At 67.4% G+C, this 56,775-nt stretch carries 53 protein-coding genes and 2 riboswitches (2 of these 55 only partly in view); of the genes, 36 read left to right on the top strand and 17 right to left on the bottom strand.

Features of this window, described 5'->3' with window-relative positions; all coding sequences use genetic code 11:
• The 6 genes from cobJ to tcuA all read right to left on the bottom strand — a co-directional run.
• Positions 1-145: the 5' end (the start) of a precorrin-3B C(17)-methyltransferase gene (cobJ, locus tag DWA33_RS11300; protein WP_114358196.1), read on the bottom strand. Its footprint begins 617 nt before the window's first position; the window shows 145 of its 762 coding nt (coding positions 1-145); its start codon is at positions 143-145; its stop codon lies off the left edge, out of view.
• Complete coding sequence (locus tag DWA33_RS11295; RefSeq protein WP_114358195.1) at positions 142-870, bottom strand: precorrin-2 C(20)-methyltransferase; 729 nt, start codon at positions 868-870, stop codon at positions 142-144. Before DWA33_RS11295 ends, cobJ begins: the two co-directional genes overlap by 4 nt.
• Positions 867-1,496 carry a precorrin-8X methylmutase gene (locus DWA33_RS11290; RefSeq protein ID WP_114358194.1) on the bottom strand — a complete coding sequence of 210 codons (630 nt, stop codon included), beginning with the start codon at positions 1,494-1,496 and terminating at the stop codon, positions 867-869. Before DWA33_RS11290 ends, DWA33_RS11295 begins: the two co-directional genes overlap by 4 nt.
• A complete protein-coding gene (locus DWA33_RS11285) occupies positions 1,493-1,999 on the bottom strand; it encodes a hypothetical protein (protein ID WP_244601258.1) in 507 nt (168 codons plus the stop codon). The genes DWA33_RS11290 and DWA33_RS11285 overlap by 4 nt, the downstream gene beginning before the upstream one ends.
• A gap of 167 nt (positions 2,000-2,166) precedes the next feature.
• A riboswitch (cobalamin riboswitch) is annotated at positions 2,167-2,370 on the bottom strand.
• An 86-nt stretch (positions 2,371-2,456) separates the two neighbouring features.
• Positions 2,457-3,593, bottom strand: coding sequence for a tricarballylate utilization 4Fe-4S protein TcuB (tcuB, locus tag DWA33_RS11280; protein ID WP_114358192.1), 1,137 nt, complete (start codon positions 3,591-3,593; stop codon positions 2,457-2,459).
• The gene (gene tcuA / locus DWA33_RS11275) at positions 3,580-5,007 is read right to left on the bottom strand and encodes an FAD-dependent tricarballylate dehydrogenase TcuA (protein WP_114358287.1); all 1,428 of its coding nucleotides are present in this window, start codon (positions 5,005-5,007) and stop codon (positions 3,580-3,582) included. The genes tcuB and tcuA overlap by 14 nt, the downstream gene beginning before the upstream one ends.
• Positions 5,008-5,031: 24 nt before the next feature.
• Positions 5,032-5,242: riboswitch (cobalamin riboswitch) on the top strand.
• Between the two features lie 200 nt (positions 5,243-5,442).
• On the opposite strand from tcuA, the gene cobT reads away from it, so the two are divergent.
• From cobT to cobF, 4 genes are all read left to right on the top strand, one after another.
• Entirely contained in the window at positions 5,443-6,507 is a 1,065-nt protein-coding gene (gene cobT / locus DWA33_RS11270) for a nicotinate-nucleotide--dimethylbenzimidazole phosphoribosyltransferase (RefSeq protein WP_114358191.1), read from the top strand.
• Positions 6,504-7,274, top strand: coding sequence for an adenosylcobinamide-GDP ribazoletransferase (locus tag DWA33_RS11265; RefSeq protein ID WP_114358190.1), 771 nt, complete (start codon positions 6,504-6,506; stop codon positions 7,272-7,274). The genes cobT and DWA33_RS11265 overlap by 4 nt, the downstream gene beginning before the upstream one ends.
• Before the next feature lie 86 nt (positions 7,275-7,360).
• On the top strand, positions 7,361-8,935 hold the full coding sequence (locus tag DWA33_RS11260) for a cobyric acid synthase (RefSeq protein WP_114358189.1): 1,575 nt from the start codon (positions 7,361-7,363) through the stop codon (positions 8,933-8,935).
• A gap of 29 nt (positions 8,936-8,964) precedes the next feature.
• On the top strand, positions 8,965-9,732 hold the full coding sequence (cobF, locus tag DWA33_RS11255; RefSeq protein ID WP_114358188.1) for a precorrin-6A synthase (deacetylating): 768 nt from the start codon (positions 8,965-8,967) through the stop codon (positions 9,730-9,732).
• A gap of 39 nt (positions 9,733-9,771) precedes the next feature.
• Here the strand turns inward: cobF and DWA33_RS11250 are convergent, their stop codons facing one another.
• Complete coding sequence (locus tag DWA33_RS11250) at positions 9,772-11,697, bottom strand: sigma 54-interacting transcriptional regulator (RefSeq protein ID WP_114358187.1); 1,926 nt, start codon at positions 11,695-11,697, stop codon at positions 9,772-9,774.
• A 161-nt stretch (positions 11,698-11,858) separates the two neighbouring features.
• Between DWA33_RS11250 and DWA33_RS11245 the strand changes: the two genes are divergently transcribed.
• From DWA33_RS11245 to cynS, 4 genes are all read left to right on the top strand, one after another.
• Complete coding sequence (locus DWA33_RS11245; protein ID WP_114358186.1) at positions 11,859-13,244, top strand: CmpA/NrtA family ABC transporter substrate-binding protein; 1,386 nt, start codon at positions 11,859-11,861, stop codon at positions 13,242-13,244.
• Between the two features lie 121 nt (positions 13,245-13,365).
• The gene (ntrB, locus tag DWA33_RS11240) at positions 13,366-14,205 is read left to right on the top strand and encodes a nitrate ABC transporter permease (RefSeq protein WP_114358185.1); all 840 of its coding nucleotides are present in this window, start codon (positions 13,366-13,368) and stop codon (positions 14,203-14,205) included.
• A 5-nt stretch (positions 14,206-14,210) separates the two neighbouring features.
• The gene (locus tag DWA33_RS11235; RefSeq protein ID WP_114358184.1) at positions 14,211-15,098 is read left to right on the top strand and encodes an ABC transporter ATP-binding protein; all 888 of its coding nucleotides are present in this window, start codon (positions 14,211-14,213) and stop codon (positions 15,096-15,098) included.
• 42 nt (positions 15,099-15,140) lie between these two features.
• Positions 15,141-15,629 carry a cyanase gene (cynS, locus tag DWA33_RS11230; protein WP_114358183.1) on the top strand — a complete coding sequence of 163 codons (489 nt, stop codon included), beginning with the start codon at positions 15,141-15,143 and terminating at the stop codon, positions 15,627-15,629.
• Between the two features lie 244 nt (positions 15,630-15,873).
• On the opposite strand, the gene DWA33_RS11225 is transcribed toward cynS, so the two are convergent.
• From DWA33_RS11225 to DWA33_RS11200, 6 genes are all read right to left on the bottom strand, one after another.
• Positions 15,874-16,290 carry a DUF2023 family protein gene (locus DWA33_RS11225; protein ID WP_114358182.1) on the bottom strand — a complete coding sequence of 139 codons (417 nt, stop codon included), beginning with the start codon at positions 16,288-16,290 and terminating at the stop codon, positions 15,874-15,876.
• Complete coding sequence (fldA, locus tag DWA33_RS11220) at positions 16,269-16,751, bottom strand: flavodoxin FldA (RefSeq protein ID WP_114358181.1); 483 nt, start codon at positions 16,749-16,751, stop codon at positions 16,269-16,271. The genes DWA33_RS11225 and fldA overlap by 22 nt, the downstream gene beginning before the upstream one ends.
• Before the next feature lie 202 nt (positions 16,752-16,953).
• Positions 16,954-17,766 (bottom strand): heme ABC transporter ATP-binding protein, encoded by an 813-nt coding sequence (locus DWA33_RS11215; protein ID WP_114358180.1) that lies wholly within the window; start codon positions 17,764-17,766, stop codon positions 16,954-16,956.
• On the bottom strand, positions 17,763-18,842 hold the full coding sequence (locus DWA33_RS11210; protein WP_114358179.1) for a FecCD family ABC transporter permease: 1,080 nt from the start codon (positions 18,840-18,842) through the stop codon (positions 17,763-17,765). Before DWA33_RS11210 ends, DWA33_RS11215 begins: the two co-directional genes overlap by 4 nt.
• Positions 18,839-19,816, bottom strand: a complete 978-nt coding sequence (locus DWA33_RS11205) for a heme/hemin ABC transporter substrate-binding protein (protein WP_114358178.1) — start codon at positions 19,814-19,816, stop codon at positions 18,839-18,841. Before DWA33_RS11205 ends, DWA33_RS11210 begins: the two co-directional genes overlap by 4 nt.
• The gene (locus DWA33_RS11200) at positions 19,813-20,013 is read right to left on the bottom strand and encodes a hemin uptake protein HemP (RefSeq protein ID WP_114358177.1); all 201 of its coding nucleotides are present in this window, start codon (positions 20,011-20,013) and stop codon (positions 19,813-19,815) included. The genes DWA33_RS11205 and DWA33_RS11200 overlap by 4 nt, the downstream gene beginning before the upstream one ends.
• Positions 20,014-20,348: 335 nt before the next feature.
• Here DWA33_RS11200 and hutW point away from each other — a divergent pair, with 335 nt between their 5' ends.
• The 9 genes from hutW (at position 20,349) to DWA33_RS25180 (ending at position 28,444) form a co-directional block, all read left to right on the top strand.
• A complete protein-coding gene (gene hutW / locus DWA33_RS11195; RefSeq protein WP_114358176.1) occupies positions 20,349-21,806 on the top strand; it encodes a heme anaerobic degradation radical SAM methyltransferase ChuW/HutW in 1,458 nt (485 codons plus the stop codon).
• On the top strand, positions 21,794-22,465 hold the full coding sequence (locus DWA33_RS11190) for an SDR family oxidoreductase (RefSeq protein ID WP_114358175.1): 672 nt from the start codon (positions 21,794-21,796) through the stop codon (positions 22,463-22,465). The genes hutW and DWA33_RS11190 overlap by 13 nt, the downstream gene beginning before the upstream one ends.
• Positions 22,466-22,681: 216 nt before the next feature.
• The gene (locus DWA33_RS11185; RefSeq protein WP_114358174.1) at positions 22,682-25,021 is read left to right on the top strand and encodes a TonB-dependent hemoglobin/transferrin/lactoferrin family receptor; all 2,340 of its coding nucleotides are present in this window, start codon (positions 22,682-22,684) and stop codon (positions 25,019-25,021) included.
• A gap of 76 nt (positions 25,022-25,097) precedes the next feature.
• The gene (hmuQ, locus tag DWA33_RS11180) at positions 25,098-25,430 is read left to right on the top strand and encodes a heme-degrading protein HmuQ (protein WP_114358173.1); all 333 of its coding nucleotides are present in this window, start codon (positions 25,098-25,100) and stop codon (positions 25,428-25,430) included.
• Positions 25,431-25,447: 17 nt separating this feature from the next.
• Positions 25,448-25,984: a heme utilization cystosolic carrier protein HutX gene (hutX, locus tag DWA33_RS11175; protein ID WP_114358172.1), complete on the top strand. Its 537-nt coding sequence runs from the start codon at positions 25,448-25,450 to the stop codon at positions 25,982-25,984.
• On the top strand, positions 25,977-26,774 hold the full coding sequence (gene exbB / locus DWA33_RS11170; protein ID WP_114358171.1) for a tonB-system energizer ExbB: 798 nt from the start codon (positions 25,977-25,979) through the stop codon (positions 26,772-26,774). Before hutX ends, exbB begins: the two co-directional genes overlap by 8 nt.
• A 4-nt stretch (positions 26,775-26,778) precedes the next feature.
• The gene (gene exbD, locus DWA33_RS11165; protein ID WP_114358170.1) at positions 26,779-27,216 is read left to right on the top strand and encodes a TonB system transport protein ExbD; all 438 of its coding nucleotides are present in this window, start codon (positions 26,779-26,781) and stop codon (positions 27,214-27,216) included.
• Positions 27,213-28,067, top strand: a complete 855-nt coding sequence (locus DWA33_RS11160; RefSeq protein ID WP_114358169.1) for an energy transducer TonB — start codon at positions 27,213-27,215, stop codon at positions 28,065-28,067. Before exbD ends, DWA33_RS11160 begins: the two co-directional genes overlap by 4 nt.
• 200 nt (positions 28,068-28,267) lie before the next feature.
• A complete protein-coding gene (locus DWA33_RS25180) occupies positions 28,268-28,444 on the top strand; it encodes a hypothetical protein (protein ID WP_167443185.1) in 177 nt (58 codons plus the stop codon).
• Between the two features lie 180 nt (positions 28,445-28,624).
• Here DWA33_RS25180 and DWA33_RS11150 read toward each other — a convergent pair whose 3' ends face one another.
• Together DWA33_RS11150 and DWA33_RS11145 are read right to left on the bottom strand one after the other, a co-directional pair.
• Positions 28,625-28,849: a hypothetical protein gene (locus DWA33_RS11150; protein ID WP_114358167.1), complete on the bottom strand. Its 225-nt coding sequence runs from the start codon at positions 28,847-28,849 to the stop codon at positions 28,625-28,627.
• Positions 28,850-29,039: 190 nt separating this feature from the next.
• Positions 29,040-29,798: a sulfite exporter TauE/SafE family protein gene (locus DWA33_RS11145; protein WP_244601265.1), complete on the bottom strand. Its 759-nt coding sequence runs from the start codon at positions 29,796-29,798 to the stop codon at positions 29,040-29,042.
• Between the two features lie 753 nt (positions 29,799-30,551).
• Between DWA33_RS11145 and DWA33_RS11140 the strand changes: the two genes are divergently transcribed.
• The 3 genes from DWA33_RS11140 to DWA33_RS11130 all read left to right on the top strand — a co-directional run bounded on the left by DWA33_RS11140 (position 30,552) and on the right by DWA33_RS11130 (position 33,349).
• Positions 30,552-31,940 (top strand): hypothetical protein, encoded by a 1,389-nt coding sequence (locus DWA33_RS11140; protein WP_114358165.1) that lies wholly within the window; start codon positions 30,552-30,554, stop codon positions 31,938-31,940.
• 4 nt (positions 31,941-31,944) lie between these two features.
• Positions 31,945-32,733, top strand: a complete 789-nt coding sequence (locus DWA33_RS11135) for a COG3904 family protein (protein WP_114358164.1) — start codon at positions 31,945-31,947, stop codon at positions 32,731-32,733.
• A gap of 163 nt (positions 32,734-32,896) precedes the next feature.
• Positions 32,897-33,349 (top strand): hypothetical protein, encoded by a 453-nt coding sequence (locus DWA33_RS11130; protein ID WP_114358163.1) that lies wholly within the window; start codon positions 32,897-32,899, stop codon positions 33,347-33,349.
• A gap of 48 nt (positions 33,350-33,397) precedes the next feature.
• Here DWA33_RS11130 and DWA33_RS11125 read toward each other — a convergent pair whose 3' ends face one another.
• Complete coding sequence (locus DWA33_RS11125; protein WP_114358162.1) at positions 33,398-35,530, bottom strand: hybrid sensor histidine kinase/response regulator; 2,133 nt, start codon at positions 35,528-35,530, stop codon at positions 33,398-33,400.
• Between the two features lie 225 nt (positions 35,531-35,755).
• On the opposite strand from DWA33_RS11125, the gene DWA33_RS11120 reads away from it, so the two are divergent.
• The 12 genes from DWA33_RS11120 (at position 35,756) to DWA33_RS11065 (ending at position 51,180) form a co-directional block, all read left to right on the top strand.
• A complete protein-coding gene (locus DWA33_RS11120) occupies positions 35,756-36,067 on the top strand; it encodes a c-type cytochrome (protein WP_114358161.1) in 312 nt (103 codons plus the stop codon).
• A 99-nt stretch (positions 36,068-36,166) separates the two neighbouring features.
• Entirely contained in the window at positions 36,167-37,306 is a 1,140-nt protein-coding gene (locus DWA33_RS11115) for an acyl-CoA dehydrogenase family protein (RefSeq protein WP_114358160.1), read from the top strand.
• 147 nt (positions 37,307-37,453) lie between these two features.
• A complete protein-coding gene (locus DWA33_RS11110) occupies positions 37,454-38,608 on the top strand; it encodes an acyl-CoA dehydrogenase family protein (protein WP_114358159.1) in 1,155 nt (384 codons plus the stop codon).
• A 159-nt stretch (positions 38,609-38,767) separates the two neighbouring features.
• Positions 38,768-39,418, top strand: coding sequence for a glutathione S-transferase family protein (locus DWA33_RS11105; protein ID WP_114358158.1), 651 nt, complete (start codon positions 38,768-38,770; stop codon positions 39,416-39,418).
• A gap of 165 nt (positions 39,419-39,583) precedes the next feature.
• Positions 39,584-40,408, top strand: coding sequence for a helix-turn-helix transcriptional regulator (locus tag DWA33_RS11100; RefSeq protein WP_114358157.1), 825 nt, complete (start codon positions 39,584-39,586; stop codon positions 40,406-40,408).
• 121 nt (positions 40,409-40,529) lie between these two features.
• On the top strand, positions 40,530-41,396 hold the full coding sequence (locus DWA33_RS11095; protein ID WP_114358156.1) for a beta-keto acid cleavage family enzyme: 867 nt from the start codon (positions 40,530-40,532) through the stop codon (positions 41,394-41,396).
• Between the two features lie 222 nt (positions 41,397-41,618).
• Positions 41,619-43,223: an AMP-binding protein gene (locus DWA33_RS11090; protein WP_114358155.1), complete on the top strand. Its 1,605-nt coding sequence runs from the start codon at positions 41,619-41,621 to the stop codon at positions 43,221-43,223.
• Positions 43,224-43,404: 181 nt separating this feature from the next.
• A complete protein-coding gene (locus tag DWA33_RS11085; RefSeq protein WP_114358154.1) occupies positions 43,405-45,027 on the top strand; it encodes an acyl-CoA carboxylase subunit beta in 1,623 nt (540 codons plus the stop codon).
• A complete protein-coding gene (locus DWA33_RS11080) occupies positions 45,024-47,015 on the top strand; it encodes an acetyl-CoA carboxylase biotin carboxylase subunit (RefSeq protein ID WP_114358153.1) in 1,992 nt (663 codons plus the stop codon). Before DWA33_RS11085 ends, DWA33_RS11080 begins: the two co-directional genes overlap by 4 nt.
• Before the next feature lie 113 nt (positions 47,016-47,128).
• Positions 47,129-47,908, top strand: coding sequence for an enoyl-CoA hydratase/isomerase family protein (locus DWA33_RS11075; RefSeq protein WP_114358152.1), 780 nt, complete (start codon positions 47,129-47,131; stop codon positions 47,906-47,908).
• Between the two features lie 177 nt (positions 47,909-48,085).
• Positions 48,086-49,624, top strand: a complete 1,539-nt coding sequence (locus DWA33_RS11070) for an AMP-binding protein (RefSeq protein ID WP_114358151.1) — start codon at positions 48,086-48,088, stop codon at positions 49,622-49,624.
• Between the two features lie 104 nt (positions 49,625-49,728).
• The gene (locus DWA33_RS11065; protein WP_114358150.1) at positions 49,729-51,180 is read left to right on the top strand and encodes a hypothetical protein; all 1,452 of its coding nucleotides are present in this window, start codon (positions 49,729-49,731) and stop codon (positions 51,178-51,180) included.
• A gap of 95 nt (positions 51,181-51,275) precedes the next feature.
• On the opposite strand, the gene DWA33_RS11060 is transcribed toward DWA33_RS11065, so the two are convergent.
• The gene (locus tag DWA33_RS11060) at positions 51,276-52,544 is read right to left on the bottom strand and encodes a serine hydrolase domain-containing protein (RefSeq protein WP_114358149.1); all 1,269 of its coding nucleotides are present in this window, start codon (positions 52,542-52,544) and stop codon (positions 51,276-51,278) included.
• A 233-nt stretch (positions 52,545-52,777) separates the two neighbouring features.
• On the opposite strand from DWA33_RS11060, the gene DWA33_RS11055 reads away from it, so the two are divergent.
• The 4 genes from DWA33_RS11055 to DWA33_RS11040 all read left to right on the top strand — a co-directional run.
• Positions 52,778-53,683 carry an intradiol ring-cleavage dioxygenase gene (locus DWA33_RS11055; RefSeq protein ID WP_114358148.1) on the top strand — a complete coding sequence of 302 codons (906 nt, stop codon included), beginning with the start codon at positions 52,778-52,780 and terminating at the stop codon, positions 53,681-53,683.
• Positions 53,684-53,713: 30 nt separating this feature from the next.
• Positions 53,714-54,547, top strand: coding sequence for an aldo/keto reductase (locus DWA33_RS11050; RefSeq protein WP_181902399.1), 834 nt, complete (start codon positions 53,714-53,716; stop codon positions 54,545-54,547).
• Between the two features lie 182 nt (positions 54,548-54,729).
• Positions 54,730-55,674 carry a DMT family transporter gene (locus DWA33_RS11045; protein WP_114358147.1) on the top strand — a complete coding sequence of 315 codons (945 nt, stop codon included), beginning with the start codon at positions 54,730-54,732 and terminating at the stop codon, positions 55,672-55,674.
• Positions 55,675-55,873: 199 nt separating this feature from the next.
• Positions 55,874-56,775, top strand: the start of a protein-coding gene (locus DWA33_RS11040) for a putative bifunctional diguanylate cyclase/phosphodiesterase (RefSeq protein WP_114358146.1). It continues 1,120 nt past the right edge of the window; the window shows 902 of its 2,022 coding nt (coding positions 1-902); the start codon lies at positions 55,874-55,876; its stop codon lies off the right edge, out of view.

Raw genomic sequence — 56,775 nt, 5'->3', positions numbered from 1 at the left:
GCAAGCCGTCGCGTTCGGCGACGCGCGCCACATAAGGCATGTAGCCGACGATGTCGGTGGCGCGCGCCAGCGCTGCGGCGACCTCCGGCGTGATCAGTTCCTGCGCACCGGGGCCGAGGCCCGCGACCACCAGCGATCCGGTCATGGCCGTCGCCCCTGTCCGTGTACCAGCACGATCGAGAAATACGGCGCGTCGTCGGTGGTCTTGTCGGCGAGCGGCATCACCACCTGATCGGCCATCGCGCCGCGTTCGACATAGATCGCGCGGTCGAGCAATCCGGCTTCATCGAGGGCGCGGCGCACCTTCGGCAGATTGCGGCCGAGCTTCATGATCACGATCGCGTCGCCGGTGGCGAGCGCCGCCTTCAGCCGCGCCGGCCCCAGCGTCGCCGGCACCACGCAGAGCACGTCGTCGCCGTAGGTGATCGGCGTGCCGCTCGCGGTCCAGCACGCCGCCATGCCGGAGATGCCGGGCACCACCTCGACGCGGATGCGCGGCGCCAGCCGGCTGTGCAGATGCATGAACGAGCCGTACAGGAAGGGATCGCCTTCACACAGCACGACGACGTCGCGGCCCTGCGCGATGTGCTCGGCGAGCCGCGCGACGCATTGTTCGTAGAAGTCGCGCAGTGTTGCCGCATAGGCCGGATCGTCGAGCGCGATCTCGGTCGTCACCGGATAGTCCATCGGCTCTTCGATCACGCCGTCCGGCAGCAGGCCGTCGGCGATGCGCCGGGCGTGACCGGGGCGTCCGGCCTTGCGGAAATACGCCACCACCTTGGCGGCACCGACCAGCCGCGCGGCGCGAACGCTCATCAGGTCGGGCGCGCCGGGGCCGACGCCGACGCCGTAGATCGTCGGTGTGCTCATTCGCGTTCGCTCGCCAGCGCGTTGATTGCGGCTGCGGTCATCGCGCTGCCGCCGCGTCGGCCGCGCACGATGACGCAAGGCGAGGGCGAATCCGCCAGCAGCGCCTCCTTGGATTCGGCGGCGCCGACGAAGCCGACCGGGATGCCGATGATGGCCGCGGGGCGCGGCGCGGCGGGCTCTGCGAGGATTTCGAGCAGGCGGAACAGAGCGGTCGGCGCGTTGCCGATCGCGACCACCGCGCCCTGCATCCGGTCGCGCCACAGATCGACCGCAGCGGCCGAACGCGTGGTGCCGAGCTTTGCGGCGAGGGCAGGGACGTCAGGATGGTTCAACGTGCAGATCACCTCGTTGTCGGCCGGCAGCCGCTTGCGGGTGACACCGTTGGCGACCATCTGCGCGTCGCACAGGATCGGCGCGCCGGCCTGCAGCGCGGCGCGGCCGGCCGATACAATGCCGGGCGTGAACGCGATGTCGCCGGCGACCTCGACCATGCCGCTAGCGTGGATGATACGCACCGCGATCTTCTCCTCGTCGGCCGTGAACCGATCGAGCGCGGCCTCGGCGCGGATGATGGAAAACGACTGACGATAGATCGCGTCGCCGTCTCGTTCGTAGGCGTAAGTCATCGGACGGCTTCCTCGATCAGCTCGGGGAGAAGGGATGGCGGTGGCTCTGCGTCTGTAATCGTGCCGCCGCTCGGCGCATCCATCGCAGTGATGCTGAGGCCGGCGGCGAGGGCGAGCTGCATCAGGATCGCGCGTGCGGCATGGCCGGCGCGCTGCGCGTACAGCCTGTTCAGGCGGCGGAGTGTGGTGGGCGGCAGGTTCGTGATCAGTTCGCTCGGAATTTCGTGCAGTTCGCAGGAGGCGAGGACCGCGAAGGCAATCCGCCGGCAGCCGGCAAATGCGGTGATCGCTTCGACGGCTTCACGGCAGGGATGCGCCTGATCCGGCAGCACGATCAGGATCGCGCGCAGCAGCGACGAATCGAGCGAGCGATCGACTGCCTGCGCAGCGAAGGAGGCGAGATCGCTGGTGTGCAGACGACCGGCGCCGGGCCAGGCCCGCGCGAAGGTCGCCAGCGTCTCGGCGCAGGGCGACAGCACCGCGATCTCGGCGGCGGTGGCCAACGGAAGCGACAGCTGAGAACCGGCAGAGATACCGGGATGGAGCGCAGTGGGCGGCATCGCGCCTGATCTCGTCGGTTGACCATCGCGAGCGATGGCTCAAAACCGGCGAACGGACCTGCACTCCGGGCCGCCGAAAGACATCCCGGGGCACCCCGCCCGAAACGACGTCAACATAGCAGGCGACGGCAGGTCTCCTGGCTCACGGGTCGTCGCCGGCGCGGCCTTCCCGGAAGTGATCCAGTGGCGTGTCGCGTCGGCTCGCCGTTTACAGTTGCGGGGGCAGCTTCGGCTCGATCGCTGCAGGCAGCGACCTTCCGATATTCCCTCTTCGTCCTGTCCGAGGACAGGACACCGTCGGCGCGCGATGTTTGGGACGGAAATGACGAACTGTCAATCGACCCCGACAACGTCAATTCGCTCGCCAATGGTGATCAAATTCGCGCAAGCTTGATCCTGATCAACGCGCGTCGCCGGCCGCGTCCGGTTTCCGCGCAGACGCGCGGCGGTCGCCGTCGATCGCAGCGCGCAGCAGCGCCGCGGCGCGGAACGGCGCGTGCAGCGCCTTGCTGAACGGCAGCGCGGCGAACAGGCCGAACACCAGTCCGAGATGGGTGGTGAGCAGCAGCCCCATCGCGGGCGTGCTGCGGAAGCCGAGCACCGCGAGCCCGCTGGCGCCGACCAGGGCCAGCAATATGAGAAACGCGACGTTCAGTCGGGTCTCGCCGCGATCGCTCGGCTCGCGATCGGCGCGCGCTTCCAGTCCGAGCAGCCCGACCGCGCCCACAGTCATCGTCGCGCCGCCGACGAGCCCAAGCATCACCGGCAGGCTGCCAACCGGGTAGGGCGCCGCCACGCCGAGCAGATGGTGATAGGCCGCGGCGACCATTGTGGAGAGGCCGCTGAGCACGAAGCCGCCGGCGGTGAGATGGTGCATGATCCTGCGCCGGTGCGACGGGCGTTCGCTGTCGTCATGGCAGCCGGGGCCGCCGCCGCCGAGATGGCGCAGCGTGACGATGTCGGAGAGTGCAACCGGCAGCGCGCGCAGGATCTCGCTGATCGTCACCCCCGGCGCAACCGTGCGCCAATATCGCAGGGTCGCCAGCGTGATCGCGATCACGGCCCAGCCGAACGTCGCGCCGGCGAGGCCAGCCATCGCCGGCCACGGCAGCACGCGATAGAACGCGCCTTCGCGCGCATCCGCCGCAAACAGCATCGCCGTCGAACCGGTACTCAGCACCAGCGCGAACGTGATCAGCAGTGCGAGCGCGACAGTGGCGGGCACCGCAAGCGACGATGCACGAAAGGCGCGCCCGAGCACCGGCGGCCACAGATGGTCGGCGTAGGAGCGCTGCCGCAGACCGGCGAGCGTCGCCGGCAGGTTGACGGCGAACGGATGCGGCGGCGCGTACTGGCAATCGTGCCAGCAGCCCTGGCAGTTGTGGCACAGGTTGGACAGATAGCTGACGTCGCTCAGGCTGAAGCCGTGCTTGCCGTCGATCGCCGGAAACACCGGGCAGAGCCCGTCGCAATACATGCAGGCGCTGCAGATCCGCAGCACGCGTTCGGCCTCCGACATCGGATCAGCCGCGGACATGACGCGCCGCCTCCTCGCCGGCGATCTGGCCGAACACCGCCGACAGGGTGATGCCGAGCCCGGCGAGATAGCCGCGGCGCAGCACGTTCGCCGCCATGATCATGCCGGCCGCGAACAGATCATCGTGACGGCTTCCATCTGCACGGACGACCCGCATCGTGGCATCGACCTTGATGCCGAAATGCACGAACGTCAGACCCGGCCGCATCGGATAGGCGGCGAATGGCGGCACCGCGATGGCGTGCGCGGCGTTGGCCGGCGCGGCATTGAAGTGGTCGATGCTTGCTTGGAGTGCGGCCGGATCGAGCTGGAGCGCGACCGCCAGTTCGCTGATTGTCGGCGCGGTGATCGGTGCCAGCGCCGACGGCGCGGCGCGCGCCAGACTTCGGGCGTCGAGCACCAGATAAGCGATCTGGCCGGGGCAGGCGGCGATCCTCGGTCCCCATTTAGCGTAGTGCGTCGGCAGCACTCCGGCGCCTGCGACGTCGATGCGCGCTCCGCATCGGTCGACCACGAGGCCGAGCGGAATCGATGTGATCCGGGTGACGATGCCGCCGTCGAACTGCGGGCCGCGCGCATCGACCGGAACGGCATGACAGGTGGCTGCATCGCCGATCGGACAGCCGCCGGCCGCGATCAGCAGATCGAGCAGGCGGCCGTCGGCATAAGGCGTGCCGCGAACCATCCAGCCCTCGGCGGCGCTGCCGAAGTTTTCGCGCAACCAGGCGGGGTCGGCCCCGGCGCCACCGGCGCAGACCACGACGCTACGCGTGCGGATCTGGTCGTCGGCGCCGGCGCTACGTACGCTGACCGTCCAGCCGCCGCCTTCGCTGCGCAGCAACGATCGTGCCTCGCTGTCGTAGCTGATCGCGATGCCGAGCCGGTCGGCGGTCGCGTACAGCGCGTTGATCATCGCCTTGCCGCCGCCGAGCGGAAATGCGGTGCGGCGGGAATACGGCATCACCCCGGTGCCGGGCAGCTGCAGATGCACGCCGTGCGCGACCAGCCAACCGGTGATGCTGTGCGCGCGTTCGATCAGCAGTTCCGTCAGTGCCCGGTCGGTGTCGTCGCCGGTCACGCTACGCAGCTCGGCGCGCAGCTCATCCGCCGTGTAGCGATCCGGCACGTAGTCGAGCGGCGTCTCGTGCGTCAGCCGAAAATTGCGACCGTGGCGCGCATTGCCGCCGCGCAGCGCTCGCGGTGCCGCTTCGAGCAAGCGGACCGCAGCGCCGCCGCGGCGCGCGGCGATCGCCGCGCAAAGACCGGCGATGCCGCCGCCTATCACCGTCACATCCCACAGCAAGATGCGGTCAATCCGGTCGAGATGATGCGCCTGCGCCACTTTGCAGCGGCTGAACTGAAGCGCGGCGTGGTGGACCTTCGTCTTAGAGGGCGGCTCCGGGGCGTTGTCAATCTTGCGCCGGCGGCATCGGCGTGCTGTGGTACTGCCTGCTTCGGTGCCCTTCGTTCGAAGGGTGAAACGGGAATGCGGTGCGGCGAGCAATCGCCAAATCCGCGGCTGCCCCCGCAACTGTAAGCGGATCGTCTCCGGTCACACCGCCACTGAGAACGGCATCCTAGAGCCGCTCGGGAAGGCGACCGGGGCAATGTCCGCGAGCCAGGAGACCGGCCGAAGTCCGCAACACTGCCATTCGACGGTGGGTCGAAGAAGGACACGGACATGCTGCACCGACTGCCGACCTGACGCGTGCCTCCGCTGCTGCGGAGAACCCCTGTCGTCGCCCGAACGAGCCCGCGCGACTTCGCTGTCGCCGCGATGTGTGTCGTTCGTCCGCCTCATCACTGCCCCGCAGCCGCGGCGGCAGCGCATCCCGTTCCCGAGCTTCCGATGCACGCGCCCTTGCTCGATCCACGTATCATTGCCGTCCCCGCGGTCGATCACAGCCATGAGCCTGAGCTGCGGGCCCGGCTCGACGGCAAGGCCAAGCCGCCGGGCTCGCTCGGCCGGCTCGAAGATCTCGCCGTGCAGCTCGGGCTGATCTGGCATCCGGCGCCGCCGCGCGCCGAGCGTGCGGCGGTGTTCATCTTCGCCGGCGATCACGGCTTCGCGGCCGATCGGGTGTCGCCCTATCCGGCGAGCGTGACGCGGGCGATGGTGGAAGCCTATCTGGCCGACTGTGCGGGCGTGAACGTTCTGGCCAAGGCGGCGGCGACCGAGGTGCGTATCGTCGACGGCGGCATCGATGCCGAGATGCCGCCGCACCCCAGGCTGATCGATCGCAAGATCCGGCGCGGCACCCGTAACGCCCGCCACGAGCCGGCGATGACTCACCAGGAGGCGGCGCAGGCGATCACCGCGGCGGCCGAGCTGGTGCGCGAGGATATCGCCGGCGGGCTCGACATCGTCGCGATCGGGGAGATGGGCATCGGCAATACGACCTCGGCGGCGCTGATCACCCATGCGCTGACATCGTCGCCGATCGTCGATTGCGTCGGTCGCGGCGCCGGAATGGACGACGCCGGCGTGGCGCACAAGCGCGCCATCGTCGAGCAGGCCGCGGCGCGGGCACAGCCGACGGCGCCGCTCGACGTGCTTGCCGAATTCGGCGGCTTCGATATTGCGATGATGGCCGGCGCGGTGCTCGGCGCCGCGTCGTCGCGGCGGCCGGTGGTGATCGACGGCTTCATCGCCAGCGCGGCCGCGCTGCTGGCGGTGCGGCTGCAGCCCGCCGCGCGCGACTACTGCGTGTTCTCGCATCGCTCGGCCGAGCGCGGCCACCGGGTGCTGCTCGACGCGATGCAGGCGTCGCCGTATCTCGACCTCGGCCTGCGGCTCGGCGAGGGCACCGGCGCGCTGATGACAGTCCCGCTGCTGCGTGCCGCCGCCGGCATTCTCAACGATCTCGCCGCACTCTCGGACGTGCTGGCGGGCCGGATCGGACCCTACGCGTGAGCCGGCAGTTCCAATCCCTTCTCAACGCCGTGCAGTTCATGACGTTGGTGCCGACGCCGCGCACCGCGCAATTCGACGACGACTGGCTGCTGAGCGCATCGAAGTACTTTCCGTTGGTCGGCGCAGCGATCGGCTTGGTCTGCGGCGGTGTGCTGCTCGCCGGCTCGCTGATCTGGTCGGGCGTGGTGCCGGCGATGATGGCCGTCGCTGCGGGGACGGCACTCACCGGCGCGCTACACGAAGACGGCATCGCCGATACCGCGGACGGCCTGTTCGGCGGCCGCACCCGCGAGCAGCGGCTGGCGCTGATCAAGGACAGCCGCCTCGGCCTTTACGGCGCGGTGGCGCTGGTGCTCAGTTTTGCGATCCGGGTTGCGGCGCTGGCGAGCCTGCCGCCGTGGCTCGCCGTGGCCACTTTGGTCGCCGGCTATAGTCTGGGGCGGACCGGCATCGTCGCGGCGATGTCGGCGCTGCCTTATGCCGGCGACGCCGCCACCGGCAAGCTCAGCTATCCGACGCGTACGATCAGCACCGCGGGCTGGTTTGGGCTCGCGGCTTTCAGCGTGCTGGGCGCGCTGTGGCTGGTCACGCTCGATCCACCGGCGGCGATCGTCGGGCTGCTGGTCGCGGGCGTGTTCGGTCTGGCGGCGCCGTGGATCGCGCTGCGGCTGATCGGCGGCTATCGCGGCGACGTGCTCGGCGCCACCGAACAGATGATCCAGATCGGCCTGTTGCTCGGCGTCGTCGCGATGGCCGGCCATGGCTGAATGATGCCGCAGCAGCCGATCAGTTCCGACCGTAGGCGCGGATGCCTGCGCTGCTTCCCTCCAACTCCATGCCATCGAGTGGTTTCATGACCGACGCCCATGTCGAGGAGCTCATCTCCCGGATCCAGTTCACCCCGCGTACCGCCTCCGGTCCGCGGCGCGCCCGTTCGCTGATGATTCAGGGCACCAGTTCGGATGTCGGCAAGAGCATGGTGGTCGCCGGGCTGTGCCGTGCCTTCACCCGGCGCGGGCTGGTGGTGCGTCCATTCAAGGCGCAGAACATGAGCAACAACGCCGCGGTCGCCTCCGACTCCGATCTGCCGGCCGGTGCCGACGGCGAACTAATCCGCGGCGAGATCGGCCGCGCCCAGGCGCTGCAGGCGCGCGCCTGCCGCGTGGCGCCGTCGATCCACATGAACCCGGTGCTGCTGAAGCCGCAGTCGGAGATCGGCGCCCAGGTGGTGCTGCGCGGCCGCGTGCTCGGCAACTGCCCGGCACGGATCTATCACCACATGCGGCAACGGCTGATCCCGGCGGTGGTCGACAGCTTCGAGCGGCTCACCGCCGAAGCCGATCTGGTGCTGGTCGAAGGCGCCGGCAGCGGCGCCGAGGTGTACTTGCGCGCCTCCGACATCACCAATATGCGGTTCGCCGAGGCGGCCGACCTGCCGGTCGTGTTCCTGTCGGACATCGACCGCGGTGGCACGATGGCGGCGCTGGTCGGCAGCTATGTGCTGCTCAACGAGGGCGATCGTGCCCGCGTCGTCGGCTATCTGATCAACAAATTCCGCGGCGACTTCTCGCTGTTCGAGCCGGGCTGCCGCACCATCACCGAGCAGACCGGCTGGCCGTTCCTCGGCGTGCTGCGCTGGTTTCCCGGCGCCGACCGGCTGCCGGCGGAAGACTCGCTGGCGCTGGAGCGCGCCGCGGCGGCGAGCCGCGGTCGGCTGAAGATCGCGGTGCCGCGGCTGCAGCGCGTCGCCAATTTCGACGACCTCGATCCTCTGGTGGCTGAGCCCGACATCGACCTGCAGTGGATCCAGCCGGGCTCGCCGATTCCGGCGGATGTCGATGTCGTGGTGCTGCCGGGCTCGAAAGCGACCCGCACCGAACTCGACCTGATCCGGCGCGAGGGCTGGGACATCGACATCCACGCCCACGTCCGCCGCGGCGGCCGCGTCGTCGGGCTGTGCGCCGGCTTCCAGATGCTCGGCAAGGTGGTGCGCGATCCCCAAGGCATCGAAGGGCCTGCCGGCGAAACCGCCGGGCTCGGGCTGCTCGACATCGAAACCGAAATCTCCGGCGACAAGCGCCTGATCGAGATCGATGCGGTCGACCGGATCAGCGGATGCCGCGTCGTCGGTTACGAGATGCATATGGGCCGCACCACCGGCGCAGGATTGGCGCGGCCGTGGCTGAGGCTCGAGGAAGGCGGTGCCGAGCGGGCCGAAGGCGCGATCTCGGCGGACGGCCGCGTCAGCGGCGGCTATCTGCACGGCATCTTCGGCGGCGACGCGTTCCGCTCCACGTGGCTCGGGCAGATCGGCGCCGCGTCCTCCGGCCTCGATTTCGAGCGCCGGGTCGAGGAGACGCTGGACGCGCTGGCCGATCATTGCGAAAGCAATCTCGATCTCGATGCCTTGCTGGCGCTGGCGCGGTGAGGCGGCGATAGCGCCGGAACAGGACGACGATGCGGAAGATTTTGTTGATCGGGATCGGGCCGGGAGGTCCGAACTACCTGACCCTTCAGGCCGTCGAGGCGCTGAACCGCGCCACGGTGTTCTTCATTCCCGACAAGGGCGACGAAAAGGCCGAACTGCGCCTGGCGCGCGAGCAGATCTGCGAGCGCTTCATCACGGCGCCGGGCTATCGCTTCGTCACCATCGACATTCCCAAACGCGAGGCGCAGCCGCAGGATTATCGCGCCACGGTGGACGACTGGCACGCCCAGATCGCCGACCGGTTTCAGCAGGCGATGATCGACCAACTGCCGGACGGCGGCTGCGGCGCGTTTCTAGTGTGGGGCGATCCGTCGCTGTACGACAGCACGATCCGCATTCTCGACCGGCTGCGTGCGCGCGGCATCGCGATCGACTACGAGATCGTTCCCGGCATCACGGCGGTGCAGGCGCTGACGGCGCGTCACGGTATCGCGCTCAACGGCATCGGGGAGCCCGTCACCGTCACCACCGGACGCAAGCTCGCCGCCGCCGGGCGTTGGTTCGGCGAGACTACGGTTGTGATGCTCGACGGCGAGGAGACCTTCGCCAGGATCGACGCCGCTGGCGCCGAGATCTTCTGGGCCGCCAATCTCGGCATGGACGACGAAGTGCTGATCGCGGGCAGGCTCCCGGAGGTCGCGCCCGAAATCCAGCGTGTCCGCCGGCAGGTGCGCGCCGCCAAGGGCTGGGTGATGGACATCTATCTGCTGCGCAAGGCGGACGGCGACGAGTCGTAAGACCGGCGCTCCTGCGCGCCTCTGGTCAGCACTGGCCGCTCACCCCTGGCTGCGCGGCGAGCTAATGCCCAGCGCCTTGATCCGCGACGCCAGCGTGGTCGGCTTCATGTCGAGCATCGCCGCCGCGCCATCGTCGCCGAACACCTTGCCTTTGCAGGCGCGCAGCGCAGCAACGATGTTGGCGCGTTCGAGGCTGCGCAAGTCCGATGCGGTCATCACCGCAGGCTGAGCGTCCGGTTTTTGACGGCCGGTGCTCGCCGCAGCGTGTCCGCTTACTGATTCCGGCAGGTCGAAGCGGAGCCGGCCGTTCTGCGCCAGGATGGTGGCGCGTTCGATCACGTTCTGCAGCTCGCGGACGTTGCCCGGCCAATCGTAGCGCATCAGCCGGCGGACGTCGCCATGCGACAACCTGAGTTCCGTCTTCAGTTCGCGCGCCTCGTTGACGAGGAAATGCTGCGCCAGCAGCGGAATGTCCTCGCGGCGATCGCGCAGCGGCACCGACTCGATCGGAAACACGCTGAGCCGGAAGTACAAATCTTCGCGGAAGCGGCCGCGCTGCACCTCGCGCTTCAGGTCGCGATTGGTCGCCGCGATCAGGCGGACGTCGACCTTGCGGGTGCGCTCTTCGCCGACGCGTTCGAAATTGCCTTCCTGCAGCACGCGCAGCAGTTTGCTCTGCAGCTCCAGCGGGATTTCGCCGACCTCGTCGAGGAACAGCGTGCCGCCGTCGGCGAGCTCGAACCGGCCGATGCGGTCGCGGACCGCGCCGGTGAAGGCGCCGCGGGCGTGGCCGAAGAACTCGCTCTCGAACAACTCGCGCGGGATCGCGGCGCAGTTGACCCGGATCAGCGGCCGGTCGCGCCGGGTGCTGGCCTCGTGGATCGCGCGCGCAATCAGTTCCTTGCCGGTGCCGGATTCGCCGGTGATCAGCACGGTCGCGGCGGTCGGCGCCACCAGCTTGACCTGGCGCAGCGTGGTCTGGATCGCTTCGCTCTGGCCGATGATGCCGCGCGGATTGGTCTCGGTTCGGATTTCCTCCTGCAGGTAATCGTTTTCGAGCTGCAGCCGTTCGCGCAGACGGTCGACTTCGGCGAGCGCGGCGTGCAGCTTCTCGTCCGCTTCGTGCCGCTGGCTGACGTCGCGGAACACCACCACCGCGCCGACCACCACGCCGCTGCGGTCGTGGATCGGCGTCGAGGTGTATTCGACCCAGACCGGCTTGCCGTCCTTGCGCCAGAACACCTCGCCGTCGACGGTGTGCACCGCGCCGTCGCGGAATGCGGCGTAGATCGGGCACGCCTGGCCAGGATAGTGCCGGCCGTCATGGTGGCTGTGATGCACCATCGCGTGCATCTCCGTGCCGACCAATTCATCAGCCGTCCAGCCGAGAATGAGTTCTGCGGCCGGATTGACGAAGGTGGTCTTGCCCTCGGCATTGACCCCGTAGATGCCTTCGCCGGCGGCACGCAGGATGAGCTGGTTCTCGCGTTCGATGTCCTGAAACACCCGTTCGATCCGCTGCCACGCCGGCAGCCCGTCGCGCATGTAGTCGTCGGCGACGGCGTCGACGTAGCGCCGCCGGCGCTGCTCGAGATCGCTCATCGTCAGCAGCAGCAGCGACCGGCCATGATGGGACAGGCGCTTGCCGGCATATTCGAGCCGAAGCTGCGTGCCCCCGGCGTGGATCGGAGTGAGGGCATGGCTCCAGTAGGTCCCCTTGGCGAATACCGCCTGGTTGAACACCACCAGCGCCGGCAGTTGCGAGCCGTGCAGCGCGCTGAACTTGATCTGCAGCAGGGAGTCGTAGCCGTGGCCGAGCAGGTCGCAGGCCGCGTGATTGGCATCGACGATCTGGTCCAGTGTCGGGTCGACCAGCAGCACGGCCTCGATCGCGCCGTCGAACACCGCCGCGCGAAGCGACGAGTCGACCGTGGCGAGCGCCTGGGTCGGCAGTGAGAGGTCCATCCGCGCTCCGAGATCTCGTAACTCGACTACGAAAAACCGTATATTACGAAATCTCGTGTCCAACAATCGGCGCGAACTGTCGATGACGTCGCATCCCCGGCGACTCGGACAGACTGGCACGGTCCTTGCGAGCATGACCTCGAGTCACCGCAGGAGGTCCCATGTCAACGTTCGACAATCCGTTCGATCCTAATCGCCGGCTGCATACCACGGGTTGTAGTTGTGGCCGTCATGCTACCGAAGCCGAGCATGCCGCCGAGCAGGCGTCGCTGCAGCTCGCAGTGACGCAGGGTGAAGACAAGCGGTTTGAAGGCGTCGTCGCCTCGGCGGTGATGCGGGCGATGTTTCCGCAGGATGCGTCGCGGCGCTCCTTTCTGAAGTCGGTGGGGGCGGCCACTGCGCTCGCCGCGATCTCGCAGTTTTTCCCGCTGCAGACCGCCACCGAAGTGTTCGCGTCGGGCGGCCCGCTGGAGAAGACCGACCTCAAGGTCGGCTTCATTCCGATCACCTGCGCCACGCCGATCATCATGGCGCATCCGATGGGCTTTTACGCCAAGTATGGTCTCAACGTCGAAGTGATCAAGACCGCCGGCTGGGCGGTGATCCGAGACAAGACGCTCAACAAGGAATACGACGCCGCCCACATGCTGTCGCCGATGCCGCTGGCGATCACCATGGGCGTCGGCTCCAATCCGATCCCGTACACCATGCCGGCGGTGGAGAACATCAACGGCCAGGCCATCACCCTGGCGATGAAGCACAAGGATCGCCGCAATCCGAAGGACTGGAAGGGTTTCAAGTTCGCCGTCCCGTTCGACTATTCGATGCACAACTATCTGCTGCGCTACTATCTGGCCGAGCACGGCATCGATCCCGACGTCGACGTCCAGATCCGCGCCGTGCCGCCGCCGGAGATGGTCGCCAATCTACGCGCGGACAACATCGACGGCTATCTCGCGCCCGACCCAATGAACCAGCGCGCGGTGTATGACGGCGTCGGCTTCATTCACATCCTGACCAAGGAGATCTGGGAAGGCCATCCGTGCTGCGCGTTCGCGGCGTCGAAGGAATTCGTCACCACGATGCCGAACACCTATGGCGCGCTGCTGAAGTCGATCATCGAGGCGACCGCCTACGCCCACAAGCCGGAGAACCGCAAGGAGATCGCCCAGGCGATCGCGCCCGCCAACTACCTCAACCAGCCGGCGATCGTGCTCGAGCAGATCCTGACCGGCACCTACGCCGACGGCCTCGGCAACGTCGTCAAGCAGCCGAACCGGATCGATTTCGATCCGTTCCCGTGGCAGTCGTTCGCGGTCTGGATCATGACCCAGATGAAGCGCTGGGGCCAGGTCAAGGGCGACATCGACTACAAGACCATCGCCGAGCAGGTCTATCTGGCGACCGACACCGCCAAGCTGATGAAGGAAGCCGGGCTGATCCCGCCGGAGAAGACGACGCGGTCGTTCTCGGTGATGGGCAAGTCGTTCGACGGGTCGAATCCCGAAGAGTATCTCGCCAGCTTCAAGATCAAGAAGGCGTCGTAGTGGAGCCTTCCGGCGTGCTCCGGAGACGCCGGAGCACGCCGCTCGCTTGCGGAGAATTCGGAAGCCGCGGTGCCGGATGCTCGGCACCGCAACTCCGGACCAGAGTGGATCGGTGGACGTCATGACAAAATCCCTTCGCCTCCGTGCTGCGGTGGTATCAATCCTGTTGTTCTGCGGCTTCATCGCCGCATGGCATCTGGCGACGCGCGGCAGCGGCGAGGTCGCCAAGATGAGTCCGGAATACGCGGCGCTGATGGGCGCGACCGCGACCCAGGGCAAATCGGCGATGCCGGGGCCGTTCGACGTCGGCTCCAAGCTGTGGGAGCACATCAAGCACCCGTTCTACGACAACGGCCCCAACGACAAGGGCCTCGGCATCCAGCTCGGTTACTCGATCGCGCGGGTGATGATCGGCTATCTGCTGGCGGTGGCGGTCGCGATCCCGCTCGGATTCCTGATCGGGATGTCGCCGCTGATGAACAAGGCGCTCGACCCCTTCATCCAGGTGCTGAAGCCGATCTCGCCGCTCGCCTGGATGCCGCTGGCGCTCTACACCATCAAGGACTCTAGCCTGTCGGCGGTGTTTGTGATCTTCATCTGCTCGGTGTGGCCGATGCTGCTCAACACCGCGTTCGGCGTCGCCTCGGTGCGCAAGGAGTGGATCAACGTCGCCCGCACGCTGGAAGTCGGCACGGTTCGCCGCGCCTTCACGGTGATCCTGCCCGCCGCTGCGCCGACCATCCTCACCGGCATGCGGATCTCGATCGGCATCGCCTGGCTGGTGATCGTCGCCGCCGAGATGCTGGTCGGCGGCACCGGCATCGGTTACTTCGTCTGGAACGAGTGGAACAACCTGTCGATCGTCAACGTGATCATCGCAATCCTGATGATCGGGCTGGTCGGCATGCTGCTCGATCAGGTGCTGGCGCGGTTCACCCGCATGGTCACGTTTCCGGAGTGAGCGCGATGACGAACGACAAGTTCATTTCGGTCGAAGCGATCGCCAAGCGCTACCCGGCCGCGGGCGGCGGACAGACCACGATCTTCAAGAACCTGTGGCTGTCGTTGCCGCGCGGCGAGTTCGGCTGCGTGATCGGCCACTCAGGCTGCGGCAAGACCACCGTGCTCAACATCCTCGCCGGGCTGGACCAGCCGACCGAAGGCGCGGTGATCGTCGACGGCCAGGCGATCGAAGGCACCAGCCTCGACCGCGCGGTGATCTTCCAGAGCCACGCGCTGCTGCCGTGGCGCACGGTGATGGGCAACGTCGCCTATGCGGTGTCATCGAAATGGCGCGGCTGGGACAAGGCCAAGATCCGCGCCCACGCCCAGCGCTTCATCGACCTGGTCGGGCTCACCGGCTCTGAGCACAAGCGGCCGTCGGAACTGTCCGGCGGCATGAAGCAGCGCGTCGGCATCGCCAGGGCGCTGTCGATCACCCCGAAGATCATGCTGATGGACGAGCCGTTTTCGGCGCTCGACGCGCTGACCCGCGGGTCGCTGCAGGACGAGGTGCGGCGCATCTGCCTGGAGACCGGGCAGACCACCTTCATGATCACCCACGACGTCGACGAGGCGATGTATCTGGCCGACAAGATCTATCTGATGACCAACGGCCCGGGCGCGGTGATCGCCGAGATCGTCGAGAACCCGCTGCCGAAGGATCGCGCTAGAATCGATCTGCACCGGCATCCTTACTACTACGGGCTACGCAATCACATCGTCGACTTCCTGGTGACGCGCAGCAAGACCTTCACCAGCACCAACCCGCATCACGATCCGCTGCAGGTGCCGGTCGTGTGCCCCGGCGTCGCCGACGTAGCCCCGGTGTCGCTGCAGGCCAACGCCCGCTGATCCTTTTCATCCACAATCCCCCACCTCACAAGGAGACCGACCATGAAGCGAGCCGACCTGACCGAGAAGCTTCTCGACATCAAGCGCGAGAAGGGCTGGACCTGGAAGTACATCTGCGAAACCATCGGCGGCCATTCGGAAGTGCTGGTGGTCGGCGCGATCCTCGGCCAGATGAAGCTGACCAAGCCGCAGGCGGCGAAGGCGGCCGAGCTGTTCGGGCTGTCGGCGGCCGAGACCGCGATGCTCAACGAGGTGCCGATGCGCGGCGAGGGGCTCACCATGCCGCCGACCGATCCGCTGATCTATCGGTTCTACGAACTGGTGATGATCAACGGCCCGGCGTGGAAGGCGCTGATCGAAGAGGAATTCGGCGACGGCATCATGTCGGCGATCGACTTCGACATGGTGATGGAACGGCTGCCGAATCCGAAGGGCGATCGCGTCAAGATCTCGATGTCGGGCAAGTTCCTGCCGTACAAATACTACGGCGCCACCGGCAACCACGCCGAATACGGCTTCAAGGAGGAGTGAGGCGCAACCTCACGAATCGCACCTGAAACCAATCTTCGTCGTCCCCCGCGCATGCGGGGGACCCAGTATCGCAGAGAGTTGGTCGTGGGCGCACGACGGATCAACGAAAGCTCTGGGATACTGGGTCGCCCGCATGCGCGGGCGATGACGTGAAGGGGTGAGGCGACGCTGCGCTCCACACGGACAGCACTTGCGACCAAGATCCGTGCAAAAGTGGTCGGCGGCGATCCAGCGCCGCCCGACCTCAGTGAATCAGTACCGGCTCGCTCGGCGCCACCGTGTGAGTCGATTCGGCGACGGCGTCGATCGCGTTGCCGCCGGCGCGGGCGAGGAAGCGGTGGCACTGCATTTCGCGGTCGTAGCCGAGCAGGATACCGAGCATGAAGTCGTGCTCGGCGGTGAGGTTGCACAGCGGCCCGGTCATGAAGCCCTGCACGGTGCGCACCGCGGAGGCGACGCCGAACACCACGTTGATGCGGTGCTGGCAGGCTTCGTGGACGTGGTGGGCGATGCCCGCGGTGCGCAGCCGCGCCACGATCGCCGTCGCGTCGACGGCGGGAAGCGTCATCATCGCGAGCGGGCGCAGCCCCTTCGACAGCTCGTACAGGTGATGCTGGAAGATCTGCAGGGTTGCGGCGCTCATGTGAGACGACTGATCCATTCGGTGATCCTTTTTTCGGTCTTGGATGACTGTCCGTCCTCGTCGAGGGCGAGGCCGACGAAGCGGCCGTCGCGCTCGGCTTTCGACGCCGTGTAGTCGTAGCCGGCGGTGTCGGTGAAGCCGACTACGTCGGCACCGCGGTCGACGACGTGGTCGTAGAGCAGCCCCATCGCGTCGACGAAGCTGTCCGGGTAGTTGGTCTGATCGCCGGTGCCGAACAGCGCCACCTTCTTGCCCGTCAGATTGGCGGAGGTCAGCTTGTCGAGATTGGCTTCCCAATCGGCCTGCAGATCGCCGAAGCCGTAAGTCGGCGCGCCGAGGATCAGCAGGCTGCAGCCTTCGAAGTCGGCGGTGGTGGCGGATTTGATGTCGACGGCGCGGCCCTGCATCCGTTTGGCGATGCGCGAGGCGACCGCGCGGGTCGCGCCGGCATCGGAGCCGAAAATCACATTGACGCTCATGGCCTGTCCGTCTGGTCCTCTTGGTGATGAAATCAATATTGGTGGTGATCGACGTCGCCACGCACCCGCGTCGGCAGCGCCCCGTACAAACTAAGCGCCGCGCGGTGGCCGGACAAATTGAACCGGTCCAAAACCGGCCCGGACGGGCCGGCGGTTAGTTAGAATCACTATGAGGAAGGGCGGGGACCGGTAGCCGGTGGTACTAACCGGTGAGGCGCGCGGCGGTGCGGCGATCGTCCGCCAGCTCCGGCAGCACGAACGGCTGGCCCGCGACGTCGGTATTGACGGTCAGGGCGACGTCGAACACCTCGGCGATCAGTTCGTGCCGCATCACCGCGGCCGGTGTCCCATCGGCGGCGATCCGGCCACCGTGCAGCACGATGACGCGATCGGCGAACCGGGCGGCGAGGTTCAGATCGTGCAGGATGGCGATCACCGTGGTGCCGCGGCGGGCGCAGCGCCGAGCGGTCTCGGCGAGATCGAGCTGGTGACGGATATCGAGGCTGGAGGTCGGCTCGTCGAGCAGCAGCAGGCCGGGGCCGGCGTCGGCTTCGCCGCTCCACAATTGCACCAGGATCCGGGCGAAATGCGCGCGCTGCTGCTCGCCGCCCGACAGCGTGGTGACGTTGCGGTGGCGGAAATGCGCGAGCCCGACGTCGCGCAGCGCGGCGTCGAACAGCGGCGCCGCCTTGCGCGGATCGATGTCGGCGCCCATCGCCACGATCTCCTCGACCGAGAACGGGAACGAGACCGAGGTGTGCTGCGCCAGCATTGCGCGGCGACTGGCTAGTTCGCGCGGACTGTAGGCCCTCAGGTCCCGCCCGCCGAGCGTGATCGTGCCGGAGGTCGGGCGCAGATCGCCGGACAGCATCCGCAGCAGGGTGGATTTGCCGGCGCCGTTGGGGCCGACGATCGCCACCAGCTCGCCCTGCGCGATGCTGAGATCGACGCGGTCGACCAGAACCGCTCCGGGCAGAGCGAACGAAGCGGCTTCGGCCTTCAGCAGGCCGCTCATGGCCCGACCAGCTTGCGCTGCCGCAGCAGGATGGCGAGGAAGAACGGCGCGCCGATCGCTGCGGTGAGAATGCCGATCGGCATTTCGGCTGGCGCCACGATGGTGCGGGCGACGGTGTCGGCGACCACCAGCATCACCGCGCCGAGACAGGCCGAGGCCGGCAGCAGCAGCCGGTGCGACGGCCCGATCACCAGCCGCAGCAGATGCGGCACCACGATACCGACGAAGCCGACCACGCCGGTGACCGCGACCGCGACGCCGGCCATCGCCGAGACCAGGATGATCGAAATCCGCTTCAGCCGCTCGACGTCGACGCCGCTGTGAAACGCCTCGGTCTCGCCGAGTACCAGCAGATCGAGCCGGCCGGCGATCCGCTGCAGCACCAGCAGGGCGATCAGCAGCACCGTTGCGGTGGAGGCGGTCTTGGCCCAGTTGGCGCCGCTGAGCGAGCCGAGCATCCAGAAGGTGATGTCGCGGAGCTGGCGATCGTCGGCGACGAACACCAGGACGCCGAGCCCGGCATTGGCGATCGCCGCGATCGCGAGTCCGGCGAGCAGGAACAGCGCGATCGAGGTGCGCCCCGATCGGCTGGCGATCCGGTACAGCACGATAGTCGTCACCAGCGAGCCGCCGAACGCGGCGAACGCCAGCAGATAGTCCTGCAGGCCGCGCAGGTGCGGGCCTAGCACGTGCTCGAGAAATACGATCGAAGCGGCTGCGCCGAATGCGCCGCCGCTCGCCACCCCGACCAGAGCCGGGTCCGCCAGCGGGTTGCGGAACAGGCCCTGCATCAGCGCGCCGGCCGCGGCGAGCAGGCTGCCGACAATCGCTGCGGTGAGGATGCGCGGCATCCGGATCGACCACAGCACGAGCTGGTCGCGGGTGGTGATGGGATCGGCCGCGGCGCCCGACAGGCCGAGCGCGGCGGGCAGCCGCGACAGCGGGATGCCGGCGGCGCCGACCGTCATCGCCAGCGCCATCGCGGCGATCAGCACGATCCCGAGCACCGCCAGTGTGAGCCCGGCGGGCGGGCGCGGCGCGCCGGCGCGGCTGCGGCGGAGCGTGACCACGCTCATGAGCGGCAATCGACCGTGGTGGCCTTCGGCTTGAATCCGGCGGCCTCGGCGGCGAGCTCGGGATACAGCTTCGAGGCGACCTCGACCGCGGCGGCCGGCGTGCGCGGCCCGAACCCTAGCAGATACAGCCCGTCCATCGCCAGGAAGGCGCGGCGCTGGCCGGCCGGTGTCAGCGCGAACGCCGGATGGGCGTAGAACGCATCGGCCTCGAACGAATCCCGGCTGCGCTTGATGGTCAGCACCACGTCGGGGCGCGCCGCGACGATGGCCTCGTCGTTGATCGCCTTGTAGCCGTCGTAGCCGTCGATCGCGTTGACGCCGCCGGCGAGCGCGATGATCGAATCGGCGGCGGTGTGCCGGCCGGCCGCCATCGCCTGGCCGTTGACCAGCGACATCACGAACATCACCCGCACAGGTTTGGTGACGGCGGCACGCAGCTTGCGCAGCGTGGCGAAATCGTCGCCGACGGCGGCGGTGAGGCACGCCGCGGCATTATCGGCGCCCATCGCGTGGCCGATCAGCGCGATCTTGTCGAGCAGACCCTTTTCGGAATACGCCTCCGGCACCGACACCAGCGGAATCCCGGCAGAATTAATGGCGTCCATCGTCTGCTTCGGCCCTGCGGAATCCATCGCCAGGATCAGCGTCGGATTGAGTCCGATCACGCCTTCGGACGAGAGCTGCCGCAAGTAACCGACATTCGGCTTTCCGGCGACGGCGTCCGGCGGATACACGCTGGTGGAGTCGATCCCGGCGATCCGTTTCGCCAGTCCGAGATCGGCAAGTACTTCGGTGATCGCGCCACCGATCGACAGCGTGCGCGACGAATCGGTCACCACGATTTCACGGCCGCGGGCGTCGGTCACCTTGACCGGCTCGGTGGCCTGCGCCGGCAGCGCGGTTGCGCAGGCCAGCAGCGTCGCGGTGAGCAGGGCGGCGCGACGGCGGCGCGCGAGAGCAGGGAGCGCGATCATTTGGTCAGGATCAGCTTGTTCTGCGAGGTGAGGCGAAGCCGGTACCGGTCGTCGCCGTGGGCGATGACGATCTCCCGATCCAGGGTGAACAGGTCGCGGCTGTCGATCTGATTGCCGACGACGTTGACCGCGCGCGTTTCGGCCGGGCCTGCGATCCGGCCGGGGGCTGCGCCATATCGTTCGGATCCTGTCATCATTCCGTTTCTGTTGTTGTTGCCGACCTCGACGAGAGAGGGTTGTTATAAGCGGTGATCAGAAAATGTGTCTTATAATTACTATAAACGGCGCGATCGGCGCTTGAGGTCGTCACGCATCGCAGCGTAAGTTGAAGCGTACGATGGCCGCATGTCGGTTCTCGTGGTGCCAGCCAGCTCCCTGCGTTTTGCAGCGCCCGCCAGCCTCTCTTGATGAATAACGAGTGTGATCGGATGGTCGGGATGGCCAGCTATTCGCACGCGCATGCGTCGGCTGACCGTGCGTCGCGCACGGCTGGTAGTGCTGCCCGTTTGACGATGGAGCGCGGGCGGTGAGAATGGTCGATCTGAAGCATGGCGACCGGATCGCCTCACCGATGCATGGCGGCCACGGCGGCCATCATGGGCAGGTTGCGGTCGGGCACGGCAGCCGGCATCCGATGGCGGCCGCCAATGCGTCGGTCGAGGATTATCTGGTGCGGGTCGGCTGCGATCCGCTGACGGAAGCTTTCAGTCGGCGGGCGTTCTCGCCGCCGTGGCGCGGCAGCCGGCCGATCGATGCCGACAATGCCGACGCGGTGATCGAGCGGGTATTCGCGACGCCGCGCAGCGAGACGGCGGTTGCTTACTTGCATGTGCCGTATTGCCAGAATCATTGTCTGTTCTGCGGCTTCTTCGAGAACGTCTGGCGGCCCGAAGCCGGCCCCGCCTATGTCGACGACCTGATCGCCGAGCTGGCCGCAAGGGCGCGCACGCCGCTGATCGCGAGCGCGCCGATCGACGCGGTGTATATCGGCGGCGGGACGCCGTCGGCGCTGGACGCGGACGATCTGTCGCGGCTGATCGAGGCACTGCATAGCTATCTGCCGCTCAGCGCCGATTGCGAGATCACGCTGGAGGGGCGCTCCTACGGCTTCGACATCGCCAAGGCGGCGAAGCTCGCCGATGCCGGCGTCAACCGGCTGTCGCTGGGGGTGCAGAGCTTCTCCACCGAAGTGCGGCGACGGCTCGGCCGCAAGCGCAGCGGCGAAGAGGTCGCGACGTTCCTGTCCGAGCTGCTGGCGCTCGGGCGCACCTCCGTCGTCTGCGACCTGATCTATGGACTGCCGGGGCAGAGCGAGGCCGACTGGTGCCGCGACATCGACACCGTGGGCCGCATCGGACTCGACGGCGTGACGCTGTACGCGCTCAATATGTTTCCCGGCGGGCCGATGGCGCGCGCGGTCGAGCACGGCAAGTTGCCGCCGCCGGCGACCCCGGCCGCGCAGGCGCAGCTCTATGCGGAGGGCGTGGCGCGACTCACCGACGGGGGCTGGTTGCAGGTGTCGCAGTCGCATCTGGTCCGCTCGCTGCGCGAGCGCAACCGCTACAACGCGTCGATCAAGCGCGGCGTCGCCTGCCTGCCGTTCGGCGCAGGCGCAGGCGGCCAGGCGCACGGTCATCGCTGGCGCAACGTGATCGACATTGCGCGGCGCCGCGAGATGATCGAGCAGAACAGGGCGCCGATCGAAGGGCTGGCGCTGGTGCCGCCGGATCACGCCGCGCATGCGATGATCGCCGCCGGGCTGGAGACCGGGCGGCTCGATCTCGCCGCGGTCGAAGTGCTGCGGCCGGGATTTCGCGCCGCGGTGACGCCGCTGCTGGCGAACTGGACCGCGGCCGGATTGGGCGAGTTGCGCGGCGACGGATTTTCGCCGAGCCTGGCCGGATCGTTCTGGATCAGCAATCTGACCAGCGGGCTGACGGCGGGCCTATCGGCCGCGACGACGAGGTGTGAGGACGGATGCGGGTTGTGATTTTCGGCGCCACCGGACGCACCGGGCGGCATCTTGTTGCGCAAGCTGCCGCGCGCGGCTGGACGGTGTTCGTCGCGGGACGCGACGAGGCGCGCCTGAACGAACTGCAAGGCATCGCCGGGGTGGCGGTGGCCGACCTGTCGAATGTCGGCAGCGTCGCGAGTGCGGTCAAAGCGCTTGTGCCGGAAGCGATCGTCTCGACGATCGGCGGTGCCGGACCCGATGCCTTGCTGATCGACGAGATCGGCAACAATGCGATCACCGACGCCGCGGTGAGTTGCGGCGTGCCGCGCGTGTTGCAGGTATCGTCGCTCGCTTGCGGCGACAGCCGCGCCTATGCGTCGGAGCGGATCATCGCGGCGATCGGGCCGGTGCTCGACGCCAAGACCCGCGCCGAAGACCATTTGCGGCACAGCGCGCTCGACTGGACCATCGTGCGGCCGGGCGGATTGACCGAGGGCGAGCCGACCGGGCAGGGGGCGCTGTACGACGATCCGCGGGTGCACGGCCGGATCGCGCGGGCCGATCTCGCCACGCTGCTGCTCGATGCGGTGGCGACGCCGGCGACTGTCGGCCGCGTGCTGTCGGCGGTCGATCGGACCACGCTGCCGGCGGAGCCGGCGGACGTCGCCGAATTCGATCTCGCCGCAAGGGCGTGAGGACGCCGCGCGGCGACGCCCCGGTGACGCCTGTGCGATGCGGCGCCCACCGACTGGTTATAATTGCTTTAATCAGAGGCCGACCACGTTGACCGGGAACTGGCGCTCGGTTAGCAAAAATGAAAGCCGTTAGCAGATGCTGCCGACGGCCGATTGCCAGCCAGCCGCCGCGTGCGAGCCCGCCAGCCTTAGTCAATTCAAAACTCTGGGGTTGTCATGGTGGGGCTGAACTCGCGCGCCTGCGCGCTATTGCTATCTGTATCCGTCGTCGCGTTGGCGACTGCACCGGCTGTTGCGCAGACCGCGACCGGACACGCATCGTCGCCATCGCAGACACAGGTGAAGCGCGACCGTGCCGCGCGCGCCGCGCAGCCGGCGGCACCCGCCACCAGCCCGCGCGACGCCTATGCCCAGGCGGCGGGCTCGACGCAGTCGCTCGACGCCATCACGGTGGTGGCGACCAAGAACGAGGAGAAGGCGATCGATGCGCTGGCGCCGGCCAGCGCGATCACGCTGCAGCAGATCCAGCAATTCCCGCCCAACCGGCTGCAGGACGTCTTCGTCGCGACCCCGGGCGTGTCGTTCCAGGATCGCGGCGACGAGCCGTCGACCTCGATCAACATCCGCGGCCTGCAGGACTTCGGCCGCGTCGCCGTGGTGGTCGACGGTGCGCGGCAGAACTATCAGCGCTCCGGCCACGGCGCGCAGGGCTCGTTCTTCCTCGATCCGGAGCTGATCGGCGGCATCGACGTGGTGCGGGGGCCGAGCGCCAACATCTACGGCTCCGGCGCGATCGGCGGCGTGGTGTCGTTCCGCACCAAGGACATCGACGACGTGGTGCGCGCCGGCGAGCGCTGGGGCGTCGACCTCAGCGGCTCCTACGGCAGCAACAATGCGCGCGGACTCGGTTCGGTGTTCGGCGGCGTCCGGGTCGATCCCAGCGTCGACGTGTTCGGCGGCGCGGTGTATCGCACGCAAGGAAACTACAAGGACGGCGCCGGCACCGAAATCGGCAACACAGGCAACGATCTCGCCGCCGGCTTACTGAAATTCACGGTGCGGCCGGCCGACGGCCACGAGGTGAAGATCGGCGGCATCTTCCAGGACTTCAACTACGACGTCGGCCAGTTCAACCGCGGTCCGGTGCTGACCGCGGCGCAGCGTGCGCTGTATCAGGGATCCTCGGTGTACGGCACCAATCTGCGCAACTACACCGGAACCTTGAGCTGGAAATATTCGCAGCCGGACGACACCTGGTTCGACTGGAACGTCAATCTCTACGGCAATCGCACCACCAGCGACCAGACCAAGACCTATCACTATTCGACCAGCGGCACGGCCTATTGCGGCGCCGGCAACTACGGCAACAACATCTCGGGCTGCATCGGCGACCAGCGCGGCTACAATCTCGACACCATCGGGATCGACGCCAACAACACCTCGCGGTTCGAATACGGCAATTGGCGCACCGCGGTGACCTACGGCGTCGACGCCTTCAACGACAAGGTGACGACCTGGGATTCGCGCGGCAATTCCAACATCACCACGCCGGGCGGCGAGCGCACGGTGTCCGGCGGCTTCATCCAGGTGAAGAACAATTATGCGCACTGGCTCGAAGTGATCGGCGCGGCGCGCTACGATCATTACGAGCTGAATTCGCAATCGACCACCGCCAGCGGCAGCCGGCTGTCCCCGAAGGTGACCCTCGGCCTGACGCCGATCGCGGGCTTCACGCCCTACGTCGCCTACGCCGAGGGCTACCGCGCGCCGTCGATCACCGAGACGCTGATTTCCGGCGCCCACGTCACCGGCGGCGGACCGGCACTGTTCACCTGCGGCGACGGCTCCACCGGCCTGTTCTGCCTGATCCCGAACGCCGGGCTGCGGCCCGAAGTCGGCAAGAACAAGGAAGTCGGCATCAACCTGAAATACGACGGCGTGTTCTCGGCGTCCGACAGCTTCCGCGGCAAGATCAACGCGTTCCGCAACGACGTCGACAACTACATCGAGCTGGTCGGCTCGACCCCGCAGGTGTCGCAGCTCGGCCCGGCATTCGGGCTGTACAGCAAGTACTATCAGTACCAGAACATCCCGCGCGCCCGGATCGAGGGCGTCGAGGTGGAGACCAATTACGATGCCGGCATCTGGTTCGTCGGCGTCAACGCCGCTGTGATCCGCGGCACCAATCCGGACACCGGCCTCGGCCTGGCCTCGGTGCCTGCGCGCAAGGTCGTGACCACCGGCGGACTGCGGCTGCTCGACCGGCAGTTGACGATCGCGGCGCAGTGGGCCTCTTATGCGGCCAACACCAATTTGCCGGCCGGCTACCTGCCGGGAACTTCGTACGACCTCGTCAATCTCAACATCGCCTACCGGCCGACACCGGACGTGACGCTGAACTTCTCGATCGATAATCTGCTCAACAACTACTATCGTCCGTATGCGGTCCCCGGATCGTCGACCGACGGCACCTCGCAGAACGACATCCTGTTCAGCAGCCCGGGGCCGGGCGTGGTGTACAAGGGCGGCATCAAGGTTCACTTCGGGGGAGCGTGAACCTCGGGATCAGAAGGGGTCGGAACACCACGATCAAAGAACAAGCCAGCGAACAACAAGCCAGCAAGGAGACGAAATGTTCATCGCGATGAATCGCTTTCAAGTGAAACGCGGCGCCGAGCAGACCTTCGAGGACATCTGGGCGGCGCGCGAATCCTACCTCAGCGAGATGGACGGCTTCGTCGAATTTCATCTGCTGAAGGGGCCGGCGGCCGACGACCACACGCTGTACGCCACCCACACCACCTGGGCCAGCAAGGCGGCGTTCGAGGCGTGGACCACGTCCGAGCAGTTCCGGCGCTCGCACGCCCGGGCCGGCAACGAAACCGGGCAGAGCATTTATCTCGGCCATCCGCGGTTCGAGGGATTCGATGTGATCCGCAGCGAGCGCAACGCCGCTGCGGCGTGAGACGGAAGGAGAACGTGATGGCGACTGCAGCGGCATCGGTGGTGTCGTCCGAAATCGGCGATCTTCGTGCCTATATGGCGGCCAATCCGGCCGCCGTGATCGAGGAGGTCGCCAAGCAGTGGAACGTGACGCCGCATGCGGTGATCGCGGCGCTGCCGGACGGCATGGTTCGGCTAGGACCCGGCGAGGGTTTTGGCCCCGCGATGAACGACATCGCGAGCTGGGGCGAGGTGACGCTGATCGTGCACACCGAGGACGCGATCTTCGAATTCACCGGCGAGGTGCCGCGCGGCGAGGTCAGCCGCGGCTATTTCAACCTGATGCAGCCGAAGGGGCTGCACGGCCATCTGCGTCACGACAATTGCGGTGCGCTTGCGTTCGTCGAGCGCCCGTTCATGGGCAAGGCCAGCGCCTTCGTGGCGTTCCTCAATCGCGACGGCGGCATCATGTTCAAGGTGTTCGTCGGCCGCGACGCCAATCGCGAGCTGCGCGGCGATCAGCTCGCCCGTTTCCATGCGCTCGCCGAACAGTTCGGCGAGGCGCGCAATGCGTAAACCCCAAGGCGCCGCGGCACGATCGGCCTGCGCTGCGATTGCGGCGCTGGCCGTCGCCGCCGCGGCGCTGCCGGGGGACGCCTGCGCGGCGGCCGATCTGGCGACGCTGCCGCGCGACCTGTCGCCGTGGGGCATGTTCGTCAATGCCGACGCGGTGGTGAAGACGGTGATGGTGGGCCTGGCGGCGGCGTCGCTGGCGGCGTGGACGGTGTGGCTGGCCAAATCCGTCGAGCTGCGCCGCTGCGTGGTGCTGGCCCGCGCCGGCCTCGACCGGCTCGAGAGCGACACCACGCTGCAGCAGGCGGCGGCCGACACCGCCGATCAGCGCGACGCGGTGGCGCAGATGATCCACACCGTCGAGCGCGAGGCCAGCCTGTCGGGCGGAGCTCATGACGACGGCTTTCGCGAGCGGGTGGCGCTGCGGCTGGAGCGGGTCGAGGCGGCGGAAGCGCGGCGCGCGGCGGTCGGCACCGGGCTGCTCGCCAGCATCGGCGCGGTGGCGCCGTTCGTCGGCCTGTTCGGCACGGTGTGGGGCATCATGAACGCGTTCATCGGTATCTCGAAAGCCAACACCACCAACCTCGCGGTGGTGGCGCCGGGTATCGCCGAGGCGCTGCTCGCTACCGCACTCGGCCTGGTCGCCGCGATCCCGGCGGTGGTGATCTACAATCATCTGACGCGGCGGGTGTCGGCGTATCGGGCGCTGCTCGGCGACGCGTCTGCGCAATTGTTGCTGATGATCAGCCGCGAGGCGGCGCGTCCGCCGCAGCGCGCACGTGCAGTGAGATAACGACATGGCCGGCAACATTGCGACCCGCCGCGGCGGCGACGACGACATGGTGGAGGCGCACGAGATCAACGTCACGCCGTTCATCGACGTGATGCTGGTGCTGCTGATCATCTTCATGGTCGCCGCGCCGCTCGCCACCGTCGACGTCGGCGTCGATCTGCCGGCCAGCACCGCCGAACCGCAGCAGCGCCCGGAAAAGCCGGTGTTCGTCTCGCTGAAACCGGATCTGTCGCTGGCGCTCGGCGAGGAGACGGTGCCGCGCGCGGCGCTGGCGTCGGCGCTCGATGCCGCAACCGGCGGCAAGAAGGACGAGCGGATCTTCCTGCGTGCCGACAAGGCGGTGAGCTACGGCGACTTGATGGCGGCGATGAATCTGCTGCGCGATGCCGGCTATCTGAAGGTGGCGTTGGTCGGGCTCGACGGCCGCGCCGTTCAGCCATGAACGCCCGCGCGCTGCACGAAGCCGCGGCGGTGCCGGCCACGTCGCGCTGGCTGCTGTCGGCCGCGGTGATCGTCGGGGTTCACGCCGCAGCGGTCGCAGCCGCAATGGCCTACTACACGCAGACCCCGCCGCCCGGCGAGCCGCTGGCGGCGATCATGGTCGACATGGCACCGGTCACCGCGTCGCCGCAGCAGAGCCAGCTCGATCTGGCGCCCGGTCCGGAGATGCAGGAGACCGAAGCGCCGCAGCCCGAACCGGAGCCGGAGCCCGAGCAGCACGCCACCGCCGCGCCGGAGATCGCGCCGACCCCGCCGCAGCCGACGCCGGAAGTGCCGTTGCCTCCGGAAGCCAAGCCCGAGCCTGCGGCCGAGAAGCCCGAGCCGGTCAAGGTCGAGCGGCCCGAACCGGTCAAACCGAAGCGGGAGCCGCCGAAGCGTCGCGACCGCGTCGCCAAGCTGCATCCGTCGGAGCGGCCGCCGGCGCCGCGCACCAGCGCGCCGCTGCGCGCCGACCGCCGCGCTGCCGATGCGACGGCGGCGCTCGCCGGCGCCCGCGCCGCCGCGGTGTTGCCGTCCTATCGCCAACGGCTGGCGGCGCATTTGCAGCGGTTCAAGCGCTATCCGTCCGAGGCGCGCGCCTCCGGCGTGCAGGGCACCGCGACGCTCAGCTTCACCGTTGGCCGCGGCGGGCAGGTGCTGAGTGCGCGGCTCGCGCGCTCGTCCGGCCACTCTGCGCTCGACGCCGAAACTCTGGCGATGGTGCACCGGGCCCAGCCGCTGCCGCCGTTCCCGCCGGAGATCACCCAGGCGTCGCTGAATTTCAACGTGCCGGTGAATTTCTCGGTCAGGTAGTTCGCGGCTCCCGCCGCCGTGCTGCTAAGCGTCATCATCAGCTACCGCACAAGGCCGCTTCTTGTCCAGTTTGGAACGATTCAGGCTGGCCGGACGCAGATGCTACCGCCGCTGACAGATCAAACCATGCATGTAGTTGCGCGCCCGGCGCGCGACGCGAGTCGAATCCGCCGGCTTCGAACAGCCATGCGGAGGGAATGATGGCGAAGGTCGAGCGCGAGCAGCAATCCAAACAGAGCGAGGCGTTCGACGCGCCGCGCATCGAGGCGGAACGGCCCGGGGTGGCGATGCGCGTGTGGGCGCGGCATCGGCTGCGCGAACTGGCCGCCAGCGGCCAGCTCGGCATGGGGAATTCGTCGGAACGCCGCCGCGGCTGAGCCGGCCGCGGCCACGCGCCGCGCGCGCTTGTTTCTCCGGGGACGAGGACACACCGGAACGGGCACATGGTTCGAGACGGCGCTGCGCGACTCCTCGCGATCAGGCCGTACCTGCTATCAGGCCATGCCTGATGTGAGCATTCGGAAGCGCTGCCCGAGTCCGCCCAAAGCAGAACCGCACTAGGTGCGCGGCGCCGCGGCGCGCGGCGGATCGATCCGGATCGCCGACGCTGCATCCCCGGCGCAACGTGTGGCGGCAGCCTGCGCGGCAAGCAGCGAATCGAACGATTGACGCTCGAGGGCGTGGAAGTCGCGATGCGCGGCGAAGAAGCAGTAGTTGTCTCCCTCGCGGACGACGATGCCCGCGGTGCGGGCCCGAACTTCGATGACGCAGGCGTCGGTCATTGCATGTCACCGGTGGTTCCGGTGCCTTCTCGACAGGCGTCGACCTTCAGCTTGGCGCCGAGCGATCGTCCGCAGCATGGATCGACCACGGGTGGCCGGTCGGAGGCTTCGTAACGCGCTGTGTGCTCGATCGTTCCCGCCGTCGGTGCGATGCGCGGTCGCATTGGTCATTGGTTCAACGGGGCAACCGCTACATCAGCAATCCCTTCAGTCCGGCCGCCACCAGCACGATCGCCAGGGCGATCTGCAGGCCGCGGCCGGGGAGGCGGCCGGCTGACAGACCGCCGAGAACCACCGCTGGAACAGAACCGGCGAGCAGACTGGCGAGCATCCTCCAATCCACCATGCCGACGAGCAGGTATCCGGCACCGGCGACGGTCGCGAGCGGGATGGCGTGGGCCAGGTCGGTCGCCACCAGCCGGTGTGGCAGCAGCCGGCGCGGATACAGATAGAGCAGCGCCACCGTGCCCAGCGCCCCGGCGCCGATCGACGTCAGCGCCACCAAGCCGCCGAGCACTGCGCCGGCCAGCACCGTCAGCGCGGTGCGATCACGCGGAGGCGGATCGCCATCGCGCCCGGCGGGATGCAGCAAGGCGACAAGCCGAGGGGCGAACAGGATGCCGATCGCGGTGAGGATCACCACGACGCCGATGATCCTGGTCAGCCACTGCGCGCGTCCGACCGGATCGGCGAACGCGACGATCGCGACCATCAGTGCGGCGGCCGGCAGGCTGCCGGCCCACAACCGGAATACGATCGCCCAGTCGATGTTGCCTCTGCGATTGTGCACCAGCGCGCCGACCAGCTTGGTGATCGCGGCGAACCACAGATCGGTCGCGATCGCGACATGCGGCGCGATTCCGAACACCAGCAGCAGCATCGGTGTCATCAGCGCGCCGCCGCCGACGCCGGTGAGGCCGACGACGAAGCCGGTGACCGCGCCTGCCAGCGCGTAGCTCGGATCGATTCCGATCCCGTCGAGAACCGTCAGTGGATCGTCTCCCCATGGACGACGCGCGACCGCGCGACTCGGCCGGATCGGTTTTACGCGGCGACGCCGTGTCGCGGCAACGCGGGATCGCGGCGCGGTGGGTAACGTGGGGGAACGGATGCCGCCGCGACGCTGCCGGGCAGGGTGTCTTGGTATTTCTACTTGGGTGTTGATTTCGAGCTAATGCGCGCCTTTCGATCGAAACGGATCGGTTAGGGGCAGCGGAACCACACCGATCGATCGCGCTTTTCGATCGCCCGCGCTGCGTGCAGAGTTTGCACAGACAGGACGTTCGCCGGTGTCGGCCCTTGACCCGGAAGATCCTGCTGTCAGCGCCGAAACCTCCCCGGTAGGCGATGACTGGCCCCGGGGCTCCCCCCGCCAGCCCTGGGGCCGACCTGTCTTTTCTCACCCCCGTCGCCGCCGAGCCACAGCCGCCGAGCCACAGCCTCCGAGCCGCGCATCCAGCGAGGCTGATCGGGCTCGTCCGGAACCCGGCCGCGTGCCGGCTACCTGCGGCGGCCGAATCTCGACCCCATGCACCCCATCAGACTATGCTTCGGTTCGAGCGCATGTGTGAACCCGACGCGCCTCGCCACTGTGGCGGCGCCGAGGCGCCACCATAATCTGGTCCAACTCCACAACTAATCGTCGCATCTGAAACGCGGGGGCGTTGGCCGTGCGCAGCATGCGCACATTGTGGATGTCCAGATGCCCGAAGCCGCTTCTCCGGCCGTAAGTTCCCGCTCGCTCTCGTTCTCATCACCAGCATCGTCACCCCGATCGTCCCTGGTCCCCGCATCGCTGCTGCTGTCGCGTGGCGTGGTCCGGCTCGAAGTGATGCTGAAGCTGACCACCGCGATCCTGGCGCTGGCTGCCGGCGTCTACACCTATCTCGGGGTGCGCGATCTGCTCAACGGCAGCGCCACCACGGTGTTCTTCGCCGCCCTGATCTATTCGGTCGCGGTGTCGGTCGGCATCTATGCGTTCTGGGTGTTCCTGATGCAGTTCATGCCGCACGTGGTCGATCGCGCCGGCCGCTGGTTGATGTTCGGCTGCATGTTGCTCGGCTCGCTGATGATCGTGGCGATGTCGTCGTGGCTCAACGCGTCGGCGCTGGCCGGCGCCGCGGCGATCCGGCAGCATCTGGCGATCACCGTGCAGGACTACACCCGCGATCTCGACGCCGCCAACACCAACGCGATCGCGGCCCAGGGCCTGCTGCCGGATATCCAGATCGCCGCGTCACGGTTCGCCAAGCTGGCGGAAGCCGAGCGCACCGGCTCGCTCACCGGAACCGCCGGCTCGGGCACGGTGGTGCAACTGCTGACCCAGATGTCGAGCCAGCTCGACAGTCTCGGCAAGGAGGTCGAAGCCTCCGGCAAGCGCGTCTCGACGCTGTTCGAGGAGGGCGGCAAGCACCTCGCCAAGATGCGCGAACTGGTGTCCGACGGCGGTCCGATCAGCGAGCGCAGCGACGGCTTCGCCACCGAGTCCCTGGCGCTGATGGGCGTGATCGCCAATCTGCAGCAGACCTCGGTGGCGCCGGCGGTGAAGCGCGCCGCGACCTCGCTGTCGTCGTCGTTCATCGCGCCCGCCGCGAGCGGCCGCAGCCTCGATCTCGCCGACCGGCAGACGGCGGTCGTCGGCAAGGTCGAAGGCGCGGTTGCGGCGCAGGCGACGTCGCTCGCGGCGGCCGCCGATGCGATCCTCGACCGGCCGAAGATCGAGCCGGCCCGGTTCCAGGCGATGTCGCCGGCCGAGGCGGTGCTCCGGTATGCCGGCGACTTCATCCCGAGCTGGGCCGGTGCGATCTCGATCGACCTGATGCCGGCGGTGCTGGTCCTGATCCTGTGCGTGGTGCATGCCGCGATCCGCCGCGAGGGCCTGCCGGCGTCGCATGCCTCGACCATGACCGCGGCCGAGCTGATGGCGGCGCTGAAGATGGCGCGCGAGGTCGAGCAGGCGAGCCGGAGTGTGGCCGAGCCGGCCGAGCCGGCCGCGCCGGTTACGCCCGATCAGCCGGCACCGGTGGCCGAGCCCGCAGCGGCGGCGGACGAGAACGTCACCGCGCTGGCCTCGGCGCGTCACGTCAAGTAGCCGCATGACCACGCTGTCGCAGCGCGTCCACCTCTGGCTCTCCGGCAATCCGGAAGATGCGGTGCTGCGCCTGATCTTCCGGCTGCTGATCCTCGGCACCGTGGCGGCGCTCGCCTACGACCTCGCCGGCGCGCCAGAGGGGCGCGACGGTGGCCAGCAGCAGGAGACCGCGCCGTTCAGCCTGCCGGCACTGCCCGCCGTGCTGTCGCCGTGGCTGCCGGATGGCGATCGCCTGAGGCCGTTACCGCAGCCTGACGGCGCGCTCCGTCAGGCGATGACGTTCGAACTGGTGAGCGGCGGCCGTCTCCAGGCCAATGGCACGATCACGCCGGGAAGCGCGGAGGCGTTAGGCAAGGAGCTCGCGCGCCACGCCGAATACATCAAGACCGTGGTGTTGAATTCACCCGGCGGCTCGGTCTCCGATGCGCTGGCCATGGGCCGCATGATCCGTGACCACAAGCTGGCCACCGAAGTCGAAGCGGGCAAATACTGCGCCTCGTCCTGTCCTCTGGTGCTGTTCGGCGGCCTCGAACGCCGCGTCGGCGCCAAGGCCGCGGTCGGGGTGCATCAGGTGTTCGCGGTGAAGAGCACCGAGGCCGCAGCGCCGCGCGACCAGATGAGCGACGCGCAGCGGATCTCGGCGCGCTGCCAGCGCCACCTGCGCGATATGGGGATCGATCTCGAAGTCTGGATCCGGGCAATGGAGACGCCGAAGGACCGGTTGTTCGTGTTCAAGCCGGAGGAACTGACCAGATACGGCATCGTCACCGCCGCTGCAGCAGCCAAACCATAAGATCCCGGGCGCCAGATCGGTGCGACAACTGGCTTGGTTCCGGTTCTGCGCCTTGGCGTACATACTTTCTACGCGCGAATGCCGGTGCCGCGCGTGGGTTCCCGCAACTTTTGCCGGGAGCCGCGGTTTAATCGGCCACATCAACGTCTCAGAGGATGTGCTCATGAGGAAAACTGCTCTGGTTCTTGGGACTGTGGCGACCCTTGCGATGGCCACCGTCGCGGCTCCGGCTCCGGCGGAAGCCCGCAACGGTATCGGTCCGTTCATCGGCGGGCTCGCGGCCGGCGCGTTGATCGCCGGCGTCGCCTCGTCGGCCTACGCTTATGGTCCGGGCTACGGCTATTATGGCGGCGGCCCGTACTACGGTGGCTACGGCTACGGCCCCCGTTACGTCGGCTACTACGGCGGTCCGGCGTATTACGGCGGGGGCTGGGGTTGGGGCGGTCCGCGTTACTACTATCGTCCGCGCCCGGTGTATTACGGCTACCGGTCGTACTACCGGCCGTATCGCGCGCATCGCTACTACGGCGCTCCGGTGATCCGCGCCGGGTTCGGTCCCGGCTTGCACCGCGGGATGCACCATCGCCGGCACTGGCATCACCACCGCCGCTGGTGACCGTTGCGCTTGCTGGAGCGGAGGCGTACTGCGCCTGCGCTCCAGCGCTCAGGTCGCCCGATCAGGTGTCCGCCGCGGTGCGACCTGCTGCAGCGCCTGAGCCAGAGCAGTTCGCATCGCCTCCAGCGTGTACGGCTTCTGTAGCAACAGGAAACCTTCGCTGAGCGCCGACGCCGAGCGGTCGCTGTAGCCGGAAGCTAGAATCACCGGCGTTTCCGGATGATGCTCGCGGATCAGTCGTGCCAATTCCAATCCGCTCATGCCGGGCATCACGATATCGCTGAACACCAGATCGACGTCGTCGCGCCGGTTGAGCACCTCGATCGCGGCTTCGGCGCAATTCGCCGGAACCACGACGAAGCCGCATTGCGCGGCGTAGTCCGCCGCCACTGCCGCGACGTCCGGATGATCCTCCACCAGCAACAGCGTCCTGGGTGCTCCGGCGTCGGACGCGGGCGCAGGCGGCTCGGCATCGTCGCCAGGCACTTCCGACGTCAGCGGCAGGAACAGATCGAAACGCGTGCCGCGGCCGACCTCGCTGTCGACCGTGATGGCGCCGCTCGATTGCTGCACGAAGCCGTAGATCTGGCTCAGCCCGAGGCCGGTGCCGCGATCAACCGGCTTGGTGGTGAAGAACGGCTCGAAGATCCGCTCGCGGATGTCTTCCGGAATGCCGACGCCTGTGTCGGCGAACGACAGAATCGCGAAGGCGCCGGTGAGCCGCCGTGGACCGAAGTTCTTCAGTGCCTCGGTGTGGATCGAGATGGTGATGCGGCCGCCCTCGGGCATCGCGTCGCGGGCGTTCAGCGCGAGATTCAGCAGCGCGATCTCGAACTCGTTGGGATCGATCATCACCACCACCGGCCCGGCCGGCGGCTCGATGGTGATGGCGATGTCGCTGCGGACCGACTGCCGCAGCACGTCGACGAACTTGGTCACCGCGTCGCCGAGTTCGACCGCCTTGGCCGCAACATTGTGCCGGCGTGAGAACGACAGCAATTGCCGGGTCAGCGCGGTCCCTTTGGCGACCGCGGAATCGATCATGTCGAAGCTGCGGATATCCTGCAGGTCGCCGTGACGACGTCGCAGCTTCTGCACCGAGCCGCCGACCACCATCAGCAGATTGTTGAAGTCGTGCGCGACGCCGCCGGTGAGGCGGCCGAGCGATTCCAGCCGCTGCGACTGCTTCAGCGCGTTCTCGGCGGCCTGGCGTCGGTCGGCCTCTTCGTACAGCTTCTGTGTGCGCCGCATCGCCAGCAGCACGATCGCGATCAGTGCCGCTGTGGCCGGCAGGCCGACCAGCAGATAGGCGCCGATCTGGGCCAGCCACATCGCCCGGATGGCGCTGGTTTCCAGTCCGGCGAACACATAAACCGGCAGGTTCGGCAGCTTGCGGAACGCGACGCGGCGCTCGAGGCCGTCGTGCGGCGACACCGTGGTCATCCGCCCCTCGCTGCGGCCCTCGCGGATCGCCTGGCCGACGATGCCGTCGGGCTTGATCGAAGCGTCGGTGCCGTTGATCTCGGGCAGCCGCGCGAGGATGGCGCCGTCGTCGCGCACCAGCGAGACGAAGCTGCCGCGCTCGCGGCCGACCTTGGCATAGAAGCCCTCGAAGTAATCCGGCAGCACGGAGGTCTGAATCACGCCGGCGAAGCTGCCGTCCGGCGCAGTGCGGCGCCGGCTGACGCTGAAGAACGGCGCACCGTCGAACGGCGGGCGCGGCTGCAGCACACGGCCGACATAGAGACCGATATCCTTGTCGACATGCACCCGGAAATAATCTCGATCCGACAGATCGGTGCCGGGCGACGGGAACTGCATGGTGTTGACCAGCGGCCTCCCGGTCCTGTCGAAGATCCACATCGACTTGATCTGCTCGGAGCCGTCGACCAGCCGCTTCAGCCGTTCGTGCAGGGCCGGCTGGGCTGCACGAATCTCGTCGTCGGACATGTCGCGCACGATCTCGGCAGTCTCGGCGATCGAGCGCTGCACCGATTCGAAGATCTTCAGCGCGTGCTCGGTGATGATGTCGCGGGTCTTGTCGATCTGCCGGTCGGCATTGGCGTCGTTGGTGCGATACGACAGCCACGAGGCGTAGCTGAACAGCGCGATCGGCAGCACCACGGATGCGATCAGGATCGCGCGCAGGAGCTGCAGCGAATCACGTTGTGCGTTGAGCATGTGCCGGGAAGGTCCGAAGCGGGGCCATGGCTGGTCGATTATGCACCTTTTGGGTCCAGGGAAAAACCGAGCGCGCGAGGAGGCGCCGCAGCCAGAGCTGCAACTGCGAGGCGAACCCCGTCCTTCGACCATCTATCGCCTCCGGACCGGTTGAAGTAAACAGCGGAACCCGGTTTGATTTGCCTGACGGCCCTGGCCGCCTTCGCGAAACAGCAAGGACCATCGATGCGCGCTCTCACTCTCGGTCTGTCGCTCCTGCTGATCGCCGTCCCCGGACGCGCGCCGGCCGCGGACGCGCAGAACGGCGAAACGCTGGCCAAGCGCTGGTGCACCGGCTGCCACGTCGTCTCCGACGAGCAGCGCAAGGGCAGCGACATGGCGCCGTCGTTCGCGGCGATCGCCTCGCAGCCGAATTTCAACGAAGAGCGGCTGGCGTTCTTCCTGCTCGAGCCGCATCCCAAGATGGCCAACATGGCGCTGAGCCGCAACGACACCAAGGATCTGGCGGCCTATATCGGTCAGCAGAAGCGACGCTGACGCGGCCGCGCATCGCATCGGTCAGCGCCTCGACGCAAGGCGGTTCCGGGCTTTCCCGGCATCCTCGCCGCCGTCCTGAGCTGACCGCGGGTGCGAGGATTGACCAACTCTCCATTCTACAATGCCGACCACATCGCGTTTCGCGACGTGATCCGGCGTTTCGTCCAGAATGAAATCGAGCCGTTCGCCACCGAGTGGGACGAAGCCGGCGGCTTCCCGCGCGAACTGTACGAGAAAGCCGCGGCGATCGGGCTGCTCGGACTCGGCTTTCCGGAAGAATACGGCGGCACGCCGTGCGATCAGTTCATGTGGATCGTCGCCACCCAGGAACTGGCGCGGGCGGCGGCCGGCGGTGTCAGCGCCAGCCTCAACAGCCATTCGATCGGTGCGCCACCGATCGCGCGCGCCGGGTCTCCTGAACTGAAGGCGCGCGTGCTGCCGGAGATTCTGTCCGGCAAGAAGATCTCGGCGCTGGCGATCACCGAACCGTCCGGCGGTTCCGACGTCGCCAATCTACGCACTCGCGCGGTGCGCGACGGCGATCACTATGTGGTCAACGGCGAGAAGACCTTCATCACCTCCGGGATGCGCGCCGACTACATCACCACCGCGGTGCGCACCGGCGGCGACGGGCCCGGCGGAGTCAGCCTGCTGCTGATTCCCGGCGACACGCCGGGGCTGACACGCACGCCGCTGAAAAAGATGGGGTGGTGGGCGTCCGACACCGCGACGCTGCATTTCGACAATTGCCGCGTTCCGGCCGGCAATCTGCTCGGCACCGAGGGCGCGGGCTTCATGATCATCATGATGAACTTCAACAGCGAGCGGCTGACGATGGCGGCCGGCTGCATCGCCGCCTCAAAGGTCTGCCTCGACGAGGCGATCGCGTATGCCAAGCAACGCGTCACCTTCGGCAAGCCGCTGGTCAAGCATCAGGTGATCCGTCACAAGCTGGTCGACATGGCGCAGAAGATCGCCGCTTCGCAGGCGATGCTCGAACTGTTGGCGTGGCGGGTCGACCAGGGCGAGAGCCCGATCGCCGAAATCTGCATGCTGAAGAACCAGGCGACCCAGACGATGGCGTTCTGCGCCTCCGAGGCGGTGCAGATCTTCGGCGGCGCCGGCTACATGCGCGGCGTCAAGGTCGAGCGGATCTATCGCGACGTCAAGGTCAACGCCATCGGCGGCGGCACCGAGGAAATCATGAAGGACCTCGCCAGCCGGCAGATGGGATTGTGAGCGTGACTTACCAACGATCGTCATTCCGGATTGCGACCGAAGGGAGCAAGTCCGGAATCCATAACCCCTGTCGGTGATTATGGATTCCGGGCTCGCGCTGCGCGCGCCCCGGAATGACGACCGATAAGAATGACCAGGGAAGAGACAATGCTGTTCAACCAAGACCACGACGAACCGCGCCGCATTCTGCAGAAGTTCATTCAGAGCGACATCAATCCTCACGTCGACGAGTGGGAGAACGCCGGCATCTTTCCGGCGCACGACTTGTTCAAGAAGCTCGGCGATCTCGGCTTCCTCGGGCTGAACAAGCCGGTCGAATATGGCGGGCAGGGGCTCGATTACTCCTACGCGCTGATGATGGCGGAGGAACTCGGCGCGGTCAATTGCGGCGGCGTGCCGATGGCGATCGGGGTACAGACCGACATGGCGACCCCGGCTCTGGCGCGGTTCGGCTCGGACGAGTTGCGCAAGGAGTTTCTGGCGCCGTCGATCGCCGGCGACTACGTCGCCTGCATCGGCGTGTCGGAGCCCGGCGCCGGCTCCGACGTCGCCGGAATCAAGACCACGGCGAAATCCGACGGCGACGACTACGTGATCACCGGCGGCAAGATGTGGATCACCAACGGCACTCAGGCGGACTGGATTTGTCTTCTGTGCAACACCGGCGAGGGCCCGGTGCACCGCAACAAGTCGCTGATCTGCGTGCCGATGAAAACCAAGGGCGTGACCATCGCGCGCAAGCTCGACAAGCTCGGGATGCGCTCGTCCGACACCGCGCAGATTTACTTCGACGAGGTGCGGGTGCCGAAGCGCAACCGGATCGGTGAGGAGGGCAAGGGCTTCACCTATCAGATGGTGCAGTTCCAGGAGGAGCGGCTGTGGGGCGCGGCGGCGTGCCTCAAGGCGCACGAGAAGACGATCCAGAACACCATCGACTACACCCGTGGGCGCAAGGCGTTCGGCAAGCCGCTGCTCGACAACCAGGTGATCCACTTCCGTCTCGCCGAGCTGCAGACCGAGGTCGAGCTGCTGCGCTCGCTGGTGTATCGTGCCGCTGAAGCGTTGGTCGCCGGCCAGGACGTCACTCAGCTCGCCACCATGGCGAAGTTGAAGGCCGGGCGGCTGGGCCGCGAGATTCCCGACGCCTGCCTGCAGTTCTGGGGCGGCATGGGTTTCATGAACGAGACCCTGGTGAGCCGCTCCTATCGCGACAGCCGCCTGACCGCGATCGGCGGCGGCGCCGACGAGGTGATGCTCGGCATCCTGTGCAAGATGAACGGCACGCTGCCGGGGAAGGCGTAACTGGTACGAAGACCTCACCCTGAGGAGCCCGGCATCGCCGGGCGTCTCGAAGGGTGAGCGACGTTTGGCTCATGGTTCGAGACGCGCGCCAGGGCGCGCTCCTCACCATGAGGTCAGTGATTGGTAAAAGCGAAGACAAAGGGAGGCGACGGTCGCAACATGATCACGCTGTATCACTGCCACGGCGCGCGGTCGTTCCGGCCGTTGTGGATGCTGGAGGAGATGGGGCTCGACTACGAGCTGAAGATGCTGCCGTTTCCGCCACGGGTGTTCGCCAAGGAGTATCTGGCGATCAATCCGCTCGGCACTATCCCGTTCATGATCGACGGCGACACCAAGATGACGGAGTCGTCCGGCATCTGTCAGTATCTCGGCACGCGTCACGGTCCGACGCCGCTGGTAGTCGGGGTCGATGATCCGGCCTACGGCGCCTACCTCAACTGGATGTTCTTCTCCGACGCGACGCTGACCTTCCCGCAGACGCTGGTGCTGCGCTACGGCACGCTGGAGCCGGCGGAGCGGCGCCAGCCGCAGGTGGTCGAGGACTACGCCAAATGGTTCCTCGGCCGGCTGCGTGCGGTCGAGGCGGCGGCCGGGCAGGCCGAATACCTCTGCGCCGGCCGCTTCACCGCCGCCGACGTGGTGATCGGCTATGCGCTGCGGCTCGCTGGCAATCTCGGCCTAGCCAAGGATTTCGGCCCGAACGTCGCGGCCTATTGGGAGCGGCTGCAGCAGCGCGACGGCTACCGGCGGGCGCTGGAGGCGGAAACCCGCGCCGGCGAGGCCCAGCAGGTGCCGAAACGCGCGTAAAACGACCCGCTCCTTTTCCCGACGCGGATTTCCGCCGGGAGTGGAACTTCCGCGTCATCTCGCCCGGTGACAACGCCCGGGGTTGCTGTATTGTCCGGAACGCTCCGTGAAGAGGGCACCGCACGACGATGCGGCAACGGGCGACAACCCGCCCCGGGAGGAACGATGACGAACGACGCCTGTCCGGATTCCGGACATCTGATGCTGATCAGCCCGGAACGGGTGTTTTATGCCGGCCTGCTCGGCCGTCCGCGGCGCCGCACCAGCGGCGGTTACGCGATCTACGTTTCGATGCAGGGCAGCTTGCGGGTGACGATCGAGGGCCGGCCCGAGCAGCTCGGCGCGGTGGCATTCGTGCCGCCTTATCTGCCGCACAATGTCGAGTCGGATTCGCGCTGTATCATCAGCCTGATCATCGAGCCCGAGACCGTACTGCCGGGGCCGATGGCGGCGCTGGGTGCGCGGATCGGCGGGGCCGGGGCACCGGCGCTGGCGAGCCGGATCCGGCAAGCTTATGGAGCGCTGGTCGCGGTCGGCCGCCGCGACGGCTTCACCACCACCGAATTCGACGACCTGTTCTTCGGTGAGCCGCTGCCGGCGCGCGCCATCGACCGCCGCGTCGCCCGTGCGATCGCCCGTCTCAACGACGTCGGCACCGCCACCGTGACCGCCGAGGATTGCGCCGGCTCCGCCAACCTGTCGCAGTCGCGCTTCCTGCATCTGTTCAAGGACGAGACCGGGGTGTCGTTCCGCGCCTTCCGCGCCTGGAAGCGGGCGCGGCATCTGCTCCATTTCGTCAATTCCGACATCAACCTCGCGCATCTGGCGCAGGACATCGGCTATCCGGACTCGACGCACTTCAGTCACTCGATCCGGCGGTTCTACGGCCTGCAGCCGCGCGCGATCTTCTCCGGCTCGCGCGATCTGGCTATCTGGCGCAGCGATCCGCAAGCTCTGCGTGCCGGCGAATTGCGGCACGGCCGCAGCTGACCGCAAGCACTCAGCGCGTCGGCGCAAGATACACCGACGCCGGCTCAGCATCATCCCGCCCAACACGGTTCGCGCCGCCATCGCATGCGGCGCAGCAGCAACCTGGAAGGGCTGGAAACGAATGAGCGACAAGGCGGTGATCACCTGCTCGCTGAACGGCGTGCTGACCGATCCGAAGCAGCACCATGTGCCGGTGACGCCGGAACAGATGGCCCGCGAGGCCAAGGCGGCCTACGACGCCGGCGCTGCGATCGTTCACATCCATCTGCGCGATCAGCGTCCCGACAAGGGCCATCTGCCGAGCTGGGACGTCAGCGTGTCGCGCGAGATCCAGCAGGCGATCCGCGAGGCTTGTCCGGGCATCATCATCAACCACACCTCCGGCACCTCGGGCCCGAACTACCAGGGCCCGCTCGCCTGCATCCGCGAAACCAAGCCGGAGATCGCCGCCTGCAACGCCGGCTCGCTGAACTATCTCAAGGTCAAGGCCGATAATTCCTGGGCGTGGCCGCCGATGATGTTCGATAACGCGGTCGAGAAAATTCAGGACTTCCTCGACGCGATGAAGGATGCCGGCACCATCCCGGAATTCGAGTGCTTCGACGTCGGCATCGTCCGCTGCGTCGGGATGTATGTGCAGACCGGGATGTATTCAGGTCCGCTCGAATACAACTTCGTGATGGGCGTCGCCTCCGGGATGCCGGCCGATCCCGAATTGCTGCCGATCCTGCTCAAACTGAAGCGGCCCGAGGCGCATTGGCAGGTCACCGCGATCGGCCGCGCCGAGATCTGGCCGCTGCACCAGGCTTGCGCCGATCTCGGCGGCCATCTGCGGACCGGGCTCGAGGATACGTTCTATCTGGCGAGCGGCGAGAAGGTGACCTCGAACGGCCAGTTGATCGAAGAGATCGCCGCCTGCGCCCGGCGCGCCGGGCGCGAGATCGCTTCGCCCGAAGAGGCGCGCAAGATCTTTGGTGTGCTGCACTAATCACGAGTCATTCCGGGGCGCGCGTAAGCGCGAACCCGGAATCCCGATATCGAGCAAGGATCGAACGGATACGAAGAGGGCAACAAGCCCCTGAGGCCTCATCCTGAGGAGGCGCGTCAGCGCCGTCTCGAAGGATGAGGGATGCGTGGCCCATGGTTCGAGACGCGCGCGGGGCGCTCCTCACCATGAGGTCGCAATGCGCAGCAGCGGAGGGAGTGAACCATGACCAGTCTTGAAGCGACCGGCGGCGTGCCGGGACCGGGGCGGATCGGCCGCGTGGCGATCGGCGACATCTTGCGCAAATCGGCGAAGCGGTTTCCGAACCGCATCGCGCTGACCGACGGCGCCCGCCGGGTCAGCTACGACGAGCTGGAGCGCGACGCCAACCGCTTCGCCAACGCGCTGGTGGCGCGCGGGCTGAGGCCGGGCACCAAGATCTCGACGATCTGCAACAACTCGGTCGAGTTCGTCAAAGCGCTGTTCGGCATTCACCGCGCCGGCCTTGTCTGGGTGCCGATCAACACCATGCTCGGCCCGGACGACATGAGCTACATCCTCGACCACGCCGAGGTGAAGGTCGCGGTGATCGACGACAATCTGTTCGGCCAGCCGGAGCGCCGCGCTGCGCTGGAAGCCCGCGGCATCGATCTGATCGCTGTCAATCTGGCCGGCAAGGCTGCCGACACCGGGTTGCCGATTTTCGATCAGCTCCTCGAAGGCCAGTCCGAGATCGAGCCTGACGTCGCGTTCGACGACCGCGATCTGGCGATGATCATCTACACCTCGGGCACCACCTCGCGGCCGAAGGGGGCGATGCACGGCCACCTCGCCGTGACGATGGCGGCGATGAGCAACGCCATCGAGATGCACCTGTCGCGCAACGACGGCATCACCGGGCAGTTTCCGCTGTTTCACTGCGCCGCCCACGTCGTGCTGCTGTCCTATCTCATCGTCGGCGGCAAGATGGCGATCATGCGCGGCTTCGATCCGGTCGCCTGCATGGAGGCGATCCAGCGCGACAAGCTCTCCGTCTTCATCGGCCTGCCGCTGATGTATCAGGTGATTCTCGATCATCCGCGGCGCAAGGAATTCGATCTCTCCAGCCTGCGCTGCTGCATCTACACGATGGCGCCGATGCCGCGGCCGCTGCTGGAGCGAGCGATCGCCGAGCTTTGTCCGACTTTCGTGCAGCCCTCCGGCCAGACCGAAATGTATCCGGCGACGACGATGTCGCAGCCGGATCGCCAGCTCGAACGCTTCGGGAACTACTGGGGCGAGTCGACGCTGGTCAACGAGACCGCGATCATGGACGATGCCGGGAACCTGCTCGGCGTCGGCCAGGTCGGCGAGATCGTGCACCGCGGCCCGAACGTGATGCTCGGCTACTACAAGGATCCCGAAGCCACCGAAGCAGCGCGAAAGTTCGGCTGGCATCACACCGGCGATCTGGCGCTGATCGACGAGCACGGCGAGGTGCTGTTCCTCGACCGCAAGAAGGACATGATCAAGTCCGGCGGCGAGAACGTCGCCTCGGTCAAGATCGAGGAGACGCTGCTGGCGCATCCGGCTGTGATGAACGCCGCGGTGGTCGGCCTGCCGCACCCGCAATGGGGCGAGGCGGTGTCCGGATTCGTCAAGCTCAAGCCCGGCGCGGCCGCGACCGAGGCCGAGATCCTCGAGCACTGCAAGAAGCATCTCGGCGGCTTCCAGGTGCCGAAGCTGCTGCGCATCGTCGACGAGATGCCGATGACCGCGACCGGCAAGCTGCGCAAGGTCGAGCTGCGCAACGCGTTCACCGATCACTTCATGCTCGGGCAGACGGGGTGAGCGCTCGTTGTCGTCATTCCGGGGCACGCCGCAAAGCGGCGTGAACCCGGAATCCCGACGTTCAGGGTACTTCGAGATTCCGGGTTCGCGACCTGCGGTCGCGCCCCGGAATGACCAACGAAGCGAAAAGGTTCCAGAACGCAGCCGTTGATGGGCGCTCTGGATGGCAAGGACAACGTGAATGGCAATCATCGAATCCAACGTGGCGCCGGGGAGTGAGGGCTTCAGGGCCAATCGCGAGGGCATGCTGGCGCTGATCGAGCGGATGCGGATGTTGGAGGCGCGGGCGCGGACGCTGTCGTCGGCCTCCGCCGAGCGCTTCCACAAGCGCGGGCAGTTGCTGCCGCGCGAGCGCGTCGCGCTGGTGCTCGATCCCGGCACGCCGTTCCTCGAACTGTCGACGCTGGCCGGCTACATGTTCGACACAGCCAATGCCGACAAGAGCGTGCCCGGCGGCGGCGTGATCGGCGGCATCGGCTACGTCGCTGGCATCCGCTGCATGATCAGCGCCAACGATTCCGGCATCGACGCCGGTGCGCTGCAGCCGTTCGGTCTCGACAAGACGCTGCGGATTCAGGAGCTGGCGCTGGAGAACAAGCTGCCGTTCGTGCAACTGGTGGAAAGCGCCGGCGCCAATCTGCTGCGCTACCGGGTCGAGGACTTCGTCCGCGGCGGCAACATCTTCCGCAACCTGGCGCGGATGTCCGCCGCCGGGCTGCCGGTGGTGACGGTGACGCACGGCTCGTCGACCGCGGGCGGCGCGTATCAGACCGGCCTGTCCGACTATATCGTGATGGTGCGCGGCCGCACCCGGGCGTTCCTCGCCGGGCCGCCGCTGCTGAAGGCCGCGACCGGCGAGATCGCCACCGAGGAAGAGCTCGGCGGCGCCGAGATGCACACCTCGATTTCCGGTCTCGGCGATTACCTCGCCGAAGACGACCGCGACGCGCTGCGGATCGCGCGCGACATCATGGCCGGGCTGCCATGGGACCGCTCCGGTCCTGGGCCGGATCCCGCGACCTATCACCCGCCGCTGTACGATCCGGAAGAACTGCTCGGCATCATGCCGATGGATCACAAGCGCCCGGTCGACATGCGCCAGGTGATTGCGCGGATCGTCGACGAGTCGGATTTCACCGAGATGTCGCCGAACTATGGTCCCGCCACCGTGGTTGGCCAGGCGCGGATCGCAGGCATGGCGATCGGCATCATCACCAACAACGGCCCGCTCGATCCGGCCGGCGCCAACAAGGCGACGCACTTCATCCAGGCGTGCTGCCAATCGCGCACCCCGATCCTGTATCTCAACAACACCACCGGCTACATCGTCGGCCGCGCCTATGAGGAAGCCGGCATGATCAAGCACGGCTCCAAGATGATCCAGGCGGTGACCTCGGCTACCGTGCCGCAGATCACGATCTATTGCGGCGCCTCGTTCGGAGCCGGCAATTACGGCATGTGTGGCCGCGGCTTCCATCCGCGGTTCTGCTTCTCCTGGCCCAACGCCAAGACCGCGGTGATGGGCGGCGAGCAGGCCGCCGAAACCATGGCGATCGTCGCCGAGGCCGGCGCGGCGCGGAAGGGCGTGCCGGTCGATCGCGAAAAGCTCGACCAGATGAAGGCGGGCATCACCGCGGTGTTCAACGGCCAGATGGACGTGTTCGCGACCTCGGCGCGGATGCTCGACGACGGCGTGATCGATCCGCGCGACACCCGCGCGGTGCTGGCCGAAGTGCTGGCGATCTGCCGCGAGAGCGAAGCGCGCGAGCCGCAGCGCATGCAGTTCGCGGTGTCCCGGCCATGAGTGTGACCCGTATGTTGAAGCCGACGCCGTTCTCCAAAATCCTGATCGCCAACCGCGGCGAGATCGCGCTGCGGGTGATGCGCAGCGCCCGCCGGCTCGGCTACGGCGTGGTCGCGGTGTATTCCGACGCAGATCGCGACGCCGCCCATGTCCGCGCCGCCGACGAAGCGGTGGCGATCGGCGGTGCCCAGCCGTCGCAGTCCTACCTGAACATTCCGGCGATCATCGCGGCGGCGAAGACCGCCGGCGCCGACGCGGTGCATCCCGGCTACGGCTTCCTCGCCGAGAACGAGGACTTCGCCGCGGCCTGCCGCGACGCCGGGCTGGTGTTCATCGGTCCGTCCGCCGAGTCGATCGCCGCGATGGGCAACAAGGCCGGCGCCAAGGAGATCATGCTGAAGGCCGGCGTGCCGTGCGTGCCGGGCTATCAGGGCGAGGATCAGAGCGACGCCGCAATGACGCGGGAGGCCGAGCGGATCGGTTTTCCGATCATGATCAAGGCGGTGGCCGGCGGCGGCGGACGCGGCATGCGGCTGGTGGCAGACGCCGCAGCGCTGCCCGACGCGCTGCGCAGCGCGCGTTCCGAAGCGCACAGCGCGTTCGGCGATCCGACCGTGATCCTGGAGCGCGCGATTCTGCAGCCGCGGCACATCGAGATTCAGGTGTTCGGTGATCGCTACGGCGCCGCCATCCATCTCGGCGAACGCGACTGCTCGGTGCAGCGCCGGCACCAGAAGCTGATCGAGGAAGCGCCGTCGCCGGCGGTGTCGGACGTGCTTCGCGAGCAGATGGGCACCGTGGCGGTGAATGCCGTCAAGGCCCTTCAGTACGAAGGCGCCGGCACGCTGGAATTCCTGCTCGACGCCGAAGGCAAGTTCTACTTCATGGAGATGAACACCCGGCTGCAGGTCGAGCATCCGGTGACCGAAGCGATCACCGGGCTCGATCTGGTCGAACTGCAACTCAGGATCGCCGCCGGCGAACCGCTGCCGTTGCGCCAGGACGATGTGCATTTCCGCGGCCACGCGATCGAGGTGCGGCTGTGCTCGGAGGATGCCGATCACGACTTCATGCCGCAGTCGGGACGGATGGCGCTGTGGCGGATGCCGGCGGAGCTGCGGGTCGAGCACGCGCTGCAATCGGGTGCGGAGATTCCGCCGTATTATGACTCGATGATCGCCAAGGTGATCGCGGTCGGTGCCAGCCGTGATGAGGCGCGGCGCAAGCTGATCCACGGCCTGGACGGCACCATCGCGTTCGGCGTCACCACCAATCGCGGCTTCCTCGCCGCCTGTCTGCGCCACAAGGTGTTCGCGGCCGGCGAGGCGACCACGGCGTTCATCGCCCAGCATCGCGACGAACTGGTGCGGGCGCTGCCGGACGATGCGGTGCCGGCCGCTGCGGTCGCGGCGCTGCTGCTCTACGTCACCGATTCCTACGCGCCGCCGCATCGCCCCGGCCGGTCGCTGGCGGCGGTGTTTCCGACCCGGCTGAAGTTCGAACTCGACGGCGGCGAGCAGAACTGTGAGGTGGTGCGCGAACGCGACGGCAGCTACGTCGTCACGCAAGACGGGCAGCCGATCAGCTTCGCGATCGAGGAGCTGTCGGCGAACGGCATCCGCTTCCAGGCCAAGGGGCTCGGCGAGTCCGCCGTCTTCCACCGCGCCGGTGACCGGCTGTTCGTGCAGCGGCTGGGTGTCGAGAGCAGCGTCGTCGATCTCACCCGCGCGGCGCCGCAGAGCGCGGCGCGCGGCGGCGGCGACGGCAAGCTGCGCGCGGCGCTCAACGGTCGCGTCGTCGCGGTGCTGGTCAAGGCCGGCGACCGCGTCGAGGCCGGCCAACCGGTGCTGACGCTGGAAGCGATGAAGATGGAGCACGTGCACACGGCGCCTGGCTCTGGCATCATCGCGATCGATGTCGCCGAAGGCGAGCAGGTCACCGCCGGCCGCATCCTCGCCGAGATCGAAGTGTCCCCGCAGCAAGGATGAACATTTGCCCCGTCATTGCGAGCGAAGCGAAGCAATCCAGAAGCTCCATGCGTTAGGCTGGATTGCTTCGTCGCTTCGCTCCTCGCAATGACGAGACCAAAGGAAGCCTCAATATGAGCAACGACGCCGTGATCATCGAGAAGCGCGACAGCGCGCTTTGGATCACCATCAATCGTCCCGACAAGCGCAACGCCATCAATGCCGGCGTGGTCGAGGGCATTACCCGCGGCTGGAAGCAGGCGCATGACGACGCCGAGGTGCGGGTGATCGTGCTCACCGGCGCCGGCGACAAGGCGTTCTGTGCCGGTGCCGACCTGCAATCGACCGGGGCGGCGTTCTCGTTCGACTTTTCCAAGCCGAATGTCGATTACGCCGACCTGCTGCGGCTGGCGCAGAATTCCACCAAGCCGTCGATCGCCCGCGTCAACGGCACCTGTATGGCCGGCGGCATGGGCCTGTTGTGTATGACCGACATGGCGGTGGCGGCCGACAACGTCGTGTTCGGCCTGCCCGAGGTGAAGGTCGGGGTGTTCCCGATGCAGGTCATGAGCCTGCTGCAGGACATCGCGCCGCGCCGGCTGATCGCCGAATGGGCGCTGACCGGCGAGCCGTTCGATGCGCAAGCCGCGCTTGCGGCCGGCCTGCTCAACTACGCGGTGCCGGCGGCCGAACTCGACGCCAAGGTCGAGTGGCTGGCGAAGCGGCTCACCGACAAATCGCCGACCGCGATCCGCCGCGGCAAATACGCGATGCGCGCGATCGCCGCGATGTCGTTCGACGAGAGCATCGCCTACACCGAAAGCCAGATCGCACTGCTGGCGATGACCGAGGACGCCAAAGAGGGCCTGAAAGCGTTCGCCGAAAAGCGCAAGCCGGTGTGGCCGGGGAAGTGACGGCCGCAGGCCGTCATTCCGGGGCGCGCGGAGCGCGAACCCGGAATCCCGAGGTTGTGGCGGCGAGATTCCGGGTTCGCTCACTTCGTGAGCGCCCCGGAATGACTCGTTAAGAGGACGACGACCTAACAGCCACGCCGCACCAAAGCGGCGGGTGCGACGAAAGGGAGGACCACGATGCTGGCATCCGAGATGATCCGGCGCGGCGCGGTGTATCACGGGCCGAAGACGGCGGTGATGTTCGGCGATCAGCGCATGACCTTCACCGAGGTCGATCTGCTGTCGAACCGGATCGCCAACGTCTTCGTCGACACCTTCAAGCTCGACGTCGGCAGCCGGGTCGGGATGCTGCTGAACAATTCGATCTACACGCTGCCGATCGATTTCGGCTTCGTCAAATCGCGGCTGTCGCGGGTGCCGTTGAATTCGCGTCTGTCGCTGGTCGAGCAGCAGCAGATGCTGGAAGGTGCCGGCGTCGACATCCTGATCCACGGCACCGATCTCACCGAGCGGGCGCGCGAGCTGGCGCAGGCGATGCAGGGGTTGAAGCTGATCAGCATCGGCAGCGCGGAGGCGGACGACCTGCTGCAGCTGGCCAAGGCGCAGTCCGATGCGCCGCCGGCGCGGCGCTGCGAGCCCGACGACATCGTCATCACCATCTTCACCTCCGGCACCACCGGCAAGCTCAAGGCCGTCGAACACACCCAAGCGAGCTGGGCGGCGATGGCCACCAACGTGCTGATCAACATGGAGGTCGGCGAGGGCGACGTGATGCTGCACGCCGCCTCTATGATCCACGCCTCGGGCTGCTTCATCGTGCCGTATTGGCTGCGCGGCGGCGTCGCCGCGGTGCTGCCGGGCTTCACGCCGGCGAGTTATCTCGACGCGGTCGAGCGCTGGAAGCCGACTGCGCTCAATCTGGTGCCGACCATGATCGGCATGCTGCTCGATCATCCCGGCATCGAACAGGCGGACTTCTCCAGCGTCAAGAGCATCATTTACGGCGCCTCGCCGATGCCGCGGCCGGTGATGCAGCGCGCGCTGAAGGCGTGGGGGCCGCGGTTCGCGCAATATTACGGCCAGTCCGAAGCGCCGATCTTCATCACCCATCTGACGAAATCGGATCACGTCGGGCCGAAGGCGGAGCAGCGGCTGGCGTCCTGCGGTCGGCCGTCGATCGATTGCGAGATCAAGCTGGTGGACGAAGAGGGCGAGGAGGTCGCGCCGGGCGAAGCCGGCGAGATCGCGCTGCGCACGCCGTTTGCGATGAAGGGCTATTACAACGCACCCGAGCTGAACGCACAGATGTTTCTGCCGGGCGGCTGGCTGCGCACCCGCGATGTCGGGAGGTTCGACGACGACGGCTATCTGTATCTGGTCGACCGCACCTCCGACATGATCGTGTCCGGCGGCTACAACGTCTATCCGCGCGAGGTCGAGGACGCGCTCGCCGCGCATCCGGCGGTGCGCGAGGTGGTGGTGGTCGGGCTGCCCGACGACAAATGGGGCGAGAGCGTTGCGGCCTTCGTGGCGCTGCGCCAAGGCGCCAGCGCCGAGGAGGCCGAACTGATCGCGTTCGCGCGCGAGCGGGTGGCGAGCTACAAGGTGCCGAAGCAGGTCCGCTTCATCGACGAGGTGCCGAAGAGCCCGGTCGGCAAGCTGCTGCGCCGCGCGGTGCGGGATCCGTTCTGGCAAGGGCGGGAGCGCAAGATCTGAACGGTTAACGAAGTCTGAACCTCGGGGCCTGCGGCTTTACCGGATGTTATCGGCGGCCGTGGTTCGATCGCGACATCGTTCGCCCCGATCGAAGAGAACCGCCCGTGACCGTTCCGGCGATGCACCTGACCGACACCGCCGGCACGCGCAGCTTCGTGCTGCCGCTGCTGGTCGGCGCCGGCGCGCTGGCGTTTCTGCTGCTCACCGGCGACAGCCTGCTGCAGGATTCCGACAGCTTCTGGCAGATCGAGACCGGGCGTTGGATTCTCGCGCACGGCACGGTGCCGACGGTCGACAGCTTCTCGTTCACCAGGGCCGGCGCGCCGTGGCAGTCGAGCTCGTGGCTGGCGCAGGTGATCTTCGCGCTGGCGATGCAGGCCGGCTGGGCCGGGCCGGTGATCGTCACGGCGCTCGCGGTCGCCACGGCGCTGGCGCAGTTCGCCGCCTATCTCCAGCGCTTTGCGCCGGCGCTGGTGACCGCTGCGCTGGCGCTCGCCGCGATGGTGCTGATCATGCCGCATGTGCTGGCGCGGCCGCACATGTTGGCGCTGCCGGTGATGGTGGCCTGGTTCATCGGCCTGATCGACGCCGCCGACCGCAAGGCGCCGCCGCCCTGGGCGCTGCTGACGGTGATGGTGCTGTGGGCCAATCTGCACGGCGGCTTCGTGTTCGGGCTGATGCTGATCGGCGCACTCGGCGTCGAAGCGCTGCGCCACGCCGAGCCGCAGCGGCGCGTGCCGCTGGCGCTGCGCTGGGCCGCATTCGGCATCGCCGCCGTGGCAGCCTGCTGCGCGACGCCGTACGGCTGGGGCACGCTCCTGGCCGCAACCAAGATCCTCAGTCTCGGTGACGTGCTGTCGACGCTTGGCGAGTGGGCCTCGTCCGATTTTTCGAAGTTCGGGGCCTTCGAAGCCAGCCTGCTGGCGCTGCTCGGCATCGCGATGGCGCGCGGCCTGACGCTGCCGTGGCCGCGGCTGCTCTTGGTGCTCGGCTTGGTGCACATGGCGCTGGCGCACGTCCGCAGCATCGAGCACTACGCGCTCCTGGTCCCGATGATCGCGGCGCGGCCGTGGGCGCTGCAATTCGGGCTTGGGCGCGCGTCAGCCGAAGCAAAGCCCGATCTCGCGCCGCCCGCCTGGGCCGGCGTCGTCGCGGTGATCGCGATCATCGCGGCAACGATCGCTGCGGCGCCGCGGCTGCACTATCGCTTCGACGAGGCCCAGGTGCCGGAGCGGGCGCTGGCGGCGGCGCAGGTGCACGGCGCCAGGCGGATCTTCAACGCCTACATCTTCGGCGGTTATCTGATCTCGCGTCATGTGCCGGTGTTCATCGACGGCCGCGCCGAGCTGTACGGCGAGGCGCGGGTGATGGACACGCTGCGCGCCACCGCGGGGCGCGATCCAGCCGCGCTGGACCGGCTGCTGAGCGGCAACGACATCGATGCGACGCTGCTGCCGCCGAGCGCAGGCGCCGTCCGCGAGATGGACCAGCGGCCCGGCTGGCGCCGGCTGTACGCGGACGACATCGCCGTGGTGCACGTACGCGGCGGGCATTAGCTCTGTCATCGTGAGCGAAGCAATCGAGTTTCGCGCGCGGAGCTGGATCGCCTCGTCGCTTCGCTCCTCGCAATGACGGGAGGATAGGCAGCGCTCTACAGATTGCTCTCGGTGATCGCGCTGTACACCAGCGTGCGCAGCTCGCGGCGGATCGGGTAGGCGCTGGAGGGGATCAGCTGGGTCATGAAGATGGTGATCAGCTCCTCGGCCGGATCGATCCAGAACGCGGTCGAGGCCGCGCCGCCCCAATAGAATTCGCCGGCCGAGCCCGGCAGCAGCGTCAGCGCCGGATTCATGTTGACGGCGAAGCCGAGCCCGAAACCGATGCCGGCATTGGTCGCTTCGGAGAACATCGACAGCGACATCTGGGTGAGGTCGCGATTGCCGGGCAGATGGCTGCTGGTCATCAGCTTCAGCGTCTTCGGCCCGAGCAGTCGGACGCCGCCGAGTTCGCCGCCGTTGAGCAGCGCGCGGCAGAAGGTGAGATAGTCGGCGGTGGTGGAAACGAGGCCGCCGCCACCGGAGATCAGCGCCGGGGGGCTCAGGAAGCTCGAGGTTTCCGGATCGTCCGACAGCGTCATGCCGCCCTTGCCATCGGCGGTGTAGCAGGCGGCAAGACGCTGCGCCTTGGCAGCCGGCACGTAGAAGTCGGTGTCGGTCATGCCGAGCGGATCGAGGATGCGCTGCTTGACGAACTGCTCGAACGGCATGCCGCTGATCTTCTGCACGATGTAGCCGACGATGTCGGTCGAGACCGAGTAGTTCCAGGCGTCGCCGGGTGAAAATTCGAGCGGAATCTGCGCCAGATCGGCGATCCAGGAATCGAGCGTGCCGGCCTTCTCGAACGCGCCGATGCCCTTGTCGCGATAGGCGGCGTCGACATTGGTGCGGTTCTGGAAGCCGTAGGTCAGGCCGGAGGTGTGGCGCAGCAGGTCGACCACCTGCATCGGCCGCGCCGGCGGCCTGGTCAGGAAGTACGGTGCGATGCCCGCCTGAAACACGCCGAGACCCGCCCATTGCGGAATGTACTTCGCCACCGGGTCGTCGAGCTGCACCCGACCTTCCTCGAACAGCATCATCAGCGCCACCGAGGTGATCGGCTTGGTCATCGAATAGATGCGGAAGATGGTGTCGTCGCGCACCGCGACCTTGCGTTCGACGTCGGCGAAGCCGAGCGAGGACTGATAGACGATCTGGCCGCGGCGATACACCAGCGTCTGGGTGCCGGGCAGCTTCCCGGGATCGAGATAGAGCCGCTGCAGATGATCGTCGATCCGGCGCAGCGCGGCCTCGGACATGCCGGCGCTGGCGGCCGATCCGATGGTCGGCGCCGGGGATTGGGCTGGTGCGGCTTGGCTGGGCATCGCTTCGCTCCTGGAGATGTCGGATCGTCCGGTTGACGGTCCCGGATTCTGGCGTGGTTCGCTCGGGCTTCCTTGATATCGGAAAACCGCGAGGCGTTCTATCGGCGGCGGGCGGACCGGCGATGCGCACCGCGGTGTCGTCGTCCGCGCATGCCGGCCTTCCGTGGCCGCGCTTACCGGAGCGGGAAGCATGGTGTACCGTCGCCGCCTCTCCAACGACATCTGAGCGGGACATGCCTCAATTCGACGAGACCGACCTCACCGAGGCGGTCGTCAAGAGCTTCGACGAAACCCCCGATCCGCGCATGAAGCTGTTGATGCGCGAGCTGGTGCGCTCGCTGCACGATTACGTCCGCCGCACCGGCCTGACCTTCGAGGAATGGGAGAAGGCGATCGACTTCCTCACCCGGACCGGCCAGAAATCCACGCCGAGCCGGCAGGAGTTCATCCTGCTGTCGGACGTGCTCGGGGTCTCGATGCTGGTCGATGCCGTCAATCACCGCGACCGCGCCGGCGCGACGCAAACGACGGTGCTCGGCCCGTTCTATGTCGGCGAACACAAGCAGATGCCGCATGGAGCCGACATTTCCGAAGGGCTCGACGGCGAGCCGATGTATGTTCAGGCCCGTATCACCGATCTCGACGGCGCGCCGATCGCGCAGGCCTTGGTCGACGTCTGGCACGCCGACGACGACGGCTTTTACGATTCCCAGAAGCCCGGCTATGCCGAGCGCGGACCGTCGTTGCGGGCGCGGTTCGCGACCGATGCCGACGGCCGGATCGCGTTCCGCACCATCCTGCCGTGCAGCTATCCGATCCCGATCGACGGCCCGGTCGGCGACCTGATCCTGGCGGCGCGACGGCATCCGATGCGGCCGGCGCACGTGCATTTTCTGATCAGCGCCCCTGGCTTCGAGCCGCTGGTCACCCATGTTTTCATCGAAGGTGATAAATATCTGGAAACCGACATTGTATTTGGGGTCAAAGAGGAACTGATTTCGAACGTGGAATTGCGCAACGATGCGGTGATGCCTGATGGTCGCGAGGCCTCGGGACCGTGGCATTGGATGACCTACGAGTTCCGGCTGAAGCCGGGCCAGGGCGCCGCGCCGCGGCCAATGATGGCCGGCACGGTGTGATCGTGACGGGAGCGAATGGTGACTGGGGACATGCGCAGATTCGGCCGGATGGGGCCGAACCTCGCGCCGATCGGGCAGGGCACCTGGTATATCGACCAGGGTGACCGCGCGTCGGCGATCGCCGCGCTGCGGCGCGGCCTCGATCTCGGCCTGACACACATCGACACCGCCGAGATGTACGGCGACGCCGAGCCGCTGGTTGCCGAGGCGATCGCCGGCCGGCGCGACGAGGTGTTCCTGGTTTCCAAAGTGTTACCGAGCAATGCCTCGCGCCGCGGCACCATTGCGGCCTGCGAACGCTCGCTGGCCCGGCTTCGCACCGACCGGCTCGACTGCTATCTGCTGCATTGGCGCGGCCATTATCAGCTCGGCGAGACGGTGGCGGCGTTCGAGGAACTGGTGGCCGCCGGCAAGATCCTCTCCTGGGGCGTGAGCAATTTCGACGCCGGAGATTTGCGCGAGCTGCACCGGGTCGCCGGCGACGGCAGGATCTCCTGCAATCAGGTGCTGTACCATCTGCTCGAACGCGCGGTCGAACACACCGTGATTCCGTGGTGCGAAGCTCACGGCGTCGCCGTCACGGCGTATTCGCCGTTCGGCCACGACGAATTCCCGGGCCCGCGCAGTCCGGCCGGGCGGCTGCTGCAGAGCATCGCCGACGCCCACGGCGCCACCCCGCGGCAGGTGGCGCTGGCGTTTCTGACCCGGCGGCCGTCGGTGTTTGCGATTCCGAAAGCCGGCAACCCGCTTCATGCGGCGGACAATGCGGCGGCACTGGCACTGCGGCTCAGTGAGGAGGAGATCGATGCGATCGATCAGGCCTGCCCGCTGGGCCCCGAGCCCGCAAGCCTGCCGATGCTGTGAGCGCGAGGCGCGGTCGGAGGAAAAAGTCCGCAGCGCCTCGCTTCCAGGCCTGTCGCATGACCGAGTCCCGATTTCGGCACTTGTGCCGGCACGCCGAACATCGTTTTGTCGGATTGTTAGTTGATGGGACATCCGCCCGCGGAGTCGTCCCGCTTTCACCTCCTCCAAAGCGTCATCGAGCCTTGACCGTCACCTCGCCAAGCAACGACGCCGTGCGCCGGCTGACCCATCGCCACGCCGACCATCCGCTGCGCGGCATCGCGCTGATCGTCGGCTCGACGGTGTTTCTGGCCTGTTCCGACGCGCTGGCGAAGTATCTCGGTCGCACCCTGCCGCCGATCGAAATCGGCTGGATCCGGTTTCTGGTATTCGTGCTGATCATGATTCCGGTGGTGCTCGCCTCCAGGGAGTCGCCGCTGCGCTCGGTGCGGCCGAAACTGCAGGTGTTGCGGGCGCTGGCGCTGGTGGCGTCGTCGGTGCTGTTCATCACCGGCTTGCAGTTTCTTCCGATTGCGGAGGCTTCGGCCACCTCGTTCGTCGCGCCGCTGTTCGTCACCGCGCTGTCGATCCCGCTGCTCGGCGAGCGCGTCGGGATCCGGCGCTGGATCGCGACGCTGGTCGGCCTGGTCGGCGTGCTGATCGTGATCCGGCCGGGCTCGGCGGCGTTCGACCCCGCAGTCGTACTGCCGATCCTGTCGGCGCTGGGCTGGGCGCTGACGCTGACCTTGACGCGGATGATCAGCGGCGCCGATCGCGCCATCGTCACGATGTCGTTCTCGGCGCTGGTCGGCTTCATCACGCTCAGCGCGCTGGTGCCGTTCGTCTGGGTGACGCCGAGCTGGCACGATATCGGCATCGGCCTCCTGGTCGGGCTGGCCTCGACGATGGGGCAGTGGGTCGTGGTGCTGGCCTATCGTTACGCCGATGCGTCCGTGCTGGCGCCGTTCACCTACAGCCAGCTCGTCTGGGTGGCGATCCTCGGCTTCGGCGTGTTCGGTGAAGTGCCGGATCTGTGGACCTTCGCCGGCGCCGCGGTGATCATCGGCAGCGGCATCTACACGGCGCATCGCGAGCGACTGCGCCGCAGGCAGCCGGCATTGCCGTCGGAGCCGTATCCGAGCCCGTGAGCGGGCCGCCTGAACACCTCGCCTGCGACTTCTCGTTGTCGCCCTCGGCTGTCTGCACGTCGTAATATTCCCGCGATGATGAGTAACGGAACTGGCGCGGCGTTCGGCCGCTCCGGCTGCCGCCGATTTGGCGATCTCTTTAAGCATTAGGCAAAACCACGATGCCAGAGTGCGAAGCGAGAGCAGGTTCCAATCGCAGATGGCCGAACTTACTTCCGCACCCGATGCCCAGTTTTGGGAAATGATCGCCCTGGCCGCCGTGCTGTGCGTCCTCGGCGTCGTCGGGGCCTATGGCGGGTTGCGCAGCATTGAGGTCAGCGACGGCAAGGGACGCCGGCGCTGGATCGTCGCGACCGGCTTTGCCTCGCTCAGTGCAATTGCGGCCGCTATGGCGCTGGCGCTGATGGTTGCCTGGGATGCGCCGCTCGCGCCGACCGTCGCGCTGGGGCTGATGATCGGCTCGGTGACCGCCACAACCGGCTTTGCCAGTCTGGCGGTGTGGTTGAGTTCGATCGCGGGCCGCCGCACCCGGCTGACTTTGGCCGAACGCGACATGGTGCTGGACGGGATCCTCAACGACGCGGCGCGGGGCTTCTGCCTGTTCGACGCCCAGGGGCGGCTGCAGCTCTGGAACGAAGCCTTTCTCGACATCTATGCCATTCCGCCGGGGCGTGAGATCGCCGGCCACAGCCTCCGCCGCACTCTGGCGGTGATGCAGAATTCCGGCAACTTTGTCAGCGACAAGCGGCAACTGATCGAACTCGGTGCCGCGCTCGCCTCCGGCGGCCCCGCCACCCTGGTCGCAGAACTGCGCGACGGTCGCCATATCCGGATCGATCTCCGGCGCCTGCCGAACGGCGGCTGGATCGCCAAGCACAGCGACGTCACCGATCACAAGCAGGCCGAGCAGCGCTTCGCCTATCTGGCACTGCACGACGTCGCCACCGGTCTTCCCAACCGCGCCGCCTTCAACGAGCGCATCGTTGCGAGCGTCGAACAGGCGCGTCGGTTCGACGGCGGCTTCGCGGTGATCCGGCTCGGCATCGACCGCTTCAAGGAGATCAACGACGTGTTCGGCCAGGCGGTCGGCGACGCGGTGCT

Source organism: Rhodopseudomonas pentothenatexigens (assembly GCF_900218015.1).
Lineage (GTDB): Bacteria > Pseudomonadota > Alphaproteobacteria > Rhizobiales > Xanthobacteraceae > Rhodopseudomonas > Rhodopseudomonas pentothenatexigens.
This window is presented reverse-complemented; position numbering and strand designations above follow the sequence as displayed.

Coding starts and splice junctions, on each gene's coding strand:
- DWA33_RS11295 (WP_114358195.1), bottom strand. CDS start 870: ATGAGCACACCGACGATCTACGGCGTCGGCGTCGGCCCCGGCGCGCCC.
- DWA33_RS11290 (WP_114358194.1), bottom strand. CDS start 1,496: ATGACTTACGCCTACGAACGAGACGGCGACGCGATCTATCGTCAGTCG.
- tcuB (WP_114358192.1), bottom strand. CDS start 3,593: ATGTCCGCGGCTGATCCGATGTCGGAGGCCGAACGCGTGCTGCGGATC.
- cobT (WP_114358191.1), top strand. CDS start 5,443: ATGCACGCGCCCTTGCTCGATCCACGTATCATTGCCGTCCCCGCGGTC.
- DWA33_RS11260 (WP_114358189.1), top strand. CDS start 7,361: ATGACCGACGCCCATGTCGAGGAGCTCATCTCCCGGATCCAGTTCACC.
- cobF (WP_114358188.1), top strand. CDS start 8,965: ATGCGGAAGATTTTGTTGATCGGGATCGGGCCGGGAGGTCCGAACTAC.
- DWA33_RS11250 (WP_114358187.1), bottom strand. CDS start 11,697: ATGGACCTCTCACTGCCGACCCAGGCGCTCGCCACGGTCGACTCGTCG.
- DWA33_RS11245 (WP_114358186.1), top strand. CDS start 11,859: ATGTCAACGTTCGACAATCCGTTCGATCCTAATCGCCGGCTGCATACC.
- ntrB (WP_114358185.1), top strand. CDS start 13,366: ATGACAAAATCCCTTCGCCTCCGTGCTGCGGTGGTATCAATCCTGTTG.
- DWA33_RS11235 (WP_114358184.1), top strand. CDS start 14,211: ATGACGAACGACAAGTTCATTTCGGTCGAAGCGATCGCCAAGCGCTAC.
- cynS (WP_114358183.1), top strand. CDS start 15,141: ATGAAGCGAGCCGACCTGACCGAGAAGCTTCTCGACATCAAGCGCGAG.
- DWA33_RS11225 (WP_114358182.1), bottom strand. CDS start 16,290: ATGGATCAGTCGTCTCACATGAGCGCCGCAACCCTGCAGATCTTCCAG.
- fldA (WP_114358181.1), bottom strand. CDS start 16,751: ATGAGCGTCAATGTGATTTTCGGCTCCGATGCCGGCGCGACCCGCGCG.
- DWA33_RS11215 (WP_114358180.1), bottom strand. CDS start 17,766: ATGAGCGGCCTGCTGAAGGCCGAAGCCGCTTCGTTCGCTCTGCCCGGA.
- DWA33_RS11210 (WP_114358179.1), bottom strand. CDS start 18,842: ATGAGCGTGGTCACGCTCCGCCGCAGCCGCGCCGGCGCGCCGCGCCCG.
- DWA33_RS11205 (WP_114358178.1), bottom strand. CDS start 19,816: ATGATCGCGCTCCCTGCTCTCGCGCGCCGCCGTCGCGCCGCCCTGCTC.
- DWA33_RS11200 (WP_114358177.1), bottom strand. CDS start 20,013: ATGATGACAGGATCCGAACGATATGGCGCAGCCCCCGGCCGGATCGCA.
- hutW (WP_114358176.1), top strand. CDS start 20,349: ATGGTCGATCTGAAGCATGGCGACCGGATCGCCTCACCGATGCATGGC.
- DWA33_RS11190 (WP_114358175.1), top strand. CDS start 21,794: ATGCGGGTTGTGATTTTCGGCGCCACCGGACGCACCGGGCGGCATCTT.
- DWA33_RS11185 (WP_114358174.1), top strand. CDS start 22,682: ATGGTGGGGCTGAACTCGCGCGCCTGCGCGCTATTGCTATCTGTATCC.
- hmuQ (WP_114358173.1), top strand. CDS start 25,098: ATGTTCATCGCGATGAATCGCTTTCAAGTGAAACGCGGCGCCGAGCAG.
- hutX (WP_114358172.1), top strand. CDS start 25,448: ATGGCGACTGCAGCGGCATCGGTGGTGTCGTCCGAAATCGGCGATCTT.
- exbB (WP_114358171.1), top strand. CDS start 25,977: ATGCGTAAACCCCAAGGCGCCGCGGCACGATCGGCCTGCGCTGCGATT.
- exbD (WP_114358170.1), top strand. CDS start 26,779: ATGGCCGGCAACATTGCGACCCGCCGCGGCGGCGACGACGACATGGTG.
- DWA33_RS11160 (WP_114358169.1), top strand. CDS start 27,213: ATGAACGCCCGCGCGCTGCACGAAGCCGCGGCGGTGCCGGCCACGTCG.
- DWA33_RS25180 (WP_167443185.1), top strand. CDS start 28,268: ATGGCGAAGGTCGAGCGCGAGCAGCAATCCAAACAGAGCGAGGCGTTC.
- DWA33_RS11150 (WP_114358167.1), bottom strand. CDS start 28,849: ATGACCGACGCCTGCGTCATCGAAGTTCGGGCCCGCACCGCGGGCATC.
- DWA33_RS11140 (WP_114358165.1), top strand. CDS start 30,552: ATGCCCGAAGCCGCTTCTCCGGCCGTAAGTTCCCGCTCGCTCTCGTTC.
- DWA33_RS11135 (WP_114358164.1), top strand. CDS start 31,945: ATGACCACGCTGTCGCAGCGCGTCCACCTCTGGCTCTCCGGCAATCCG.
- DWA33_RS11130 (WP_114358163.1), top strand. CDS start 32,897: ATGAGGAAAACTGCTCTGGTTCTTGGGACTGTGGCGACCCTTGCGATG.
- DWA33_RS11125 (WP_114358162.1), bottom strand. CDS start 35,530: ATGCTCAACGCACAACGTGATTCGCTGCAGCTCCTGCGCGCGATCCTG.
- DWA33_RS11120 (WP_114358161.1), top strand. CDS start 35,756: ATGCGCGCTCTCACTCTCGGTCTGTCGCTCCTGCTGATCGCCGTCCCC.
- DWA33_RS11110 (WP_114358159.1), top strand. CDS start 37,454: ATGCTGTTCAACCAAGACCACGACGAACCGCGCCGCATTCTGCAGAAG.
- DWA33_RS11105 (WP_114358158.1), top strand. CDS start 38,768: ATGATCACGCTGTATCACTGCCACGGCGCGCGGTCGTTCCGGCCGTTG.
- DWA33_RS11100 (WP_114358157.1), top strand. CDS start 39,584: ATGACGAACGACGCCTGTCCGGATTCCGGACATCTGATGCTGATCAGC.
- DWA33_RS11095 (WP_114358156.1), top strand. CDS start 40,530: ATGAGCGACAAGGCGGTGATCACCTGCTCGCTGAACGGCGTGCTGACC.
- DWA33_RS11090 (WP_114358155.1), top strand. CDS start 41,619: ATGACCAGTCTTGAAGCGACCGGCGGCGTGCCGGGACCGGGGCGGATC.
- DWA33_RS11085 (WP_114358154.1), top strand. CDS start 43,405: ATGGCAATCATCGAATCCAACGTGGCGCCGGGGAGTGAGGGCTTCAGG.
- DWA33_RS11080 (WP_114358153.1), top strand. CDS start 45,024: ATGAGTGTGACCCGTATGTTGAAGCCGACGCCGTTCTCCAAAATCCTG.
- DWA33_RS11075 (WP_114358152.1), top strand. CDS start 47,129: ATGAGCAACGACGCCGTGATCATCGAGAAGCGCGACAGCGCGCTTTGG.
- DWA33_RS11070 (WP_114358151.1), top strand. CDS start 48,086: ATGCTGGCATCCGAGATGATCCGGCGCGGCGCGGTGTATCACGGGCCG.
- DWA33_RS11060 (WP_114358149.1), bottom strand. CDS start 52,544: ATGCCCAGCCAAGCCGCACCAGCCCAATCCCCGGCGCCGACCATCGGA.
- DWA33_RS11055 (WP_114358148.1), top strand. CDS start 52,778: ATGCCTCAATTCGACGAGACCGACCTCACCGAGGCGGTCGTCAAGAGC.
- DWA33_RS11050 (WP_181902399.1), top strand. CDS start 53,714: ATGCGCAGATTCGGCCGGATGGGGCCGAACCTCGCGCCGATCGGGCAG.